This window comes from Actinacidiphila glaucinigra, from assembly GCF_035918135.1.
Lineage (GTDB): Bacteria > Actinomycetota > Actinomycetes > Streptomycetales > Streptomycetaceae > Actinacidiphila > Actinacidiphila glaucinigra.
The window spans coordinates 2337822-2393214 of the sequence record NZ_CP109144.1 but is presented as its reverse complement, the minus strand read 5'-3'; the positions used below and the strand labels follow the sequence as shown (position 1 = coordinate 2393214).

Below are 55393 nucleotides of genomic sequence, written 5' to 3'. Positions count from 1 at the left end.
CGTGACCGATGGTGACGCCGCCGTCTGGCATTTCACCCGGCGCGACGGCTTCTGGAAGCCGACGCGTACACCGCCGGCGGACGCGAACCTGCTGTGGGCGGTGGAGACACTGGCGATCTCGTTCGGCAGACGGGCCTACGGCGTCCGGGAGTTCCTCGAGGAAGTGGAGAGGGTGGTGTCCGGGGACACCCCGGGACCGTCGGTGAACACCACGACGGCGTTCGTGCGCAAACGTCCCGACGGCGCGTTCGAGCTCTGTGACAAGTACGGCCAGTTCGTGAACACCGTGCTCACCGCCCGTGAGGTGACCTCGATCCTCGCCACCCTGGCTGCGACGATCGAGGCCGGCTGACCGGCCGCGTGGTGCGGCGCCGGGGCGTCAGGTCGTGCAGCGCAGGGCGCCCGCCGCCTGCTTGGCGGTCAGTACGCGGCGCACGCTGTTCGAGACCAGCGTCCGCACCTTCGGCTCGTGGCGCATGGCGTAGCGGATGCCCTCGGCCATCGTGGGGATGCCCTTGGGGGAGACGGTGAGGGTGAGGTCGCCGCCGGCGCGCAGGAAGGAGAGGGCGCGTTGGCCCAGCGCCGTGGACTGGGCGGAGGCCGCCTTCCCGAGGTCGTCGGAGATGATGACGCCCTTGAAGCCCAGGTCGCGGCGGAGGGTCTGATCGACGATCAGCGAGGAGAACACGGCCTTGTGCTTGGGGTCGATGCGCTTGTACGTCGCCAGTGAGACCATCACCAGCCCCGCGCCCGCGGAGATGCCCGCGCGGAAGGGGGCGATGTTGCTGCCGGTGCGGGTCAGCGTCGTGTCCGTCACGGAGGCGGTCGTGTCGGTGTTGCCCTTGACGCTGCCGAGGCCCGGGAAGTGCTTGGGCGTGGTCAGCACCCCGGCCGTCTTCGAGCCCTGCACGTACGCCGTGACGTGCGGGGACACCACGCCCGACGTCGAGCCGAACTGGCGGCCGTAGCGGCCGATGGGGGCGTTCCCGGTGCCGATCGAGGTGGGGACGATGTCGGCGACGGGGGCCAGGTTGACGTTGACGCCCGCCTTCTTCAGCTCCTTCGCCCAGGTCTCCGCGCGGGAGCGCAGCGTGGCGGTGGACCAGGTGCCCTGGGTCTTGCCGCTGGGGATCGTGGAGAAGCCGGTGCCCTTGAGGACCTGCACCTGGCCGCCCTCCTGGTCCGTGGAGACCAGCAGGCCGATCCGCTGTCCCGCCACCGTCACCCCGAGCGACTTCTGCAGCCCGTCCACCAGGGACCGGGTCTTGGTCACCCCGGAGGTGCTGCGGCCCGCGAGGAAAACCGACCCGACGGCGTACGACCGCATCGCGTCCAGGTCCGCCTTCGGCGGCGTGGGCAGCTGGGCCGCGCCCATGAAGAGCTGGCCCACGCGCTGCGTGTCGTTCATCGCCGCCAGGACCCGGTCCACGCAGGACGCCTTCGGGGCGGTGGTGGCCGCAGGCCGGCCCGTGGCGACCATGGACTCCGGGGCGGACGGCGAGCCCTGACAGGCGGCGAGGGCCATCGTCGTGGCCAGCAGGGCGAGGGACACGCGGCGGGAGGTGCGGGCATACGAGGTCACCCATGCAGCGAATATCCTGATTGTCCTCTCTGTCAATCGGAGCAGGACGCCGGGGGAGGGGTCATGACGAGCCGTTATGTCGCCGTGGTGGGGCCGGCCGAGGCCACCGGGCGGGAGCGTGAGGACGCCCGCAGGGTGGGCGAACTCCTGGCCCGGCGCGGCGCCGTCGTCGTCTGCGGCGGGCTCGGCGGGGTGATGGGGGCCGCGTCCGAGGGAGCCCGCGCGCAGGGCGGGACCACCGTCGGACTCCTCCCGGGCCGGGACCGCCGGGCGGGTGACCCGTCGCTCACCGTGGCGATCGCCACCGGCCTCGGCGAACTCCGCAACGGCCTCGTCGTCGCCGCCGCCGACGCCGTGGTGGCGGTCGGCGGCAGCTGGGGCACCCTGAGCGAGGTGGCGCTCGCCCTGCGGACCGGCAAGCCGGTCGTCGTGGTCGGCGGCTGGGACGTACGGGGACCCGGACCCGGGGAGACGTTCCTGCGGGCGGCCTCCGCCGAGGAGGCCGTCGACGCCGTGGAGGCCGCGCTCGCGGAGTCCTCCCCCGGCGGCGGCTGAGCGACCGGGAAGGGAGCGCGGGTCGGAGCAGGCCCCGCCGCCGCGCCGAACTCGCGGTGGAAGCTGCCGGTGCGTACCCGCCGGGCGATCTCCAGGCGGTGCCCCCGGCCCGGCGTCCGCACCCCGCCGCCCGGGCCGTACGGGGAGTCGGCGGCGAGGACGGTGGGACACGCATGGCGCCCCGCCCTCCAGGCCCTCCGGGACCGCGTCCCATAGGGCCGAGGAAGGGGCCGGGTCCGTCGGGTCGCCCGCCACGAGGCCGTCGGCCGGCGTCCGCCAGGACGGTCGCTGCGCACCTGCCGTCCGGTTGCATCAGGGTGACGCGCTCGACGGTCCCCGCCGCGGCGCCGGCGACGGCGCGGCCCGCCGGTTGGGGGTGGTTCGTACCGGCAGCGGCGGGTTCGCCGTGCCCTGGTGGGGGTCGTCGCCGGTTGCCCGAAGCGCCGTGTCGCCGTTGGGACATGTCGCAGCTGTGACAGCCGATAACCGGTGACACCTCCCCGGCCTCGGCGGATTCTGGCGGACAGCGCGTGACCCGGAGCTGTACGAAAGGTGTTTGGGTGATGGCAAGGTTCCGCCTCACAGCGGCGATATCGACAGTGCTGGTGGTGACGCTCGGGGGCACCACGGCCGCCTCCGCGGGGACCTCACCGGACGGACCGGCGCGATCCGCCGACCGTACCGGGACGTCCTCCGCCACCGTACGGCTGGTGACCGGCGACCGGGTGACGGTGACGTCGCTGCCCGGTGGGCGGCACACCGCCTCGGTCCAGCCGGGACCCGGCCGCGAGAACATCCCCTTCCGCACGCTGGAGGCCGACGGCAAGTCCCTGACCGTCATACCGTTCGACGCCGAGGCGCTGGTGTCCGCGGGCACCCTGGACCGCCGGCTGTTCGACGTGACGACGCTGATCGCCGCCGGCTTCGACGAGGCGCACACCTCCACGCTGCCGCTGATCGTCTCCTCGCGGCCCGAGCCGGTACGGGACGGGGCACGCGTCACCGCGCAGGCGGCGAAGACCGCCGAGGCGACCGCCGACCGGCTGGTGGCGCTCCGCGCGGACAAGACGGCCTCGCGCACCCTGGAGAGCATCGACGCCCGCTCCTTCCGGGTCGACGGCGACGAACTCGGCGCCTTCTGGAAGACGCTGAACCCCGGTGGGACCTCGGACGCCGCCCGGGCCGCGGTGACCCCGCGGGTCTCGCTGGACGGCAAGGTCAAGGCGGTGCTGGACCGCAGCACCGCGCAGATCAACGCGCCCACCGCGTGGAAGGCCGGGTACGAGGGCCAGGGCGTGAAGGTCGCGGTGCTGGACACCGGTGTCGACGCGAACCACCCCGATCTCGCGGGGCGGATCGCGGAGGCCAGGAACTTCTCCGACAGCACGAACACCGACGACCACTTCGGGCACGGCACGCACGTCGCCTCGACCGTCGGCGGCACCGGCGCGGCGTCGTCGGGTACCCGGCGCGGTGTGGCGCCCAAGGCCGACCTGCTGGTCGGCAAGGTGCTCGGCGACGACGGCTCGGGCTCGGAGTCGCAGGTCATCGACGGTATGGAGTGGGCGGCGGGCGAGCACGCCAAGGTCGTCAACATGAGCCTCGGTGCGGACATCCAGACCGATGGCACCGACCCGATGAGCCAGGCCGTCAACACCCTGACCGCGTCGACGGACACGCTGTTCGTCATCGCCGCGGGCAACGCCGGCCCGGGGCCGTCCACCGTCGGATCGCCGGGCGCGGCCGACGCGGCGCTGACCGTCGGCGCCGTCGACCGGGACGACTCCCTCGCCTCCTTCTCCAGCCGCGGACCGCGCTTCGGTGACGGCGCCGTCAAGCCCGACGTGACCGCCCCGGGCGTGGGCATCGTGGCCGCCCGTGCCGCGGGCACCACCATGGGCGACCCGGTCGACGCGAACTACGTCGCCGCCTCGGGCACGTCGATGGCGACTCCGCATGTCGCGGGCGCCGCGGCGCTGCTGGCGCAGCAGCACCCGGGCTGGGGCGCACAGCAGATCAAGGACGCGCTGATCAGCACTTCTCGCACGGTGCCCGGCACCAAGGTGACGGAGCAGGGCGGCGGCCGGATCGACCTGGCCACCGCCACCGGCCCGATCACCGCGACCGGCACGGTCGCGCTGCCCCCGGTCGAGAACGGCGGAACGGCGGGACGGCAGCAGGCGGCCACCGTGCGCTACACCAACACCGGTGACAAGACGGTCGTTCTGAAGCTGGCCGTCAAGCTGTCCACCGGAACCGGGCGCGCGCTGCCCGACGGAGTCGTCACCCTCGGCTCCGGCACCGTGAGCCTCGCGCCCGGTGCCACCGCCGACGTCCCGCTGAGCACCGACGCGGCCCACGCCGCGCGCGGGAAGTACTACGGCTACGTCACCGCCGCGGCGGCCGACGGCACCGTTGTCGCCCACACCACCGTCGGCCTCAACGTGCACGCCCCCAAGCACAAGTTGACCGTGGTCGCCCGCGACCGCGACGGCAAGGTCATCGAGGGCGCGGCGCCGACGATCTGGGGCGCCGACGGGTTCGTGCAGTACAGCGGCATCGAGCCCGCCGTCGCCGAGGTCGAGGAGGGCACCTACCAGCTCAGCTTCGGGACGCTGGACAGGGCCGCCGACGGCCAGGAGCTCCGCGAGGTGGTCAACCCGGAGGTGAAGGTCACCAAGGACACCACGGTGACGCTCGACGCCTCCAAGGTCACCGAGGTGAAGATCCGCACGCCCCGGCCCGCCGAGCAGCGCGGCATCCTCAGCTACCAGACGTACCGGAAGATCGACGGCAACGGCCTGATCCAGGGCGTGATGTTCTTCGACATCGCCAAGCGGATCTACGTCAGCCCCACCGCGCGCGTCACCGACGGCGACTTCGAGTTCGCCTCGCGCTGGCAGTTGGTCGCCCCGCAACTGCGGGCGAAGGTCTCCGGCACGTCGTCGGCCTTCACCCCGTACTACGTGCCCGCGTCCCCGGCCTTCGACGACAAGGGCGCCAAGCTGACCGCCGTCGACGCGGGCACCGGCACCGCGGCCGAGCTGAAGAAGGCCGGCGTGCGCGGCAAGCTGGCCGTGGTCCGCTGGGACTTCTCCGACGACCGGGAGCTCGCCAAGGCGGCCAAGGAGGCCGGGGCCAAGGCACTGATGCTGGTCGTGGAGGAGGGCTTCTACCCCTGGACCCGGTGGAGCCCGACCGGTGACCGGATGGCCCTGCCCACCATGCGCGCCGGTACGGCGGAGGGCACCGCGCTCCTCAAGAGCATCAAGAAGCGCACCACCACGGTGGAGTTCTCCGGCACGGTGCGCAGCCCGTACCTGTACGACGTGATGCAGGTGTCCAAGGGCTTCGTTCCGAAGAACCTGGTGCACACCGTCTCCGAGCGCGAGAGCGCCGTGGTCCGCAGCACCTACACCCGTACCGGCGCCTCGGAGTGGGCGAGTGAGCAGCGCTTCGGGTGGCGTCCGTACCAGGACACCGCCTGGAACCAGTACAGCCGTGAGGTGCCGACGGGCCGGGAGCGTGTGGAGTACGTGACCGGCGGGGACACCCTGTGGCGCCACACCGTGCACCACAACGTCGTCTTCGGCATGGACACCCCGCTCGGAGCGGGCATGCAGAACGCGCCGCGCACCTACCGGCCCGGTCAGAAGGCCACGGAGCGCTGGTTCGGGGCCGTGGTCCGTCCGTCGATTCCGCGTGGTGCGGCCTGGCCGTCGGTGCGCAACGGCAACACCCTGTCCCTCTTCGTTCCGGAGTTCAACGACTCCGGCACCGGCCACTATTCGTTCTACGAGCTCAACGGCTTCGGTGGCGGCATCGGAACCGGCGCGGCCCGCGCCGGCGACGGAGCGCCGGTGGACGACACCGCCACCGCGGTGCTCTACCGCGACGGGAAGCGGATCGCCGAGTCCGACGAGGGCGCCTGGGGCAACTTCGAGGTGCCCGCGGGCGACGCCGCGTACCGGCTGGACCTGACCACCGCCCGCACCTCGGACGACTGGCGGTTCGGCACCGGCACCCGCACCTCGTGGACGTTCCGCTCGGGCACCGCGGCGCAGCCGACGGCGCTGCCCCTGCTGCAGGTCGACTACACGGTGCCGGTCGACGCCCGCAACGCGGTGGGTCCCGCCCGCCGCCACACCCTGGGCCTGAACGTGCGGATGCAGGACGGCGCGGCCGCGCCGCGCGGGGTGACCGTGCGGGTGGAGACGTCCTACGACGACGGGCGGACCTGGACCCGGGCCGCCACGGCCCGCAAGGGTGGCGGCTTCACCGCCGCCGTAGAGCGTCCGTCGCGGGTGCGCGGCGACGCCTATGTGACGCTGCGCGTGACCGCGACCGACGCGGCGGGCAACAGCGTCCGGCAGACGGTGGACCGTGCGTATCTGCACAGCGGCGCACGGAACTCCGGAGGACGGTGACGGTGGGGCGTCACCGTTGACACAGCGGCGGGTGCAGGGGAGTGTGGGCCCCGGCACCCGCCGCGCCATGGTCACGAAACATTCCCCGGGTATAGTCCGGCCCTTAACGATATGTGCGGCTTGTGCGCCTACCATGCGCACGTCGTGCGGACCCGTCCCGGACCCGGAGGAACGCGGCATGCTCGAGGTGGCTGGGCTCACCGCGGTCGAGGAGACCGTCTACCGGCTTCTGGTCGCCACCGCCACCGCCTCGGCGGACGAGGTCGCCGCCCAGACGGGCCTGCCACCCGGGCAGACGGAGGGCGTCCTCACCTCCCTCGCCACCAAGGGGCTGGCCAGCCCCACCGACAGCCTCCCCCGCCAGTACGCCGCCACCCCGCCCGACGTGGCCCTGCTGCCGCGGCTGCAACGCCAGGCCGACTCCCTCGACAAGGCCCGCACCGCGGTCACCGACCTGCTGGAGAGCTACCGCAGCACCGCGCGCCGCCAGGACGCCGGCCAGCTCATCGAGGTCATCACCGGCAGCGAGGCGCTGCGCCAGAACCTGCGGCAGATGCAGGAGAACGCACGCCACGAGATGCTCTGGTTCTGCAAGGCCCAGTACGTCGCCATGCCCTCGGGGAGCAACCGCGCCGAGTACGACGCCCTGGCCCGCGGCGTGCGCTACCGGGTCCTGTACGAGCGGGCGTTCTTCGACGACGACGGGGCCATCGACAACGTCGTCGAGGGGGTCCAGGCCGGGGAGATGGCCCGCTCCGTCCCCCATCTGCCGCTGCGGCTCGCGGTCGCCGACCGCAGCTTCGCCATCTGCCCCCTGGTCCCCGGCGGCCCGCACGGCAGCCCGAACGAACCGACCGCGGCGCTGCTGCGCGACAGCAGCCTCCTGGGGGCGCTGACCGCGCTGTTCGAACGCTACTGGGAGGACGCGGTGCCCCTGCACGTCAGCGCGTCCGGCGCGGTGAGCGGCGCCGACGGGGCCGACGGGGCCGACCCGCTGAGCGAGACCGACCGCCGGCTGCTGTCGCTGCTCGTCGCGGGCGTCGCGGACAAGGCCATCGCCAGCCAGATGGGCCTGAGCCGGCGCACCGTCCAGCGCCACATCCAGCACATGATGACGCTCGCCGGCGCCGCGACCCGCATGCAGCTCGCATGGCAGGCGGCCCGCCGCGGCTGGCTCTGAGCAGGGTGCGGGAGGGCCCGCGGGCGTAGGGTGAGAGGTGGCGCGAGTGCCCAAGGCCCCGGAGCGTTGGTGCCATGTCCCGACGTCACACCGCTCCCTCCAGCAGCGCCGAGGAGCTGTTGAACACACTCGGACAGCTCACCGGCCGCATCCTGGAGCGGATCAAGATGCAGCAGGCTCGGGTGGAGCTGGCGGCCGCCCTGCAGCGGCACACCCTCGGCGCCGCCCTCCCCGCCGTTCGGGGACTGCGCGTGGCGGGTCGGTACGCCCCCGCCCGCGACGGGCTCGACATCGGCGGCGACTGGTACGACGTGTTCCCCATGCCGGACGGCACCGTCGGCTGCGCGATCGGTGACGTGCAGGGCCACGACGTCGAGGCCGCCGCCTACATGGGCCAGGTGCGCACCTGCCTGCGCGCCGTCGCCGTCGCCACCACGGAACCGGCGGAGGTGCTCGCCCGCACCAACGACCTGCTGATCTCCATGGGATCCGGGCTCTTCGTGACCTGCACCTTCCTCCGCTTCGACCCGGAGACCCGCGAACTGGTCGACGCCCGGGCCGGGCACGTCCCGGCGGTGTGGGCCACCGACGACGGCCGCTGCGAGGTCGTGCTGGACGAGGGCGGATTGCCGCTGGGCATCCTCGACGGCGAGAAGTACCCGTCGAGCCGCCGTGTCCTGGCCGGTACCGGTGCCTTCGTGCTGGTCACCGACGGGGTGGTGGAGGGCCCCGGCCATCCGATCGACGAGGGGCTGGCCCGCGTGGCGGAACTGGCCGCCGCCGGCTGCTCCGCCGACCCCGACGAACTGGCCGCCCGGGTGATCGCCGTGGCCGACCTCACCGGTCACAGCGACGACGCCGCGGTGCTCGTCCTCGGGCACGGCGGTCCCTGCGGGACGGCTGCGCGATGACCGCCGCGGGAGACGGCGAAGGGCTCCGGCGCCACCGGGGCACGGTCCTGTGGGTGCTGGTCCTGGCGGCCGCGTACTACGGCGGGGCCCGCATCGGACTCGAGCAGCAGCTGGTGCGCGGTCAGGTCACCCCGCTGTGGCCGCCGACCGGGATCGCGCTGGTCGGGCTGCTGCTCGGCGGCATCCGGCTGTGGCCCGGGATCGCGATCGGCGCGTTCGCCGTCAACATCATGATCGGGCCCTCGCTCCTGCCCGTGCTGGGGATCGTGGTGGGCAACACCCTCGCCCCGGTGTGCGCCTGCCTGCTGCTGAGCAGGGTGGGGTTCCGCGTCGAACTCGACCGGCTGCAGGACGCGCTCGCCCTGGTCTTCCTCGGCGCGCTCGGCGGGATGCTGATCAGCGCGACGATCGGCAGCGGCCTGCTGGTGGCCTCCGGGGCCGTACCGGCCGGTGCCTTCTGGTCCACCTGGTCGGTCTGGTGGACCGGCGACGCGATGGGGGTGCTGGTGATCGCCCCGCTGCTGCTCGTCCTGCGCACCGCCCGGCTGCCGCGCGGGGTCCCGGCGTACCGCTGGGCGGAGGCGGCGGCGCTGGTGGCGGGCACCGCGCTCGTCACGGTCGTGGCCACCCGCAGCACTCCGGGGCTGCTCTTCCTCGTCTCACCGCTGCTGATCTGGGCCGCGTTCCGCTTCCAGCTGGCCGGCGCCGCGCCCTGCGCCCTGATCACCTCGCTCATCGCGATCGGCGCCGCCGCGGCCGGGTCCGGCCCGTTCGCCGGGCTCGACCTGTTCGCCAAGATGGCGACCCTCCAGGCCTTCAACGGGTCCGCCGCGCTGACCGCCCTGCTGCTGTCGGCGACCGTCAGCGAACGGGAGCACACCCGCCGCGAGATCGAGCAGGTCTGCCGCAGGCTCGGCGAGGCGCTGTCGCGGCTCGCGCCCGACGAGAAGATCGAGCACTGGGCGGCCGTGCCGCCCGGGGAGCGCGGCCACGGCTAGCGGTGCCGTTCCGCGCGTCCTCCCGGCGGGGTGGCGCTACTTTGAGAGGGGGCCCCACGAGGGCCGCCACAGCGGACGGAGGTGCCGGTGGGGACTGGCGGCGGCAAGGACGCCGAGGGCCTGCCACGGTTGCAGCTCGACGAGTTGCTGGACGAGCTGCAGTCGCGCATCGACGCGGTGCGGGGGACGCGTGACCGTGTGCACAGCCTGCTGGAGGCGGTGCTGACGGTCGGCCGGGAACTGGACCTGCCGCAGGTGCTGCGGCGGATCGTCGAGGCCGCGGTCCTGCTCGTCGACGCCGAGTACGGGGCGCTGGGCGTGATCGGCGACGACGCGCGGCTGGCCCAGTTCCTGACGGTGGGCGTCGGCGACGATCAGATCGAGGCGATCGGGCCGCTGCCCTCGGGCCACGGCATCCTGGGCGAGCTGATCCGCCACCCGGCGCCGTTGCGGCTGGAGGAGATCGGGCAGCACCCGGCCTCGTACGGCTTCCCGCCGAACCACCCGCCGATGCACTCGTTCCTGGGGGTGCCGATCCGGGTCCGCGACGAGGTGTTCGGCAACCTCTACCTGACGGAGAAGCGGGGCGGCAAGGAGTTCGACGGCGAGGACGAGACGGTGCTGTCCACCCTGGCGGTGGCGGCCGGGGTGGCGATCGACAACGCCCGGCTGTACGAGGAGGCCAGGTCGCGGCAGCGGTGGCTGGAGGCGAACGCGGAGATCACCCGCGGCCTGCTGTCGGGCGTCGAGGAGAACGCGGTGCTGGAGCTCATCGTGGAGCACGCGCGGCGGATCCTCGGCGCGGACCTGGGGGTGCTGGCCCTGCCGGCCGGGAGCGGCGACGGGATCACGATGGCGATCGCCACCGGCATCGACGCCGACGCCCACCGGGGGCTGACACTGCCGCGCGAGGGATCGTTCACCGGGGCGGCGATGGCCGCGAACGAGCCACTGACCAGCGTCGACATCCAGCGCGATCCGCGGGTGGTGGCGGGCCCGCCGCGGTTCGAAGGGCTCGGCCCCGCGGTGGCGGTGCCGATGGCGACCCCGCAGGGAGTGCGCGGGGCGCTGCTGCTGGCCCGTGCCGAGGGGGAGGTGCCGTTCACGGAGGCGGAGACGGCGCCGCTGCTGGGCTTCGCCGGCTCGGCGGCCCTGGCGATGGAACTGGCCGAGCGCCGGCGGGCGGCCGAGCAGCTCGTCCTCCTGGAGGACCACGACCGGATCGCCCGTGACCTGCACGACCTGGCGATCCAGCGGCTGTTCGCGACCGGGATGACGCTGCAGAGCGCGGTGCGGTTCGTGGACCACCCGCAGGCGAGCGAACGGCTGCTGCGGGCCGTGGACGACCTGGACGAGACGATCAAGATCATCCGTTCGACGATCTTCGGGCTGCGCAGCCACGACACCGGCCCCGCCCGCCAGGGGCTGCGGGTGCGGACGGCGAAGGCGGTGGAGGAGGCGGTGCCCGCCCTGGGCTTCACCCCCTCGCTGCGCATGGAGGGCCTGATCGACACCGACGTGCCCGCCGCGGTCGCCGAGCACGTGGTGGCGGTGCTCGGCGAGGCCCTGTCGAACGTGGCCCGCCACGCGAGCGCCCGCACCGCGGACGTCTCCCTCGTCGTCGGCTCGGGCACGCTGACCCTCACCGTCAGCGACGACGGGGTGGGCACCCCCGAGGGCGGGCACCGCAGCGGGCTGGCCAACCTCGCGCAGCGCGCGCTGAGGCTCGGCGGCACGATGACCCTCGAGACGCCCGGCCGGGGCGGCACCCGCCTGGTCTGGCGGGTGCCGTCGGACGGTGGCCGTACGCGCTGATCAGCCGCGCTCCGCGGACCAGCGGACCGGTACCCGCGGCGCGCAGTCCTCGGACGCCGCGGCGCCGAACCGGATGAGCATCTGCACCAGGCCCGGCCCGCAGTCCGTGGTGCGCATCGCCGCCCGCAGGTCCGGCCACTCCATCGCCTCGTGCAGCAGCGTCGCGTGGACGGTGTGCGCCGTCGCCAGGAGCACCACGCGCTCCATCGCCTGCCCCGCCCGCAGCCAGTCCGCGCACGAGTCGTCGGGCGTGCACAGCACGGCGACCAGCGGCCGCCGCCCGGAATCGAGCGAGGCGGCGCCGGCCCCGGAGTCCTCGTGGACCCTGCCCCCGGAAGCGACGGCGCGGCCCGTGTCCCTCTCTCCGCGCTCCTCCGCCTCCGCCGTCAGCCGCAGCAGCCTCAGCGTCTCCTCGGTGCGCGGCAGCGTCAGCGACGCGCCCTCCGCGTGCGCGGCGTCGATCAGCTCCAGCACGACGGCCCCGGTCGGGCAGTGGGCGAAGTACGGCGTACGGCAGCTGTGCCGGCGCCAGATCGCGTCGTACAGGTCCCGGTACGGGCTGTCGCCGACGTGCCGCGGACCGATCGGGCGCACCGCGGCGAGCAGATCGGGGTCGCCGGGCACGGGCAGCAGCTGCACGTCCGGCTCCCAGCCGAAGTGGGCCAGGGCGACCCGCAGGTTGAACACCGCGGCGCCGACGGACACGTGCAGGGCGCGGGCCGCCGCCTCCGGCTCCGGCACCCCCGGTGCGGGGACCGCGCGGACCTGGAAGGTGCCGGTGTCCGGATCGAGACGGTAGCGCCAGGGCCGGCTGCCGCGGAACGAGGGCGCCGCGACGGCGGCGGAGATCAGCTTCTCCAGGGTCGCCCCGTTGAGTGTGGTGGGATTCATGGCGCGCTCCCTCCGGCCGGCGCGTCTCCCACCCTGCACGCCGCGGCGCCCCGCGGGGAGGGCCGACCGGCCCCACCGCGTGGGCCGCCGGGGCACCCTCGCGGGACCGCCCGTGGGCGGCGGTGGGCGGCCGCCGTTCCTTGGGGCGCGGCACCGTGGCGGTCCCGGGGCGGGATCCCTGCGGGCGGCTGGGCGGCTGGTGGTGGACGGGGGTGCGCGGCCGTCCGGATGCGGCACTTGCCGCTGGAGCGACGGTCGTCCGCTGCCCGCGCGGGTGCGTGCCAACGTCGCGGGACGGCGGCCATCGGCGCTGCCCGGCAGCGACTGGCAGCCGTTCGCCGGTGCGCGCCAACGTCGCGGCGGTTCTGGGGCGGGATCCCTGCGTGCCGCCGGGCGGCTGTCGGCCGATGCGGCGCCTGCCGCTGGGGCGACGGTCGTCCGCTGGCCGCGCGGGTGCGCGCCAACGGCGCGGCGGCTCCGGGATCTCTGCCGGGCTGCCAGGCCGCCGGGTGGCTGGTCGGGGATGGGGTGCGCGGCCGTCTCGATGCGCCGTTTGCTGTTGCGGCGACGGGCGCTGCCCGGCCGTGCTTGCCGGACGGTGGCCGCCGTTCATCGGCACGTGGAGTCGCGGCCGATCTGGGGCGGGATCCCTGCGTGCCGCCGGGCGGCTGTCGGCGGATGCGGCGCCTGCCGCCCGGGCCGGTGCGCGCCAACGTCGCGGCCGCTCCGGGCAGATCTCGCCGCGTCGCCGGGCGGCTGGTTGAGCGCGGCCGTTCGGATGCGGCGCCTGCCGCTGCGGCGACGATCACCTGCCGCCCGCCCGCCCGCGGCGGCGCGGTCGTTCAGGGGCCGGGGCCCGGTGCGCCACCGGGCGTCCGGTGCTGCGTGGCGAGTACGGCCGCCTGGATGCGGCGCTCGACGCCGAGCTTGCCCAGCATCCGGGAGATGTGGTTCTTGACCGTCTTCTCCGACAGGAACAGCCGTTGCCCGATCTGCCGGTTCGTCAGCCCCTCGCCGATCAGCTCCAGGATCTCCCGCTCGCGCGGGGTCAGCCCGGCCAGTGCCTCGTCCTGCGGCTCCGGCGGCTGCTCCTGCTCACGCAGGCTGTTCATCAGGCGGGCGGTGGTCGCAGGGTCCAGCATCGACTGGCCGGAGGCCACCGTGCGGACCGCGGAGACCAGGTCGGAGCCCTTGATCTGCTTGAGCACGTACCCGGCGGCCCCGGCCATGATCGCGTCCAGCAGCGCGTCGTCGTCGTCGAAGGAGGTCAGCATCAGGCACGCCAGTCCCGGCATGCGCGAGCGCAGCTCCCGGCAGACGCCGATGCCGTCGCCGTCCGGGAGGCGCACGTCGAGGATCGCCACGTCAGGCCGCAGTGCCGGGGCGCGCGCCAGGGCGTGGTCGACCGTGCCTGCCTCCCCGGCGACCTCGATGTCCGGTTCGGCGTCGAGCAGATCGTGCAACCCGCGCCGCACCACCTCGTGGTCGTCGACCAGGAACACCCTGATCGGCGTCCGTTCGGTGAACTCCCGTGCCTCGCTCATCCCGGCCCCCAGGGCGTCTCTTGTGATCTCCGCGGCCTCGCGCCGCCCGGTCCGCGCCGACCCGCCGCGCCGGCGTTCCTTCGTTCACAGGGGTCCAGCAGACACGCCCTCGCGCGCCGCCGCCACCGCTGCCGCCCGGTTTTTCGGCGATCCCCCCCGGGCCGAACCGGCCGTGTGCCCCTCAGCGCGCCGTGCTGGCGCTGCCCTGAGGTCCGTACAGGTCGAGGAGCCGGGTGCGGGCCCCCTGCAGCCGGTGGGCGACGATCTGCGCGACCCGCCGGGCCACCGCGCGCCCGAACACCGCGTCGGCCTCGCACAGCGCCCGTACCACCGTGGCGTCGAACTCGTCGGCCCGCACCGGGCTCTGCGTCCGCGCGCCCAGGTGCCAGGAGTACGGCGGGAAGAGCCACGAGCAGCCGAGCAGGTCGCCCGGGCCCAGGGTCTCGACCACGGCGGGCTGCCGGCCGGGCACGTGCAGGTCGAGCGCGACCGAGCCGGTGCGGATGATCCAGAAACGGTCTGCCCGGTGCCCCTCCTCGAAGATCCGGGCCCGGGCCGGGAAGGACACGTCGCGCGCGAGTTCCAGCAACCGCCCGCGGGTCTCCGGGGGCAATGCGTCGAGCAGGCCCGTCGTGGTGGTGGTCATCGCCGTCCTCCCTCTCGTCCGGTAAGCCCTCACCTCCAGGGTCCTCCGCCACATGGGGTGCGAGGAGGGGCCGACCGGCCCCAACGCGGGGGTCGTCGGGGAGGATGGGCCCATGCCGTCCGCCGTCTCCACGCCCGCCCCGCCGCCCGGGAGGTCCGCCACCAAGCGCGGCCGGCGCGGACTGCTGCCGGGCCTGGTCACCCTTCTCGGCTACCGCAGGGCCTGGCTGCGCGGCGACCTGCTCGCCGGCGTCACGGTGGCGGCGTACCTCGTGCCGCAGGTCATGGCCTACGCCGAACTGGCCGGGCTGCCGCCGGTGGCCGGACTGTGGGCCACCCTCGCCCCGCTCGCGCTGTACGCACTGCTGGGGTCGTCCCTGCGGCTGTCGGTCGGCCCCGAGTCGACCACCGCGCTGATGACGGCGACCGCGATCGCGCCCCTGGCCGCGGGCGACCCCGGCCGCTACGCCGTGCTCGCCGCGGCGCTCGCCGTCGTGGTCGGCCTGCTGGCCGTGGTGGCGTGGGCGGTACGGGCGGGGTTCGTCGCCGACCTGCTGTCCCGGCCCGTGCTCGTCGGCTACCTCGCCGGGGTGGCCTGCATCATGATCATCGACCAGCTGCCCAAGCTGACCGGGGTGCCCGTCGAGGGCGAGGGGTTCTTCCCCCAGCTGGTCTCCTTCGTGACGCACCTGCCCCAGGCGCACGCGGGGACGGTGGCCTTCGCCGCGTCCGCCCTGCTCTTCCTCTTCCTCGTCCAGCGGTACGTCCCCCGCGCCCCCGGGCCCCTGCTCGCCGTGGTGGCCGGCACGGTCGTCGTCGGCGCCTTCGGTCTGGAGGGGCACGGCATCGCCGTCATCGGCGAGGTCCCCTCCGGGCTGCCCCGGCCGGCCCTGCCCACCCCCGGCGACCTGGCCCGGCTGCTGCTGCCCGCGGTGGGCGTGCTGCTCGTGGGCTACACCGACTTCGTACTCACCGCGCGGGCCTTCGCCGACCGGGACGCCGACCGCCTCGACAGCAACCAGGAGTTGCTCGCCCTGGGCGCCGCCAACCTCGGGTCGGGCGTCCTGCACGGCTTCCCCGTCAGCAGCAGCGCCAGCCGTACCGCGCTCGGCGCCTCCGCGGGCAGCCGCACCCAGCTGTACTCCCTGGTGACGCTGGTGGCGGTGGTCTGCGTCCTGCTGTTCCTCAACCCGCTGCTGTCCGCGATGCCCTCCACCGTCCTCGGCGCCATCGTGGTCTTCGCCGCCTGCCGGCTGGTCGACCTCTCCGGTTTCCGCCGCCTGGCGTCGTTCCGGCGCCGTGAACTGCTGCTGGCCCTCGCCTGCCTGGTGGGCGTGCTCGCGCTGGACATCCTGTACGGCGTGATGGTCGCCGTCGCCCTGTCGGTGGCCGAGATGCTGATCCGGGTGGCCCGGCCGCACGACGCCGTCGAGGGGCTGGTGCCCGGTCTCGCCGGCATGCACGACGTCGACGACTACCCCCGGGCCCGCACGATCCCCGGCCTGCTCGTCTACCGCTACGACTCGCCGCTGTTCTTCGCCAACGCCGAGGACTTCCGGCGCCGGGCCCTCGCCTCCGTCGACCGGCAGCACGACCCGGTGCGGTGGTTCGTCCTCAACACCGAGGCCAACGTCGAAGTGGACATCACCGCCCTGGACGCGCTGGACGAGCTGCGCCGCGAACTCGCCGACCGGGGCATCGTCCTGGCGCTCGCCCGCGTCAAAAAGGACCTGCTGGACGACCTGGACGCCTACGGGCTCTCCGAGTCGGTGGGCCGGGAGCGCATCTTCCCCACCCTGCCCACGGCGGTCGACGCCTACCGCGCCTGGGCGGAGGAGGGCGCCGACGGGGGCGGGAACGGGACCGCCGGGAGCGGGGACGGGGCGCACTGAGGGGAGCGGGCCCCACGGCGCCACCGTGAGGAGCACCCTGTGGGAAGGCCGCCACGGCACCGCGCCGCGGCCGCCGCCGAGGGGGACGCTCATGACCAGGCGGAAGCGGCAGGAAGCCCCGGAGAACCCGGACGTTCTCGCGCCCGAGGAAGTGTCGGATTCCGAACGACTGCTGTTCGGCGGGCCGTTGCGGTACGACATGGGCTGGAACAAGCACGACGGCTCCTTCCTGGAGCTGGGGCTGCGCGCGATGATCCGGCGGCTGCCGCAGCTCGTCGCCACCACCGTGCGCCTGGCCCATCAGGCCGATCCACGGGCCCTGCGCGTCGTGGCGCTGGCCGAGGCGGGCCGTGGCGTCGCCCAGGCGGTGGGCCTGGTCGCCGTCAACTGGGTGCTCTCCCGGCTGCTCGTGCCCGGCGGGACCACCGAGCGGCTGAGCGGCGCCGCCCCGGCACTGGCGCTCGTGGCCGCCGCCGCGCTGACCGGGGCGCTGCTGCGCTCGGCCTCCACGGCCGGCACCGGCAAACTGGAGCCGACCGTGGAACGGGCGGCCACCGAGATGTACCTGGAGCGGGTCGCCCGCGTGGAGCTCGCGGCCGTCGAGGACGACGAGTTCCACAAACTGCTGGACTCGGCGTCCTGGGGCGCCGCGTCCGCCCGACGGATGATCAACTTCTGCTCGTCGGTGGTCAACGCGCTGATCTCACTGGTCGCGGCGGCCGGCGTGCTCACCGTCCTGCATCCGGGACTGCTCCCGCTGCTGGCGCTGATGACCCTGCCCAGCGCCTGGAGCGCGCTCACCATCGCCCGCCGCCGCTACATCTCCTTCCACAACTGGGTGCAGCACGCCCGCGCCGGACAACTGCTGGGACGGCTGCTGATCGAGACGCAGGCGGCGCCCGAGGTCCGGGTCCACGACCTCGGGCCCTTCCTGCTGGGGCACTTCAGGGCGATGGCCGAGAACGGCGAGCGCGAACAGACCCGGCTGGCGCGGCTCGCGGCGCGCACCGGACTCGTCGCCTCGGCGTGGACGGGGGTGGCGACCGCGGCCACGTACGGCGCGCTCGGCGCGCTGCTGTGGAGCGGGGCGATGGCGCTGTCCGTGGCGGGCACGGCGGTCATCGCCATCCGCAGCGGGTCCTCCGCCCTCGACCGGCTCGTCGTCCAACTCGGGTACCTGCACGAGGAGGCGCTGTTCGTCGCCGACCTCGAGCGGCTGTGCGCCGAGGCGGACCGCCGGGTGATCCCGCCCGGCGGGCGCGACCTCCCGGAGCGGGTCGAGGCCATCCGCTTCGAGAAGGTCACCTTCAGCTACCCGGTCACCGCCGCCGAGCCCGGCACCCCGCTCGTGAAGCCGCCGGCCCTGTGCGAGGTCGACGTCACCATCCCCGTCGGCCGGGTCGTCGCCCTCGTCGGACGCAACGGCAGCGGCAAGACCACCCTGGCCAAGCTGCTGTGCGGGCTGTACACGCCGGACTCCGGGCGGATCCGGTGGGACGACGTCGACGCGGCCGAGGCCGACCGGCGGCAGATCACCGACCGGATCGCCCTGGTCTCGCAGGACGCCTACCGCTGGCCGTTCACCGCACGGGTCAACGTCGGGATCGGCCGCCCCGACACCTTCCTGACGGACGAACGCCTCGACGCCGCCGCCCGCTACTCCGGCGCCGACGAGGTCGTCGCGGGCCTGCCCCGCGGCTGGGACACCCTGCTGGGCCGCGGTTACAAGGGCGGCCACGAGATATCCGGCGGCCAGTGGCAGCGGCTCCAGCTCAGCCGGGCCCAGTACCGCGACGCCCGCATCCTCATCGTCGACGAGCCGACCAGCGCCCTGGACGCCCAGGCCGAGCAGCGGGTCTTCGACCTGATCCGGGAGCTCGCCGCCGACGGGCAGACCGTCGTGCTGATCACGCACCGCCTGCACAGCGTCCGCCACGCCGACGTCATCTACGTCCTGGACCGGGGGCGCGTCGTCGAGCACGGCGCCTTCGCCGACCTGATGCGGCCGGGGGCGGGCACGGGCGACTTCCGTGAGATGTACCTGCTGCAGTCCCGCCAGTACCAGCACCCCGAGCACAACTGACGTACGGGACGGCCCCGTCGCGCGCAGGGCCGGTGCGGCGCGCCGGGGCCGGCGCGGCTACCAGGTGTAGTGGGGGACCGGCGGGTCGCAGAGCTCGAAGAGGAGCCCGCCCGCCTCGTCCCCCGCCGTGTCGCCCGCCGCGCGGGCCAGCCGGACGCGGGCACCGTTGCGCACCTGCGTCGGCGAGACACCGACGATCCGGCCCCGCACCGAGAACCCGTCGGAGAGATCGACGAGGGACGTGTCCCGCATCGAGCGGACGATCACCCCGGTGCCGTCGCTGAGCACCTCGTCGAGTTCCGTGGAGGCGCAGGTGGGGCAGAGGAGGCGCTGGAAGGCGGTGTTGCCGCACCAACGGCAGCGCTGGAGCAGCAGCCCGCCGTCAACCGATTCGTCGTGCGCGTCGAGAGTCCGGTCATCCATGGCGGACACCATATGGCACTGAGTGCACTTTGGGAAGGCACTGAGTGCCTTGTGGGGGTGGCTGCGTGGGAGTGACCGCGTTCGCGTCCCCGCTCGTGAGCGCCCTACGCGGGAGACCCCTCCTCCGCGAGGCCCGCCTCGATCTCTCGGACGACCCGCCACATGGGCGTCCGCCGCTTGGTGATCACGATCACCACGTCGTCCTCCGCCTCCGGGGGGCCCTGCCGCGTGGCGCCCTCCCCGTTCCAGGCGGCGCGCACGAACTCCAGCGCGTGGTCCACGGCCGCGCCGGCGTCGCCCTCCGCGCCCGAACGCAGCCAGGTGCGCAGGCCGTTGTTGTGGGCGGCGACCACGGCGGCCGCGATCACGTCGGCCCGGAGCTTTCCGTCGGGGCGGTCCGCGTAACGCGCCCCGAGGTAGTCGGCGAGCGCGCGCTCGTAGCGCCACACGACGGAGAGTTCGTACGCCCGCAGGCCGGGCACCTGCTTGGTGAGGCGGTAGCGCTGCACGGAGAAAGTGGGGTTCTCGGCGTACATGCCGAGCACCAGGCGCGCCGCGTCGCAGACCCGCGCCACCGGGTCGTCCCCGTCGGCGCTGGCCTCCAGGAAGCGGGTCATGTCGGCGAGCGCGCGCTCGTGGTCGGGGAAGACCACGTCTTCCTTGGAGGGGAAGTAGCGGAAGAACGACCGGCGCCCGACGCCGGCGAGCGCGACGATGTCGTCGATCGTCGCCGCCTCGTAGCCGCGTTCCAGGAAGAGCTGGAAGGCCGCTGCGACGAGGGCGTCCCGCATCGGGGGCTTCGTGGTCATGGAGGCGAACCTAACACCGGGGGACCGTCGATCAATGGCACTGAGTGTGCATAATTGAGGGTACTCGATGCCATGGCAGCCTGACGCGGACTGGAGTAACGGACGTGAGTGACAATTTCGACCTCTTCCGGACGTCGGAGGAGCACGACATGCTCCGGGACGCGGTGCGCTCCCTCGCCGAGGCGAAGATCGCCCCGTTCGCGGCGGAGGTCGACGAGCAGGGCCGGTTCCCGCAGGAGGCGCGGGACGCGCTGGAGGCGAACGACCTGCACGCGGTGCACGTGCCGGAGGCCTTCGGCGGCGCCGGTGCCGACGCGCTGTCGACGGTGATCGTGATCGAGGAGGTGGCGCGGGTGTGCGCCTCGTCCTCTCTGATCCCCGCGGTCAACAAGCTGGGGTCGCTGCCGGTGCAGCTGTCGGGCTCGCAGGAGCTGAAGGCGAAGTACCTCGGGGCGCTGGCCCGTGGCGAGGGGATGTTCTCGTACTGCCTCTCCGAGCCGGAGGCCGGCTCCGACGCGGCGGGGATGAAGACGCGCGCGGTGCGTGACGGGGACTTCTGGGTGCTCGACGGCGTCAAGCGGTGGATCACCAACGCGGGCGTGAGCGAGTTCTACACCGTCATGGCCGTGACCGACCCGGACAAGCGCTCCAAGGGCATATCGGCCTTCGTGGTGGAGAAGGGCGACGAGGGCGTGTCCTTCGGCGCCCCGGAGAGGAAGCTGGGCATCAAGGGGTCGCCCACCCGCGAGGTGTACTTCGACAACGTACGCATCCCCGCCGACCGGATGATCGGCGCCGAGGGCACGGGCTTCGCCACGGCGATGCGCACCCTGGACCACACGCGCGTGACGATCGCGGCGCAGGCCATCGGCATCGCACAGGGCGCGCTGGACTACGCCAAGGGGTATGTGAAGGAACGCAAGCAGTTCGGCAAGGCGATCGCCGAGTTCCAGGGCATCCAGTTCATGCTTGCGGACATGGCGATGAAGCTGGAGGCGGCGCGGCAGCTGACCTACGCGGCGGCGGCGAAGTCGGAGCGCTCGGACGCGGACCTGACCTTCTTCGGCGCGGCCGCCAAGTGCTACGCGTCGGACGCGGCGATGGAGATCACCACGGACGCGGTGCAGCTGCTGGGCGGTTACGGGTACACGCGCGACTACCCGGTGGAGCGGATGATGCGCGACGCGAAGATCACCCAGATCTACGAGGGCACCAACCAGGTCCAGCGCATCGTCATGGCCCGCAACCTGCCGTAGTCGGCAAACCGAGAGTTTGGAGGGACATCAAGTGAGCTTGAGGATCGTTGTCGCGGTGAAGTACGTGCCGGATGCCACGGGGGATCGTCATTTCGCGGGGGATCTGACCACGGATCGGGATGCTGTGGATGGTCTGCTGTCGGAGCTGGACGAGTATGCGGTGGAGCAGGCGCTGCAGATCGCGGAGGCGTCGGGTGATGCCGAGGTGACGGTGGTGACGGTGGGTCCGGAGGACGCGAAGGACGCGTTGCGCAAGGCGTTGTCGATGGGTGCGGACAGGGCGGTGCATGTCGAGGACGACGGGTTGCACGGCAGTGATGTGATGGGGACGTCGTTGGTGCTGGCGAAGGCGGTCGAGCATGCGGGGTTCGATCTGGTGGTGACGGGGATGGCGTCCACCGATGGGACGGCGGGTGTGGTGCCGGCTCTGTTGGCGGAGCGGTTGGGTGTGCCGCAGGTGACGTTGTTGTCGCAGGTGAAGGTCGAGGGCGGTGTGGTGAGCGGCCGTCGTGATGGTGACACCGCGAGTGAGCTGTTGGAGGCGTCGTTGCCGGCGGTGGTGTCGGTGACGGATCAGTCGGGTGAGGCGCGGTATCCGTCGTTCAAGGGGATCATGGCGGCGAAGAAGAAGCCGGTGGAGTCCCTGGACCTGTCCGACCTGGGCATCGAGGAGGACCGGGTCGGTCTGGCGGGTGCGTGGACCGTGGTCGATGAGGCGGTGGCGCGTCCGGCGCGGACGGCTGGTGTGATCGTGAAGGACGAGGGCGAGGGCGGCAAGCAGCTCGCGGAGTTCCTCGTGAGCCAGAAGTTCATCTGATCCGCTTGTCCGTTCCTCGAAGTCACAGGAGTAGGTAGTCCCATGGGTGAAGTCCTGGTTTATGTCGATCATGTGGATGGTGCGGTCCGTAAGCCGACGCTGGAGTTGCTGACGATCGCGCGTCGGCTGGGTGAGCCGGTGGCGGTGGCGTTGGGTGCGGGGGCCGGTGCGGCGGCGGGTGTGCTGGCCGAGCATGGCGCGGTGCGGGTGCTGGTCAGTGAGGCGGCGGAGTTCGGGCAGTATCTGGTGGTGCCGAAGGTGGACGCGCTCCAGGCGGCTGCCGGGGTGGTGAGCCCGGTGGCGGTGCTGGTGCCGTCGTCGGGTGAGGGCAAGGAGGTCGCGGCGCGGCTGGCGTTGCGGCTGGGTTCGGGCGTCATCACCGATGCGGTGGATGTGGTGGCGGGTCCGGAGGGTCCGGTGGCGACGCAGTCGGCGTTCGCGGCGTCGTTCACGACGAGGTCGCGGGTGACGACGGGCACGCCGGTGATCACGGTGAAGCCGAATTCGGCGCCGGTGGAGGCTGTCGCGGCGGCGGGTGCGGTGGAGGCGCTGGAGGTGGCCTTCGGTGCGCTGGCCACGGGCACGAGGGTGGTGTCGCGTACGGCGCGGGAGGCGACGGGGCGTCCGGATCTGACGGAGGCGGCGATCGTGGTGTCCGGTGGTCGGGGTGTGGGTGGTGCGGAGAGTTTCGCGGTGATCGAGGCGCTGGCGGATTCGCTGGGTGCGGCGGTGGGTGCGTCGCGTGCGGCGGTGGACGCGGGGTGGTATCCGCACACCAATCAGGTGGGTCAGACGGGTAAGTCGGTGTCGCCGCAGTTGTATGTGGCGGCGGGTATCTCGGGTGCGATTCAGCACCGGGCGGGGATGCAGACGTCGAAGACGATCGTGGCGGTGAACAAGGATCCGGAGGCGCCGATCTTCGAGCTGGTCGACTACGGCGTGGTCGGTGACCTGTTCGCCGTGGTGCCGCAGTTGACCGAGGAGGTCACCGCCCGCAAGGGCTGACCCGGCACACCGTGCACCGGAGCCCCGCGACGCCCCCCACCGGCACCGCGGGGCTCCGCTGTGTCCGTCAATCGCCCAGGTAGCCGCGCAGCAGTCGCTTGCACTCGGCGATGAGCACCGGATCGCCCTCGGGGTCCCGGCGGAAGGCGAGCCGCAGGACCGCGTCGGCGGACTCGAGGGCGACGTGCAGCCGCACGCGGGTCGCCGCCTGGTCACCGTCCCCGAGCAGCCCCCCGACGAGGAACCAGAGCCGGTCGGCGACGGCCGCGTTGTTCTCCAGCGCCGCGTCGAGGAGGTGGATGCTGCGCGGGTCCTCGCGGCCGATCGCACCGAAGTCCACCACGCCGAAGCCCGGTACGGCGCGGCGCATCGCGACGTACTCCTCGATCGCCAGGTCCACCATCGCCCCGATGCACGCGGGGCGTTCGGCCTCCACCCGGCGGGTCAGCCGGTCGGCGAAGTGCCCCAGGTTCCGTTCGGCCAGGGCGCCCAGCAGCCCGTCGACGCCGGGGAAGAACTGGTACAGCGTCCCGATCGGGACCTCCGCGCGCCGGGCCACCTCCTTGGTGGTGAGCGCCGTATAGCCGACCTCGTCCAGCAGCCGTGCGCAGGCGTCCAGGATCCGGTCGAAACGCTCCTGGCTGCGCTGCTGCACGGGGCGGCGGCGGAGGGGACCGGACGGATCGGTGGGTGCCTGCATGGTCCCACTCTGCCGGATCGGGTGTAGGTTGGCGAGGCCCAACATGAGCATTCCTCATGTTTTTCGCGTACGGCAGAGGAGAGGATCCCTATGTCCCCGCTTCCCGCCTCCTTCAGCTGGGGTGCCTCCACCGCCGCGTACCAGATCGAGGGCGCCGTCGCCGAGGACGGCAAGGGGGCGTCGGTCTGGGACACCTTCAGCGCCCGGCCCGGCGCGATCCGCGACGGCCATACCGGTGAGATCGCCTGCGACCACTACCACCGCCACACCGAGGACGTGGCGCTGATGAAGGACCTCCGGCTCGACTCCTACCGCTTCTCCGTCTCCTGGCCGCGCGTCCTGCCGGAGGGCCGGGGGCGCGTCGAGCCCCGCGGACTCGGCTTCTACGACCGCCTGGTGGACGAGCTCCTCGCGGCCGGCATCACCCCCACGCCCACCCTCTTCCACTGGGACCTCCCGCAGGCACTGGAGGACGAGGGCGGCTGGCTGAACCGGGACACGGCCCGTCACTTCGCCGAGTACGCCGCCGTCGTCGCCGCACGCCTGGGCGACCGGGTCACGCGCTGGATCACCCTCAACGAGCCCTTCGTCCACATGGTCTTCGGATACGCCTTCGGCACCCACGCCCCCGGCCGCGCCCTGATGCTGGAGGCGCTGCCCGTCGCCCACCACCAGCTGCTCGGGCACGGGCTCGCCACCGCCGCGCTTCGTGCCCACGCGCCGGCCCCCGCGCAGGTGCTGATCGCCAACAACTGCACCCCGGTGCGCACCCCCGAGGGCGCCACCGACGCCGACCACGCCGCCGCCGCGGCCTACGACGCCCTGCACAACCGGCTGTTCACCGACCCGCTGCTGCTCGGCGGCTACCCCGACCTGTCCGCGTACGGGCTGACCGACCCGACGTGGGGCGGCGTCGTCCGCGAGGGCGACCTCGCCGTGGTCGCCGCACCCCTCGACGGCCTGGGCGTCAACTACTACAACCCCACGTGGATCGCCGCCCCCACGGCGGAGACGGGCCTGCCCTTCGACATCCTGGAACCGGACGTCGCCGTCCCCGGCCGTTCGTACCCGCGCACCGCCTTCGGCTGGCCGGTGGTGCCGGACGGCCTCACCGAACTGCTCACCGGCCTCGACGCACGCTACGGGGCCGCGCTCCCGCCCGTCTGGATCACGGAGAACGGCTGCTCCCAGGCCGACCGCCCGTCGGAGGGCGGGGAGATCCGCGACGAGGCCCGCATCGACTACCTGCGCACCCACATCGAGGCCGTCGAGACCGCGCACGCCCGCGGGGTCGACGTCCGCGGCTACTTCACCTGGTCGCTGCTGGACAACTTCGAATGGGCCGAGGGCTACCACCAGCGGTTCGGGCTCGTCCACGTCGACTACGCGACCCAGCGGCGGACGCCGAAGGCCTCGTACCACTGGTACCGGGAGCACATCGCGCGGGCGCGCCGCACCGCGCCCTGATCCACCCGGATCCCTTGGCGCCCGGACGGCCCGGCACTACACTCGCGCGAACATGAGATGACCTCATGTTCTTGGGTGCTGCAGGGGGAACCGCATGCGCCGCACCGGTGGGGACGCCGCCCACACCCGGCCTGCTCGGGGACCTGCTGGGGTGCGCGGGGTCCGTCAGGGCTCCGGACGTCCTCGCCCGGTCGTCCGCGGGCCGGTCCGGATCTTCGGGCCGGATCGATAGAGGCCTTCGATCAAGCGATAGGAACGCGGTCTTGGACGCGGCCCGTGCGCCGACGCGACGATCGAGGGCGTGATCCCCGTCGTCACGGAAGAGCCGCCGTGGGCCGGATACGGGGATGATCCCGAGGAGTCCCCATGCTGATTCCGCGTGCCCCGGGGGCCTGTGCCCCGTCATGTCCCGAGACCGGTCGCCCTGATGGCGACTGAGGCGTCCGGGACGACCAGGACCGTCGACGTCGCACCCCCCGAGGCGGAGCCGACGCCGAAGCGCGGAGGCAGACGCCACCTGCCGCGGCTGCCTCCGCGCACGATCGCCTCGGCTGCCGTGACGACCTCGGTCGGACTGGCCGTACTGGTGGCCCTGGGCACGCTCACCCACCAGACGGTGCTGGTGCCCCCGCTCGCGGCCACGATGGCGATCGTCACCGCGACCCCCGAATCCCCGCTCGCCCAGCCCCGCCACGTCATCGGCGGCCACATGCTCTCCTGCCTCGTCTGCTTCGGCGTGCTCGCCCTCGGCTGGCACGGCCCCTGGGCCGCCGTCGTGGGCTGCGGCATCGCCTGCGGACTCGTGCTGCTGCTCAAGACACCCCACCCGCCCGCCATGGCCACCGCGGTCATGATCATGCTCACCACCCCGTCCGCCATCCACTTCGTCCCCCTGCTGGCGGCCGGCGCGCTGCTTCTCGTCGCGGTGCAGATGGTCTCCGCCCGGCTGAGGCGCGAGGTCTACCCCACGTCGTGGTGGTGAGGGCTCAACCGGCGGCGGGGATGTTGTGGTTGAACCGGAACACGTTGTCCGGGTCGTACCGCGCCTTCACCGCCCGCAGCCGCCGGTAGGTCTCCGGGGAGTACGCGGCCGGCGTCCGCTCCTCGACCGCGTCCGCGTGGGACAGGAAGGTGGGGTGCCTGCGGTCGCCCGGCCGGGGCGCAATCCGCTCGGTGAGTTCCGTGCCCGAGGCGGCGCTCAGCGCCGCCTCGCCGGGTGCCGTGAAGGTCAGCGTCAGCACCGCGAAGCCGGCGTCCCGGTTGCCGACGGCGTTGGGGGCCAAGGGCGGCGCGGCCAGTGCGCCGCCGAGGTGGCGTATGTCGACGATGTCGATCCGTGTCGCGGCGTCAGGGCCGACGGTGTCGAGGACGGCCTCGACGGCCTGGGGGGTCAGATCGTCGAGCAGGGCGAAGTGCTCGACGGCGGCCCAGGGTTCGCCGCCCTCGGGGACGATGCCCAGGCAGTCCGCGTAGGGCATCTCCGTCACCGTGTCGGCGAGCAGCGGCGCCGCGTACCGCAGCGGCGCGACGAGCCGGGCGCCCTCGGCGGGCGGAGCGACGCAGGAGACGCGGACGTTCACCGTCAGGGTGCCGCGCATGAAGGCCGGGAGAAAGGGCGCGTCCGGCATCCGCATCAGGGCGAAGGAGGACGTGACCTCGTCGGGCGCGCTTGCGGTGAAGTCCCGGTAGGCCCGCAGGACTTGACCCGCGTGCTCCGCGGCGTAGTAGAGGTTGCCCGCGTAGAGCCGGGTCACCGGGAACAGCGTGAACGCCATGGTGGTCACGACGCCGAAGTTGCTCTTGCCGCCCAGCAGAGCCCAGTAGAGGTCCGGCTCATCGCGCGGTGCGGCGCGCCGCAACTCCCCGTCGGCGGTGACCACGTCCATGGCCTGCACGTGATCGGCGGCCCAGCCGTGCGCCCTGGCCATGCTGATGCTCAGTCCGCCGCCCAGGGTGTAGCCGACCACGCCGACCGACGGTGACGAGCCCACCAGCGGCGCGAGACCCTCCCTGGCCGCCGCGTGGACCACCGGCCCCCACAGGGCCCCCGCCCCCACGTGCGCGGCCCGGGCACCGGCGTCGACGCGCACCCTGTCCAGCCGCCGCGTGGTGATCAGCACCCCCTCGTCCACGGGCAGCGACGGACCGTGCCCGGTGGCCAGCACGCCCATCGGCAGCGCGTGTTCCCGCGCGAACCGCACGGCGGTCTGCACATCACCCTCGGTGGCCGCTCCCACGACCACCTGCGGACGGTGCGCCACCGCGAGGTTCGCCCCGGCACATTCCCCGGCGTACCCCTCGTCCCCGGGCGCGAGTGCGGGGCCTGAGACGGCGGACGCCAGCCTTCTGACGTCCCGTTCGAATGGAAGATCGGTCATCGTTGCCTCCAGCGCGACTTTTCGCCACAACTGGAACGATTGCATGCAAATGGTAAAGAGGAGTCGCGCGGACTCCCAATTACCGCTGAGTAAAGACCACGAGGTGGACTCCTCCATCTCGGATCACGAGACGTCTGGCTCTGCCGACGGGACCTGGAACCGAACGTCGCGACGCCGGCGCCCTTCGGTCACAGCAGTCCGAGCAGGCCACCGACGATAAGCGCCCAGAAGTGCTTGCAGCGGTGCGCCCACGTGCAATACAGCCGAGGCCGCCACCATGCCGGCCAGTCGATCGGCCGGTCGCACCATCGGCAGGTCCAACTCACCGAAACACCCACGTCAGCTCCCGAGATTCGTGGGCGCGTACCCAACCGACAAGGCTCGTTCCTCGCATCCGCCGACACGGACCGGGCCGGCCCCGCGCCCTCCGAAGGCCCGGCGCCACAGCCCGGGAGTAGTAGCGGCGAGGACGGACTGGCGCCCATCGAGGTAGAGCGCCACGGCAACCATCAGAGCGAGGCCGACAGCGCAGATCGGCGTGAGCTTTTTGACACGCCCTCATCATCCAACCACGACATCCAGCGCTCGAGGTCTGCCCCTCCCCGTGGAGAGGTTCGCTGACCTGGGCGGGAAGGCACGGCCCACGCCGCTGCGCCATCACCCCCGGCGCGAGCTGGGGTGCCGTGGCCGCAGTTCTACGGGCTCGCGGATCCAAGAGAGTCCCGGGGAGAATCGAAGGAGCCGTCTACGGTGATCAATCCCACCAGAGCCACCAGTCACGACGCTCCATCAGTTCTGCGGGGTACGTGTCCCAGTCCATGGTGGGATCCACGTAGAAGGCGTCGAGACACGCGAGATAGTGCTCCGCGGTGAGGATGTGAGCCTGATCAACCGATGTCGGCGGCGCGGCCACGGAGAGGTACAGCGAACCGTGCCCGAACCCGACCAAGCGGAGGCCGAAGCGGTCCTCCCACGACCGGAGCACGGCTGACAACCTCTCGGGTGTCAGGCGATTCGACATCCGGTCCCAGCCGACGGCGGCAGGCACATCGGCGCCCCTGCCGACCTGCACCAGCGCGAGACATCCGGCGCTTCCCTCACGCACGAGACGGTCAGCCAGCTCGCCGGCGGCCCGTCCGACAGCTTCGGCATCCGCCGCTGCACCGGGCTCCGCGAGACCGGGCCACTCCGTGAACCCGGGCCAAGGCTGTTCCTTCCACGTGTCACGGAAATACTCGACCACGTCGGCGCCCGCCCCGTACTGACCCGCTCGGGGCTCGAAGGAATCGTCCGGGTACTCCAGCAGAACCGGGTACAGGCCCGTGCGCCCGTGATCGGCGTAAAGACGCTTCCACCACTGGGCAGCGTCCGGGACAGCCCCGTCACTCACCCATACCAGCGGATGGTGCGCCCGGCTCGAGCGCACGACGGCACCGGGCGGCAGGTCCGCCCACACAGTGGAGAGGTCTTCGTGCAGAGGCATCGACATGACCGGACTCTACGAGGCACGTCTGACAACCCACTCGGTCCCGTCCGCAGGCACCAGTAGGAGGCGTGCGCACCGGCTCTTGGCCCAGGCGTTGTCGAGAGACCACCACCGGGCCGGGTTGACAGCCGCCGCCCCCGGATCGGCCTCCGTTACCGGCCGGCTGCCGACAGAACCCCTGAAAGGCCGATCAGGCAGCCCTCAGATCGAGGTCGCGAGAGACGATATGAGGATGGAGCTGCGGCGAGCCGACGGCGGGACGATCGCGGTCGAGGTGCTGGGGGAGCCGGACGCGCCTGCCGTGCTGCTCTGCCACGGACTGGCCGACTCGCGGCTGGCCGTGTACGGCTTCGCGGGCGCGGCCGACGCGCTCGGACTGCGCTTCATCGCGCCGGATCGCCCCGGCACCGGCGGCACCGACGCCCGTCGCCTGACGCGGGTCGTGGACTGGGCTGAGGAAGCCACCCTCGTCCTGGACACGTTGGACGTCGACTCGGTGGCGCTGCTCGGCGTCTCGGGCGGCGGAGCGTTCGCGGCCGCCTGCGCGTCCGCGCTGCCTGACCGTGTCCGCAGCCTGCTGCTCATCGCGCCCCTCGGACCGCCCGCCTGGCCCACATGCGGCATGGCGGCCGGGCAGCGCGCGTCCTTGCGGATCGCCCGGCATGCTCCGGCCCTCGGCGGCTGGCTCATGGGCCGCCTGGCCACGCTGGCGCGCCGGGCACCAGGGCAGTTCCTTCGTCTGGCGACCGGCGAGATGCCCGACAGCGACCGGCGCGCCCTCGCCCAGCCGGACGAACGCGCGGCCTTCCTGACCAACTACGTGGAGGCGTTCCACCGCGGCAGCCGGGGAGTCGCGCAGGATCTGCGCGTGCTGACCCTCCCCTGGGGTTTCGACCTCGAATCGATCAGGGTGCCCACGTCGATCCACCACGGGGACGCCGACACCACCGTCCCGCTCCAGCACGCCCGCCGCTTCGCCGCCGCGATACCCGGGGCCCGCCTTCACGTCCACCCCGGCCAGGGCCACTTCTCGATTCTGGCCTCACCCGAGCGGACGCTGGCGATGCTCGCCGCATAGCCGTCCCCCGTCACGCGCAGAACGGCCGAGCCCGCGCAGGCGTTCTCCGAACCGAGGAGGCACGTGCACGCCGGTGCGCGATTACCCCCCGCGTAATCGACCCCGCCCGGCGGCCCCGGCAGGGCGGTCGTACCGGGCGGACGGGCTGGCGCACTCCACCCCGTCCGGTCGGGCCAGACCGCCCGGACGAGGAGGACCGTGATGTCGCAGAACCGGTACGAGGCCGCCGTCGCCCGCTACTTCGAGGCGTGGAACAGCAGCGCGGACACGGAGGCGAGGGCCAAGGCGGTGGCCGCCGCGTGGGTGGAGGACGGTACGTACACCGACCCGCTGGCGCAGGTGGGCGGGCACGAGGGGATCGAGGCGCTGATCGCCGGGGTGGGGGAGCGGTTCCCCGGGTTCGTGTTCACACCGGTGGGGGAGGTGGACGGGCACCACGACGTGGCGCGCTTCGCCTGGGAGCTGGGGCCGGCCGGCGCGGAGCCCGGGGCGGCGCCGATCGCGGGCTCCGACGTGATCACGCTCGCGGAGGACGGCCGGATCCGCTCGGTCAGCGGCTTCCTGGACCGGCTGCCCGCGGCGTGAGGGACCGAAGGGCGGCGGCGGTCTCCGGGTCGGCGGGGAGGAAGGTCTCGATCGCCAGCTCGGAGACCGTCACGTCCATCGGGGTGTTGAACGTGGTGGCCGTGGAGATGAACGACAGCACCCGGCCGCCGTGCCCGATCCGCATCGGCAGAGCGAAGGGGAAGATCGCCTCGGTGTCGTCGGAGGCGGAGGGCTCCTCGGAGTGGGCGGGTGGGGCGGGGTAGGCCGTCAGCTCCTCGAACAGGGCGCGCAGCGGCCCGTGTCCGGTCATCGCGATCTGACGCTCGATGCGTTCCAGCAGGTGCCCGCGCCACTGGCGGAAGTTGCGGATCCGCGGGGCCATGCCCTCGGGGTGCAGCGTGACGCGCATGGCGTTGAGCGGCGGCCGCAGCAGGTGCGGGGCGACGCCCTCGAGCAGGGCGCCCACGCCCTGGTTGGCGGCGACGACGTCGTACATGCCGTCCAGGACCAGTGCCGGGTACGGCTCGTAGGCCGCCAGGAGCCGGTCGAGGCTCTCGCGCAGCGGGTGCATCGCGGGGTCGCCCAACGGCGTCTCCGGATACGCGGGCGCGTAACCGGCCGCGACGAGCAGGGCGTTGCGTTCCCTGACGGGTACGTCGAGGTGCTCGGCGAGCCGCAGGACCATGGCCTGGCTGGGGCGGGAGCGGCCGGTCTCGACGAAGCTGATGTGCCGGGCCGAGCTGTCGGCGCGCAGGGCGAGTTCCAGCTGGCTGATCCGGCGCCGCTCGCGCCAGCCGCGCAGCAGCGTCCCCACACCGGCCGTGGTCGTCGTCATGCCCCGACCGTAACCCAGGTGCGGCGCCCCGAACCGCAGTCGGTCGGCCGAACTGCTCAATGAGCCGCCGCTGTAGGGGAGTCCTTGACGAGCGCGAGGAGCCGGTAGACCGGGTCGGGGCGCGCCGCGTCCTGCTCGGGCAGTGCGGCCAGGCGTCCGGCGAGGGCCTCGGTGTCGCCGGCGCGCAGGGCGAGTGCGGAGGCGAACTCGCCCGCCGCGATCCGGGCGGCGAGATCGCGCGGGGTGCGGCCCTGGCCGTGGCCGGCGAAGCGGGCCCGGCCCGCCGGACGCAGGCCGTGCGCGGCGGCCTGCCGTACCACCCGTTCCTCCGCGTCCTGCGCCTCCCGGGTGCGGAACGGCGCGAGGAGCGCGTCGACGTCGCTGCCCATGTCGTGCCCGGCGTCCTTGTCGACGGTGGTGACGAGCACCCCGCCGGGCCGCAGCACCCGGGCGCACTCGGCGATCACCGCGGGCGCGTCCGGCAGCAGATGGAGCACCCACACGGCCGTCACCGCGTCGAGCGAGGCGGTCGCGAACGGCAGCCGGCGCACATCGCCCTGGACGATCCCCGGCCCCACCCGGCCGGCCGCGAGCCGGGCCATGGCCAGGGCGGCGTCGACCCCGAGCACGCGCAGCCCGGGGCGGCCGGTGTAGCGGGCCGTCACCAGGCCGGTGCCGCAGCCGATGTCGAGCACGGTCCGGGCCGGTCGCGGTATCAGCCCGAGCACTGCGGTGGCCGCGGCCGCGGCCCGGGGGACGCCGCCGCGTGTGGCGTCGTAGATCGCTGCCTGCTCCTCGTAGTCCAGCACGCCCGTAGGTTAGCCGCCTGCCATCTACCCGGCGGTAACCAACTGGCCCTAGTCTCACGCCTGTTCCGCGACCGAGCTCCACCCGACTCCAGGAGGGCCCGTGAGACACGGCAGAGCCGCCGCCTGCGCATTCGTCCTGCTCCTCGCCTCGTCCGCCGGCGCGGCCGGCACCGGAACCGCGACCGCGACGCCGGTGGCCGGCCCCGCGGCCACCGCCACGGCGCCCCAACTGCGGCTGGTCTCCAGCAACGTGATGATGCTGCCGCGCACGCTCTACCCCAACTGGGGCCAGTTGCAGCGCGCCGACCTGATAGCCGCCTCCGGCTATGTCCAGGGCGCCGACGTCCTGGTCTTCCAGGAGGCGTTCGACAACGGCGCGTCCGACCGGCTGCAGGCGAACCTCAGAGGCCGCTACCCGTACCAGACCCCGGTGCTCGGCCGGTCCAAGAGCGGATGGGACCGCACCGAGGGCGCGTACAGCTCGCTCACGCCCGAGGACGGCGGGGTCACGATCCTCAGCAAGTGGCCGATCCTGGAGAAGGTCCAGCATGTGTACGGCGACGCGTGCGGCGCGGACTGGTTCTCCAACAAGGGCTTCGTGTACGCCGTCCTCGACGTGAACGGCACCCGGGTCCACGTCGTCGGCACCCACACCCAGGCCGACGATTCCGCCTGCGGCAGCGGTGAGGCCGCGAGCGTCCGCGCTGCCCAGAACCGGGAGATCGACGCCTTCCTCGACGCCCGCGCGATTCCCGCCGCCGAGCCGGTGGTCGTCGCGGGCGACCTCAACACCGATACCGGCGGTGCCGAGTACGCCCGCATGCTCGCCGACCTGGACGTCGCCGCGCCCGACGCCGACCCCGGCCCGGTCGCCAGCTTCGATCCCGCCACCAACTCCGTGGCGTACGACCGCTACCCCGACGACCCCGCACAGCGCCTCGACCACGCGCTTCTGCGCAACAGCCACGCCCGCCCCGCCCGCTGGAACAACCGCGTGGTCGACGAGCACTCGCCGCGGTGGTCGGTCACCAGCTGGGGCACCACCTACACCTTCGACGACTACTCGGACCACTACCCGCTGGTCGCCGGCGACGTGTGAGCGCGCGTGGGACGGCGGCCCGCCCGGCCGGGCCGCCGCCCCACGGAGTGTGCGCGTCAGTTGAAGGAGGACGGGTCCGGGCCGAGGCGCCCGCCGTTGTCGAGGGCGTCGATCGCGGCCAGGTCCTCGCCGTCGAGCTCGAAGCCGAAGACGTCGATGTTCTCCCGGATCCGCGACGGGGTCACGGACTTGGGGATCACGACGTTGCCGATCTGCAGGTGCCATCGCAGGACGACCTGGGCCGGGGTCCTGCCGTGCTTGGCGGCGACCGCGGCGAGCACCGGCTCGTCGAGCAGTCCGCGGCCCTGGCCGAGCGGCGACCAGGCCTCGGTGGCGATGCCGTGGCCCGCGTGGAAGGCCCGCAGCTCGGTCTGCGGGAGGTGGGGGTGCAGTTCGACCTGGTTGAGGACGGGCGCCACGCCGCCCTCGTCGAGCAGGTGCCGCAGCTGGGCGACCGGGAAGTTCGACACACCGATGGCCCTGGCGCGGCCGTCGGCGTGGATCTTCTCCAGGGCGCGCCAGGTCTCCGGGTACAGGCCGCGGGCGGGAGCGGGCCAGTGGATCAGGTAGAGGTCCACGTACTCCAGGCCGAGCTTGCCGAGGGAGGCGTCGAAGGCGCGCAGGGCGTTGTCGTAGCCCTGGTCGGTGTTCCACAGCTTGGTGGTGACGAACAGTTCCTCGCGCGGGATGCCGGAGGCGGCGATGGCGCGGCCGGTGCCCTGTTCGTTCCGGTAGAGCGCGGCGGTGTCGATGCTGCGGTAGCCGGCCTCCAGGGCCGTGGCGACCGCGGTGGCGGCCTCGTCGTCCGGGACCTGCCAGACGCCGAAGCCGAGCTGCGGCATGGTCACGCCGTTGTTCAGGGTGATGTCGGGAACCTTGCTCACGAGCAGGTCGTCCTCACTTCGTCGGAGTCGGACTCGAGGTCTGTCCCTCGTTCAACGATCTCCGCGGCGGCGGCATTCCCCGGCGCCCACCCTGCGAGCCGCCCCACGAGCCTTCCCAAGAGCTTTCCCAAGAGCCGCTCTACGAATGGTAAAGGGCCTCGATCTCGCGGGTGTAGGCCTTCTCTATCGCCCTTCTCTTCAGCTTGAGCGACGGTGTGAGCAGCCCTCCCTCCTCCGAGAACTGCCCGGCCAGGATGCGGAAGGTGCGGATCGACTCGGCCTGGGAGACGAGCGTGTTGGCGGCGACGACCGCCCGCCGGACCTCCGTCTCCAGGTCGGGGTCGCGGATCAGCTTGGCGATCGGCAGCTGCGGCTTGGACCGCATGCTCAGCCAGTGCCCGACGCCCTCGGGGTCGAGGGTGATCAGCGCGCCGATGAAGGGCCGGTCGTTGCCGACGACGACGCACTGCGAGACCAGCGGGTGGGAGCGCACCCGGTCCTCCAGCACCACCGGCGAGACGGACTTGCCGCCGCTGGTCACCAGGATCTCCTTCTTCCGCCCGGTGATCGTGAGGTAGCCGTCCTCGTCGAGCGCGCCGAGGTCGCCGGTGGCGAGCCAGCCGTCGTGCAGGACCTCCGCGGTGGCCTTGGGGTTGTTGAGGTACTCGCCGAAGACCTGACCGCCGTACACCCAGATCTCGCCGTCGTCGGCGATGTGCACCGTGGTCCCCGGGATGGGCACGCCGACGGTGCCGAAACGTGTCTGTTCGGGCGGGTTGGCGACCGCGGCGGCCGTGCTCTCGGTGAGCCCGTACCCCTCGAAGATGCGCACGCCCGCGCCGTCGAAGAAGAGCCCCAGCTGCCGGTCCATCGCCGAGCCGCCGGAGAAGGCGTGCCGGACCTTGCCGCCGAGGGCGGCGCGCACCTTGCCGTAGACCAGCTTCTCGTAGAGCTGGTGCTGCATCCGCAGCGAGGTGCTGGGGCCGGGACCGGTGCCGAAGGCCCGGGCCTCCGTCGCCTCGGCGTGCCGCACCGCCACCTCCACGGCCTTCTCGAAGGGCCCGAGTCTGCCCCCCGCCTCGGCCTTGCGGCGGGCGCCCTGGAAGACCTTCTCGAAGACGTACGGCACGGCGAGCACGAAGGTCGGCTTGAAGGAGGCCATCGCGGGCAGCAGCTCGGCCGCGGCCAGGTTGGGCTGGTGGCCCAGCCGGACCTTGGCGCGCACGGCCGCGACCTCCACCATGCGCCCGAAGACGTGGGCGAGCGGCAGGAAGAGCAGGGTGGAGGCCTCGTCGCCGCGCTTGCTGTGGAAGACCGGCTCGTACCGGGCGACGACGTTGTCGCTCTCGGACATGAAGTTGCCGTGGGTGATCACGCAGCCCTTGGGGCGGCCGGTGGTGCCCGAGGTGTAGATGATCGTCGCGATGGCGTCGGGGGTGACCGCCTCGCGGTACCGGTGCACCAGGTCGTCGTCGACGGCGAGGCCGTGCCGGGACAGTTCGGACAGCACGTCGGAGTCCAGCTGCCACAGCCGTGTCAGATGAGGGAGCTGGTCGACGACCGCGCCGATCGTCATCGCGTGGTCCTCGTGCTCGACCACGCAGGCGACCGCCTCGGAGTCGTGCAGCATCCAGCGGACCTGGTCGGAGGACGAGGTCGGGTAGATGGGGACGGGCTGGGCGCCGATCGCCCACAGCGCGAAGTCCAGCACCGTCCACTCGTAGCGGGTCCGGGACATCAGGCCGACCCGGTCGCCGAAGCGGATCCCGTGGGCGATCAGGCCCTTGGCCACCGCGAGGACCTCGTCCCGGAACCGGGCGGCCGTGACGTGCTCCCAGTCCGTGCCGTCCGCTCCGGTGCGGCGGCTCAGCACGATCCGGTCCGGCTCTTCGTCGGCATTGGCGAACACGGCGTCCGCCAGACCACCGACCTGGGGTGCCGTCACCAGTGGGGGAATGGTGAACTCGCGCAACGTCGCTCCTCGACCGCCTCGGCGGTCACAGAACGTACCCGATACCACGTGCGGTGGGGAGGGGTGTGACATTCGGCTGTGAAGGCCCGGGTGGGCTCGCTCACACTCGAGTGACGAGCCGATTCCCGGTTACCGCAAGGAACATGGTGCGGGAGGACGGTTCCCGGGCGGACCGGGGTCCGCCCGGACTCTGCACCAAATCCCCTCGGGGGGATCACGGCCGCTCTACAGCCCCCACCGGCTCGGGTGCCGCCGCCGGCGTTCCGCCAGGCCGTTGGCGGACCAGGACGAGCACGACCGCGCCCGCCAGCAGGCCGGCGGCACCCGCCGCCAGGGCCGCCGCGTTCAGGCCCGAGGCGAAGGCGGCGTGCAGCGCCTGGTCCGCCGCCGCGCGCCGGCCGGAAGGGACCCGGGCCAGCAGTTCCCGCGCGCCGCCGCCCGCGAGTGCGCGGGCCGTCGCGTGCGGGTCGGGGGCCCCGGCGTCGCGCAGCGCGTGCTCCATCCGCGTGGAGAGCAGGGTGCCGAACACGGCGACGCCGAGCGCGTACCCCAACTGCCGGAAGGTGTTGACCGCGCCGCCCGCCATGCCCGCCCGCCGCGGCGGGACGGAGGCGAGCGCGGCACCCGCGATCGCCGGATTGACCAGCCCGACGCCGAGGCCCGCCACCACCAGGCCCGCGGTCAGCGCACCCCAGCCGGAACCGGCGTCCAGCACCGCCTGTGCCAGCGCGCCGGCCCCGATGAGCACCATCCCGCCGCCGATCACCAGGCGGTACGGCGCACCGTGCAGGAACCGGCCGCCCACCGCCGAGGCCACGAACGCCGCCAGCGCCAGGGGTATCAGCACCAGGCCGCCGCGGACCGGGCTCAGGCCGAGCAGCGTCTGCAGCCACAGCGAGGTGTACGGCAGGAAGCCGAAGGCCGTCCCGCTGAGCGCCAGCGCGCCGACCATGATCGCGGTGAAGGAGGGGTTGCGGAACAGTGCCAGGTCCAGCATCGGCTGCGCGGCGCGCCGCTCCACCGCCACGAACACCACCAGCGCCGCCACCGCGCCGCCGAACGTCCACGCCGTACGGGCCGAGGCCCAGCCGGCCTCGTCCGCGCGGATCACGGCGAAGGTGAGCAGCCCGGCGAACGCGGTGAAGGACGCCGTGCCCGGCCAGTCGATCCGGGCCCCGCCGTGGCCCCGCGACTCCTTCACCACCCGCAGCGTCAGGGCGATCGCCGCGACGCTCACCGGCAGGTTGACGTAGAAGATCCAGCGCCAGTCCAGCGCCTGGGTCAGCAGCCCGCCCAGCACCGGACCGAGCGCCGCCGCCGCGCCGCTGACCGCGCCCCACACGCCCAGCGCCACCGACCGGTCGCGGCCCTGGTAGGCCGCGCCGAGCAGCGAGAGCGTCGTGGCGAACATCGCCGTCGCGCCGACCCCTTGCACCGCGCGCATCGCCACCAGGGCCCCCGCTCCGGGCGCGAGCCCGCAGGCGAGGGAGGCCGCCGCGAACAGGGCCGTGCCCGCGACGTACATCCTGCGCCGCCCGATCACATCGGCCGCGGAGCCGGCACCCAGCAGCAGCGCGGCCAGCGCCAGCGCGTAGATGTCGATCATCCACTGGAGGTCGGACAGCGACGCGTCCAGGGCGTCCGCGATGTCGGGCAGCGCGACGACGACGATCGTCACGTCGATGAGCAGCATGAAGGTGCCCAGGCAGACCGCCACCAGCGGTCCCCACTTGCGCATGGTCCTTCTCCGTTCCGTTCTTCCGTATCGTGGTGTTCCTCCGTACCTTCGCGAGAACACCCGGGCTTCCTCCAGCCGCAGGCCATATCGCGACGGAATCCGACGTGGAGGAGGATCGGACGATGGATTCCCACACGCTCGACGAGCTGGACATGCGGCTGCTGCACGCCCTGCAGCTCGACGGGCGCGCCCCCTTCAGCCGGATCGCCGAGGTCCTCGGCGTCTCCGACCAGACCGTGGCCCGCCGCTACCGCCGGCTCCGCGGCGACCTCGGGATGCGCGTGCTCGGGCTGCCCGAGCAGGAGCTGCTCGGACGCACCCGCTGGGCGCTGCGGCTGCGCAGCACCCCCGAGGCGGCCGAGTCCCTCGCCAAGGCCCTGGCCAGGCGGGACGACACCGCCTGGATCTCGCTGATGTCGGGCGGCACGGAGGTGATGTGCGTGACGCGTCCGCGCAGCCACCACGAGCACGACGCGCTGCTGCTCGGGCGGCTGCCGCGCACCCCGAGCATCGTGGAGATCGGCGCCCACAGCATCCTGCACACCTTCTACGGCGGCGCCCTGGGCTGGTTCGCCAAGCGCGGCGCGCTCACCGACGCGGAGGTCGCCGCGCTGCGGCCGCCCCCGCCCGAGCCGCCGTCCGGCACGGTCGTCCTCGACGCCACCGACGAGGCGCTGCTGGCCGTGCTGGCCAGGGACGGCCGCGCCTCCTACCCCGAACTCCACCGCGCCACCGGGCTGTCGGAGTCGGCGGCCAAGCGGCGGCTGGAGCAGCTGCGCGGCTCGGGGGTGCTCTACACCGACGTGCAGCTCGACACGGCGTGGATCGGCCATGACACCCGCGCCATCCTCTGGATCACGGCCGCTCCCTCCGCCCTCTCCTCCGTCGGGCAGGCGCTGGCCGCACACCCCGAGACCGCCTACGTCGCGGCGACCACCGGATCGTCCAACCTCGTCGCCGTGGTCATCTGCAGCAGCACGCCGCAGCTCTACCGCTACCTCAGCGAGTGCGTCGGCGCCCTGGACGGGGTGCGGCACGTGGAGACGGTGCCGTCGCTGCGCCTGGTCAAGCAGATCACGACCGAAGGGATTCGCTGAGGATCGCCGCCGCGAGGGCGTCCGCCGCCTCCTGCGCCGCGGGACGCCGCCGCCCGTGCAGCAGCACGAAGTCGACCCCGCCGAGCTCCGGCAGTCCCGCGCGGGACGCGACCCGCACCAGACCGGGCGGGATCAGCCCCTCGGCGTGCGCCATCACCCCGAGCCCCGCACGGGCCGCGGCGATCAGCCCGCTCAGCGAGCCGCTGGTGCACGCGATGCGCCACGCACGGCCGTTGCGCTCCATGACATCGAGGGCCCGCGCCCGGGTGATCGCCGGGGCCGGGTAGAGGATCAGCGGGACGGGCCGCTCGGCCTCGGGGCGGTAGCGCTCGCCGGCGATCCACACCAGCCGGTCGCTCCACACCAGTTGGCCGTGGGTGTCCCCGGCCGCGCGCTTGCCGAGTATCACGTCCAGCCGGCCGGCGGCCAGCTGCCGGTGCAGGGTCGCCGACAGCTCCACCGTCAGCTCCAGGTCCACCTCGGGGTGGTCGCGCCGGAAGCGCTCCAGGATCTCCGGCAGCCGGGTCAGGACGAAGTCCTCCGAGGCGCCCAGGCGCAGCCGGCCGCGCAGGCGGGTGCCCGCGAACCAGCCCGCGGCACGCTCGTTCGCCTCCAGGATCGTCCGGGCGAAGCCGAGCATGGCCTCGCCGTCCTCGGTCAGCTCCACGCTGTGCGTGTCACGCGTGAAGAACCGCCGGCCGGCGGCCTCCTCCAGCTTGCGCACGTGCTGGCTCACCGTCGACTGGCGCAGGCCCAGCCGGCGGCCGGCCTGCGTGAAGCTCAGCGTCTGGGCCACGGCGACGAAGGTCCGCAGCTGCACGGGATCGAACACGCCGCCAGCCTACCGCCGCCCATCGCGATACGTGATGACAGTCAGTGCGGTCAAAGTCATTTACGATCGCCCGGTCACCGGGCACTCTGGAGAGGGCCCCGTCCAGCACCTGAGGAAGACCATGCGCCGCCTGCGTTACCCGTCCTGGATCCCTGTGGACCCGTACATCGCGGCGCTGCTCGGCACCGTGCTCCTCGCGGCCCTGCTGCCCGCCCGGGGCACCGGCGCCCACCTCGCGGGCGGGGCGTCCACCGGAGCGGTGGGGCTGCTCTTCTTCCTCTACGGCGTGCGCCTGTCCACCCGTGAGGCGATGGACGGACTGCGCCACTGGCGCCTGCACGGCACCGTCCTGGCCGCCACCTTCGTCGCCTTCCCCCTGCTCGGGCTGGCCTCGGGCGGACTCGTACCGTTCCTTCTGACGCCCGAGCTGCACACCGGACTGCTCTTCCTGTGCCTGGTGCCCTCGACGATCCAGTCCTCGATCGCCTTCACCTCCGTCGCCCGCGGCAACGTGGCCGCCGCCATCTGCGCCGGCTCCTTCTCCAGCCTCGCCGGGCTCGTGATCACCCCGCTGCTGGCCGCGCTGCTGCTCGGCGGCAGCGGTGCGGGCCTGTCGGCGCACGCGGTGCTCGGCATCGTGCTGCAGCTGCTGGTGCCCTTCATGGCCGGTCAGCTGCTGCGACGCTGGGTCGGCGGCTTCGTCACCGGCCACAAGAAGGTGCTGGGCCTGGTCGACCGGGGCTCGATCCTGCTGGTCGTCTACACCGCGTTCAGCGAGGGCGTGGTGCGCGGCATCTGGCACCAGGTCACGCCGCTGCGCCTGCTCGGACTGGTGCTGGCCGAGGCCCTGCTGCTGGCCGCGATGCTCGGCCTCACCTCGTACGGCTCGCGCAGGCTCGGCTTCCCCCGCGAGGACCGGGTGACCATCGTCTTCGCCGGGTCGAAGAAGAGCCTGGCGGCCGGACTGCCCATGGCCACCGTGCTGTTCGGGGCCCAGGCCGGGCTGATGGTGCTGCCGCTGATGCTCTTCCACCAGATGCAACTGATGGTGTGCGCGGTCCTCGCCAAGCGGTGGGCCCGCCAGGCGGAGGCGGCCGCGCCCGCCGCCCCGGCCGCCGCGCGGCCCCGGGAGGTCGTGGCCGGCCGCAGGTGAGCCCGTGGCCGGCCGTACGGCAGCGGCGGCCGGCCCGCTCAGCGCACGGCGTCGGCCACGAGGACCGCCAGCGCCATCGCCAGGAACAGCGCGTACGCGAACAGGGCACGCCCCCGGTCACCGGAACGCAGCTGCCGCACCAGCACCCAGGCGAAGATCCCCGCCTCCAGCGCCGCCCCGGCGACGCCGACGGGAGGGTGCCACACTCCGGCGAGTACGGCGGCGGCGCCGAGCGCGTGCAGCGTGCCGAGCAACGTGGGCACCCACAGGCGCCGTCCCTCGAGGACACCCAGCCGGGTCAGCTCGTCGAGCCGCTCCAGGCCGGGCCGCGCACGGGTCAGCTGGGCGACCGCGGAGGGGACGACTTCCAGCAGCAGGAGGACGGTCAGGGTGACGGCGAGTGCGAACACCCGCACAGTGTGCCGTACGTTCGAATGCGCTCAGTCTTCGCGGCAGATGACGAACCCCGGGTAGGGGTGGCGTCCCGGCCGGTCGCCGATCTCCTCGATCGCCCGCCGGATCTCGTGGAGCTGCTCCACGGTCATCTCCAGCGGCGGCTCGTCGGGCTGGTGGGTGGTGCGGACCGGGTAGTCGACGCCCGGCTCGCGGGTCATCTCGACGTGGCAGCCCAGCACATGGGTGACCGGGCGCTCCGCCGCGAAGGCGACCAGCCGGTCGAGGGTGCGCCGGAAGGCGGCCCAGTCCGCCACGTACAGCCGGCCCGGGTAGACGGTGTCGCCGGTCAGCAGGAAGCCCGTCGCCGGGTCGTAGTAGGTGACGGCCGAGGCGTGGTGGCCGGGTGTGGCCAGGCATTCCAGGACCCGCCCCCCGAGGTCCAGGCGCGCCACGCGGTCGGGGTCCTCGGCGAGGCCGAGGAAGTCCCAGGCGCTGTCGCGGTCCGCCGGCACCACGACGGTGTCCGGGCGGCCGGCGAACTGCGCGTCGCCGGCGACGTGGTCGCCGTGCGCGTGGGTGTGCAGCACCAGCAGCTCGTAGCCCGGCCGCTGCAGGGCGGGCGGCCGCAGTTCGAAGAGCTCGTCCACGACCTCCCGCAGCGGGCAGAACTCCTCCTGCGGCGTGGCCCCGGTGTCCAGGAGCACCGCGCGGTCGTCCCCGAAGAGCAGGAAGAGGAACGGCGCCTCGTAGTGGACCGCCTTGTTCTGCCGCAGGATGAAGGTGCGTTCGTCGTACTCGAACACCTGGATGTCGGGATCGGTGTTGTGCTTCGCCGACGCCGACCCGTGGATCCAGCGCACGTCGAGCGGCTCCGGCGCCGGAGGGGCGGATGCGTTCATGGCGTGTTCTCCTGCGGGCAGTCGTGGCGCCGGCCGGCCCGGCCCGGGTCCGTTCCGCCGGGGGCGCGGGCGCCGTTTTGTGCGTCCCACCGGTCGGGAGGGACACTGTCCACGTGACCTCGGAGGCAGCGGTGGCGACGTCCATCCACCATATCGGCGTCCTCCGCGCGCACCGCGCTGTGGTCAGTGATCCCGACGGCAACGACATCGCGGCCGTCCACAAGGAGGTGGCTCCCTGATGGCTCCGCGCCTCGTGCTCGTCCGGCACGGCCAGACCGAGTGGTCCAAGAGCGGCCAGCACACCGGCAGGACCGACATCCCGCTCACCGACGAGGGCCGGGAGGCCGCCCGCCTGCTGGGCAAGCGCCTCTCTCGGGCCCCCTGGCACGACTTCCCGGGCGCCCGGGTCCGCACCAGCCCCCTCGTGCGCGCCCGCGACACCTGCGAACTCGCCGGGTTCGGTGACCGGGCGCAGACCTGGGACGCGCTGCGGGAGTGGGACTACGGCGAGTACGAGGGCCGCACCTCCCCGGAGATCCGGGAGGAGCGCCCGGGCTGGGTGATCTGGCGCGACGGAGTCGTCGGAGGCGAGACCTCGTGGCAGGTCGCCAACCGCGCGGACGAGGTCGTGGCCTGGGTCAAGGAGGAGGAGAGCGACGCGGTCGTCTTCGCCCACGGCCACTTCCTGCGCACCCTGGCCGCCCGCTGGCTGCGGCTGGACCCGATGCGCGGCATGGTGCTGAGCCTGGCCCCGGCCTCGCTGTCGGTCCTCGGCTGGGAGTACGGCGACCCCGCGATCACCCTCTGGAACGACACCGCGCACCTGCAGTGACGCGGTGAGCCGCGAGGCGTCCGGCGGGATCAGCGGGCCCAGGGCGGGCTGATGCGCGACCCGTCGGCGAGCACCGCCTCCAGGCCGACGCCCGTGGTCACCCAGACGGAGGCCGGGCCGTCGCCGGGGTTCTCCAGGGCCAGATGTGAGCCGGCGGGCGCCGTGGCGACGTCGCCGGGGGACAGGTCGTACGCCTCGCCGTCGATGGTCAGGCGCGGGCCGCCGGACAGGACGAGGAAGACCTCCTCGCGGCTGATGGTGTGCGCGGGACCGGCGGTCCCGGCCGGCACCTCGCCGCGCCACGCGCACAGCTCGGTGCTGCCGGTGGCGGTGCGGGCGTACGAGACGAAGCGGACGCCGTGCAGGTCGTGGACGACGGCGTCGGAGGAACGGACGACGGGCATGCGGGCTCCTCTTCCCTGATGGGCAAGCGACTTGAGCAAGTTGCTTGCCCATATGCTCAAGCTCCTTGCGTACTGTGTCAAGGTGGCCGCATGAAGGACGAAGAAGCCCTGGCCATGGCTCTGGGCGTCAACCTGCTCGCCGCCGCCGGCGCCCTCACCGCCGCCATCCACGACGGCGTCCTCGCACGCGGCTTCGACGACCTCCGGCCCGCACACGGCTTCGCCTTCGCCCGGATGGCGGCGGGCGGCGCGACCGTCACCGAACTCGCCGCGCACCTCGGGGTGACCCGCCAGGCCGCCGGGCAGCTCGTCGACGAACTCGAGGCGAAGGGCTACGCCGAACGCCGCCCCCACCCGGACGACGCCCGGGCCCGGCTGGTCGTCCTCACCGACCGCGGCCGCGCCTGCACCCGCGCCGCCGAGCAGGCCGCGGCCGACGCCGTACGCCCCTGGGCCGGAGTGCTCGGGGAGGACCGGCTGCGCACCCTCACCGCGGACCTCGGGCGGCTCGCCCCGGGCGGCCCGGTCCGGCCGACGTGGTAGGCGGCACCCCCGCGATGGTCTTCACCGGCGACTTCGAGACCCACTTCACGCTGCACGCACCGGGGCCCGGGGACGAGGAGCGGATACGCCACTGGGCGGAGCGCAACGGCCTCAAGTACACCCGCATCGTGCTCGACCGGGGCACCACCCCCGACCAGCCCATGCTGACGCTGCGCGGCCGCGGCGCCCTCCCCGAGCAGCGCGCCGCCGCCGAGCGGTGGACCGGACGGCTGCGCGCCGAGGGGATCGGCGTCGCACGCGTGAAGATCGAGGCCGCGCCCTGGAACACCGGCGTCCCCCGCACCGGCCCGGAGGCCCGCGCCCTGCCGCCCGGCACCTACTTCGAGCACCACGTGAAGCTCGTCCTCACCGACCGGGCCCGCCTGGACGAGGTCCGGGCGATCGCCGGACGGCACGCCGCCCATGTCTCCCGCAACGCCCGCCGCGACCTCGGCGACCGCGGCCACGAACGCTTCGTCACCCAGCGCTGCCGCGACGTCGGCCGCCCCGAGGCGCGCCGGCGACTCGACGACCTGCTCACGGACCTCGCCGCGGCGGGCTTCACGGCGGTGGAGGCCGAGGAGGAGTTCGTCGTGCACGACGACGCGCCCGCCCTCGACGACGGCTGGATCGACGAGGCGCGGTGAGCGCCGCCGTGCGGCAGCGGCCGCAGGCCGCCGCCCGGCGCGCCGTCCTCGACCATCTGCTGGGCCTCGTCGCGCGGTCCCCGCTGGCCGAGTACCTCGTGCTGCGCGGGAGCATGGTGATGCCCGCCTGGGTCGGCGCCGCCGCCCGCGAACCGGGCGACCTCGACTGGATCGTCCCGCCCTCTCTCGCGGTGCCGATCGAGCCGCTCCACCCGTACCCGTACGTCGACGAGCGGGCCACCGTGCAGCAGTGGCCGGAGGCCGCCGACGGTGCCGCCCGCCCCGAGATCTGGACGGACGAGGAGTTCGGCACCGGCGGGCAGCGGGTCCACGTCCCGCCCGAAGGACTGCACTGGATCGTCGACCCGGAACCCGACGGCTCCGACGACGACTTCGACGGCCCGCCCGGCGAACTGCTCGAACTGGTCCGGGCCCACCCCGACGCGGCCCCCGGCATACGCCTCGACGCGGAGGGGGCCCGGGACGACGGCAGTTGGACCTACGCGGAGTACGACACGCCCGGCGTGCGCCTCGTCGTCCCCTGGCACGCGGACGGATTGCCCCCCGGCGAAGTGAGCCTGGACTTCGCCCGTGACGAACGGCTCCCCGAGCCGCCCGTCCTGACCGCCGTGCCGCGCGGCGACGGCGGGCCCCCGGCCGTGGTGCTCACCGCGAGCCGCGAACTCTCCCTCGCCTGGAAGCTGCTGTGGCTGCGGGCCGACGCCGCCGCCGAGGGCCGTGCCCGGGGCAAGGACCTCTACGACGCGGTCCTCCTCGCCGAGGCCCCCGGCACCGCCCTCACCCACCGCCTGCTGCGCCGGGTGATGAGCCGCGAGCCCGGCCACCCGGGATCCGCGCGCCGCCTCACCGAGGTCACCCCGCACTCCGTCGACTGGGACGCCTTCCGCGCAGCCCACCCCCACGTCACGGGCACGGCCGCGGAGTGGCTCGCCCGCCTGTCGCGTGCACTGGACGGCGTTCTGGCGGATGGTCGCTGACGTGCCGTGTGTGCCGCACGAGGGACTGCGCAGGCAGGGCCTCGTGGCCCTGGCCCACGCTGCCCGGCTGGACGGCGCCGTCGACCCCTGGAGCCCGGAACCGCTGCGCGGCTCCCCGCACCGTGCTGCACCGCCGTGCGAAACGGTAAACGCAGCGCCGATCGGGGCGCCGGAGGCCGCCGAGGGGGCCGTCCCGCTTCGCCCGGTGGCGGCACGTGAGGGCGGTTAGCATGCCAGGAGAACGTGATCGCGGTTAAGGAGGCGGGTCCACCATGGCGGACGACGTCACGATCCCCGGCATCGACCCCGCGGCCCGGCCGAGCGGCGACGGGTGCGCCGACTGCGGGGCCGGCCAGGGACCGGGCTGGTGGCTGCACCTGCGCCGCTGCGCGCAGTGCGGGCACATCGGCTGCTGCGACTCCTCGCCCTCCCAGCACGCCACGCGGCACGCGCAGGAGGAGGGCCACCCGTTCATCACCAGCTACGAGCCCGGTGAGAACTGGTACTGGAACGTCGAGACCGAGGAGTACTACGACGGCCCCGCACTGACCCCGCCGAACTCCCGCCCGGAGGGCCAGCCCTCCCCGGGCCCCGCGGGCAAGGTCCCCGAGGACTGGCAGGCACAGCTGCACTGACGACGTGGCCCGGTGGCCGCTACGCGGCGCCTTCCGGCAGCCGCACCCGGGCCAGCTGACGGGACTGCGCCACGAGACGGCCGGCCGAGTCCCAGACCTCGGCGTCCTCCTCCATGTAGCCGTCCGCGAAGTTGCGGGTGGAGTGCTTCAGCCGCAGCCACCCCGGCTCGGGCCTGGCCCGCACGTGCGTGGTCAGCTCCAGCGTCGGCGCCCAGCCCGGTATCCCCAGGTCGAAGCTGACCGGCGGCAGGCTGTCCACGGCGAGCAGCAGCATCAGCGGGTCGGGCTCACGGCCGTCGGGCATCCGCAGCCAGCCCTGCACCATGCCGCGGCCCGAGGGGGCGCCGACCGCCCAGCCGACGGTGTCCGGGTCCAGGCGCAGCTCGATGCGCTCCAGCATGGGGGAGTTCTTCAGGAACTCCGGGGGTGCCGCGTCGGTCCCGACGCACTTCTCAGGCGGCGGCATCTGCGGGGGAGTGGCGGAGGTGCGTACGTCGCCCGCGTGGTCGTGGCCGTTCAGGTCGCCGTAGGTCGCTATCGCCCGCAGCCGCTCCTCGCCGTTCTGCACGAGGGACACCATGCCGGTGGAGACGGTGCGGCCGCGGCGCAGTGTCTCGGTGCGGGCGGTCACCGGGCCCGGGAGGGACGTCGACAGGTAGTAGGCACTGATCGAGAACGGATCGCGGTGCCCCTGTCCGTCGCCGCCCAGTTCCTCGGCGAGGGCCCGGCCGGCGAGGGCGAGCAGCAGCCCGCCGTTGACGCCCATGCCGATCCGCCAGCCCTCGTGGAGCTCGGCGTCGTAGACCGAGGGCTCGCCCGGACGGGCCGTGACGGCGGTCTCGCGGTCGAATCCGTACTTCTCGTGCATCGTCAGTGTTCCTTGAGGTCGAACGAGGTGAAGAGCGCGTCGAGCGCTTCGTCGATGGACGCGGCGCCGGTGCCCAGGGCCAGCGAGCCCCACAGCCACAGCTGCGCCACACCGTGCAGCCCGGACCACACGGCGCCGGTGAGCGCCCGGGTGTCCGCCCCGGGCCGCCAGCCCTCCGCCTGCGCGGCGCGCACGAGCACGAGGAGGTGGTCGTCGAAGGCCGACATGCCGGCCCGGCCGAGTTCCCTGTCCCGGGGGTCCAGCAGGTCGTGCCGGAACATCAGGGTGAACATCGCCGGCCGTCCCAGCGCGTACGCCACGTAGCCGCGGGAGCCGGCCCGCAGCCGTGCGGCCGCCGAGGCCCCCTCGGGGCACTCCCGTACGGCCTCCCCGGCGCGGGCGTTGAGCTCCCGGAACCCCACGGTGGCCACGGCGGACAGCAGCGCCGCCCGGTGCGGGAAGTGCTTCAGCGGCGCTCCGTGCGACACGTCGGCGCGGCGTGCGATGGCCCGGAGCGTCAGCCCCTCGACGCCCTCGTCGTCCAGGACGGCGAGGGCGGCGTCGAGCAGGCGCGCGCGGGGAGCGGTGGTCATGGTGGACAGTGTCCACTTCGAGGTGGACAGTGTCTACCTCGGGTCTTCCCGTCCTCGGTTACGGCGGGACCGGCCGACGCAGGGGGCGCTACCTCGCCGGCCGGTCCTGCACGCGTGTACGCGTGCTGGGGCGGGTCAGACCCGCCCGGCCGCAGGCGCGGGCAGGGCGATCCGCTCTTCGCCCGCGTACACGTTCATGGAGGTGCCCCGCAGGAAACCGACGAGGGTGAGTCCGGACTCGTCCGCGAGGTCGACGGCGAGGGAGGACGGGGCGGATACGGCGGCGAGGACCGGGATGCCGGCCATCACGGCCTTCTGGGCGAGTTCGAAGGAGGCGCGCCCGGAGACCATCAGGATCTTCCCGGCGAGCGGCAGCAGGTCCTGCTGGAGGGCGCGGCCCACGAGCTTGTCCACGGCGTTGTGGCGGCCGACGTCCTCGCGGACGTCGAGCAGTTCGCCCTCGCCCGTGAAGAGCGCGGCCGCGTGCAGACCGCCGGTCCGGTCGAAGACCCGCTGCGCGGCGCGCAGCCGGTCGGGGAGCGCGGACAGCAGCTCGGGTTCGAGCCGCAGCGGCGAGGGGTCGGCGATGGGCCAGCGCGCCGTGGTGCGTACGGCGTCGAGGCTGGCCTTGCCGCACAGGCCGCAGGAGGACGTCGTGTAGACGTTGCGCTCCAGCGTGATGTCGGGGACGGGGACCCCGGGGGCGAGGCGCACGTCGACGACGTTGTAGGTGTTCGACCCGTCGACGGTCGCACCCGCGCAGTACACGATGTTCGCCAGCTCGTCCGCGGCGCCGAGCACGCCCTCGCTGACCAGGAAGCCCGCGGCGAGCGCGAAGTCGTCGCCGGGGGTGCGCATGGTGATCGCGAGTGGTTTCCCGTTGAGCCGGATCTCCAGCGGTTCCTCGGCGACCAGGGTGTCCGCCCGGTGGTCGACCGCTCCGTCCCTGATTCTCAGTACCCGACGCCGTTCGGTGACCCGTCCCATGTCGATCAGTCCCGGTTCTGTACGTGCTGGAAGCCGCATAGGCCCTTGATACAGAGGTTGCCACGGGTGACCGCGCCGTAGTCCGGCGAGGCCACCTCGACGAGTCCGTGGGTCCGGGCCGCCAACCCCCGGACGAATACTGTGTACAGTATTCGTCTCCATGGGGTCAAGGGGTCGTAAAAGCGGTCCCGGCCCCGGTCCGCCCACCGACCGCCCCGGCGCGTCACGGCAGGGACCGGTGGGAGCCGCGCGGAATAGCATCAGCCCACGCAAGAAGGCGAACGCCGGACGGGTGGGGAGGTGTGCGGTGGCCGGGAAACCGTTCGCGGTGGGCCGGGGGACGTGGTGGCGCATCGGACTCCCGCTCGTCGCCGCGGGCCTGCTCGTCGTCCACCTGGCCTGGGAGAACGGTCCGCGACGGGAGGCGGCGGCGGTGTCCCGCCCGGGGGAGTGCGGCAAGGGCGCGGCTCGGCAGGCCGGCGAGCCGGGCGTGTCGCGGGAGATGACCGTCGGGAGCTACGGCACGGACAACCTCCCCCGGATGCAGGGAAAGCCCACCTTCAAGGTGCGCCTCACCGTCTCCCCCGGACCGGACCGGCACGCGCTGACGCTGCGGACCCCGCTGACGGGCGCGGTCACCGTGCTGGTGCACGCCGGACGCGGCGGCGGCCTCCTCGCCGGCGCCCGCGGCCTCACCGCCCGGGTCGACGAGCCGATGTACGAAGCCGGCACGGCCCCTCCCGCGGCCGGCACCGTCCGCGTGGCGGAGGGCGACTTCCTCCACCTCGTCGTCGAACTCCCGGACGCCGCCGTCTGTCCGGGGGTGGCCATGGGCGACCTCGTCTCCCGGGACCCCGGCGGGAACGACGCCGCCGACCTGACCGTGGTCACCGTCGTCCTCGTCGACCGGGCTTCCGGTGTGCGCATGGAGGCGCAGACCGGAGTGGTTTGACGCACTGCGTCCGGGCTGGGTACAAACGTGCGACTCCACCGTCCCGTACGCCGCATGGGGGGCCTCGCGCTCGTGAGCACCACGGACACCGACCAGGGCACCGAGCCGCCGGTCACCACCTGCTACCGGCATCCCAAGCGCGAGACGTATGTGCGCTGCACCCGGTGCGACCGTTTCATATGCCCGGACTGCATGCGCGAGGCCGCGGTCGGCCACCACTGCCCGGAGTGCGTGAAGGAGGGCGGCAGGAGCGTCCGTGAGGCGCGCACCGTCTTCGGCGGCCGGGTGGCGACCTCGGGCGTGCCCGTGGTGACGCAGATCCTGATCGCCCTCAACATCGCCGCCTACCTCGGCGAACTGGTCCGCTCCGACCTCGTCGCGCGCTTCGGCGGCCTGGGGCAGGGGCTGTTGGGCCCCGACGGCGTGGCGTACGTGTACGACGGCGCGGCGTACCCGGGCTTCGAGGCCGTGGGCATCGCCCACGGCGAGTGGTACCGGCTCATCACCTCGGCCTTCCTCCACCAGCCGCCGGGCCAGGGCACCTTCGGGATCCTGCACATCCTGTTCAACATGTACTCGCTGTGGACCCTCGGCCCGGCCGTCGAGGCCCAGTTGGGGCGGATCCGCTTCGTCTCGCTGTACCTGCTGTCCGCCCTCGGCGGCTCCGTGCTGGTGTACCTGATCGCGCCGCACCAGGGCGCTGTCGGCGCCTCGGGCGCGATCTTCGGCCTGGGCGCCGCCTACTTCTTCCTCAGCAAGCGCCTGCGCAACGACCCGATCGGCGGGCGGCAGCTCATGATCGGCCTGCTGGTCTGGATGGCCGTCTCCGCCGCCGTCACCTCGTGGCAGGGCCACCTCGGCGGCCTGCTCACCGGCGGCGCGCTCGGGCTCGTCCTGGCCCACGCGCCCCGCAGGCGCCGCGGCCTGTGGCAGGCGGCCGGGATGGCCGTGACGCTGCTGGTGCTGGTGACCCTGGTCGTCCTCAAGACCTCACAGCTCACCGGTGCCGCATAGCGGGGGGCGCCCGCCGGAAGTGTGAAGCGGGTCACGATCGGGCCCGGTGTCCGCGCCGGGGCCTTGCGCGCGTAGACTGTAGACGAAAGCCAATCATCCCCGGGAAAGGTTGGGGCGTAGATGCTGTCCAGCGGGCTGTCGCAGGGATCCGTGCCCAAGCTCCAGCGTCCGGGGCCCCTGCGCGAGCAGGTGTACGAAGCGCTGCTCGAGCTCATCATCACCCGCTCGCTCACCCCCGGGCAGCACCTGGTGGAGACCGAACTCGCCGGCCACCTCGGGGTGTCCCGCCAGCCCGTGCGCGAAGCCCTGCAGCGGCTCAACACCGAGGGGTGGGTGGACCTGCGCCCCGCCCAGGGGGCCTTCGTCCACGAGCCCACCGACGAGGAGGCCGACCAACTCCTGGTCGTCCGCGCCCTGCTGGAGACGGAGGCAGCCCGCCTCGCCGCGGCCAACGCCACCTCCAAGGGCCTGGAGCGGCTCGAGGAGCTGTGCGAGGCGGGCGAGGCGGCCGTGACCGCCGACGACGTCGACGCGGTCGTCGCGGCCAACGCCGCCCTCCACGCCTGCGTCATGGAACTCGCCGGGAACGCGGTGCTCGCCGAACTCGCCCGGCAGGTCGAGCGGCGCGTGCGCTGGTACTACACCCCGGTCGCCCGGCAGCGCGGCATGCAGTCCTGGGTCGAGCACCGCGAACTGATCGCCGCCATCGCCGAACGCGACGGCGAGCGGGCCCAGCAGGTCATGCGCGTGCACACCGAGCACACCAGGACCTCGTACCACCAGCGGTCCCACGAGGACTGACCATGTCCCCGGCCCGCCCTGCCGGGCGCCCGGCGGCTCAGAACAGCGGCTTGCCGTCGAAGAGGCCGAGATCCTCCCGGTACAGCTCCACGTTGACCCCGTTGGGATCGCGGATGTAGAGGCTGTCCTCCACGCCCCGGTCGGGCCCGAGGTACTCCGTCCCGGTCTCGTCCAGCCGGCGCTTCGCCTCCGTGAACTGCTCGGCGGTCACCGACAGCGCCAGGTGCTGCAGCCCGCCGATCGTCTCGTGCTGATCGGGGTGGTCGTGGCCGGGGAAGTCGAAGAACCCCAGCAGATTGCCGTGCCCGATGTCGAAGAAGAAGTGGCTGGAGCCCGCGTAGTCCCGGTTCTCCACCAGCTCCACCAGCGGGAAGCCCAGGAACTCCTGGTAGAAGCGGATGGTCTCCTCGACGTCCCGGCAGATGAACGCGACGTGGTGCACCCCCGCCGCCCTCGTCGCCGGTCGCGCCGCGGGCTCGAGCAGGTACCTCCCCCGAAGTTCCTCCCGCCGCGCCCGTACGGCCTCCAACTGCTCGCCCTGCGGCTCACCCATGATCGATCCCGCCTCCTCGTACCCGCGCTTAATGCGGTGCGCGGGAAGTTATACCCGATTAGCCTCCGGGCATGGTGTCCTTCGACCGACTCGTGGCATTCGCCCTGGTATCGCTGGTGCTCGTGGTGATCCCCGGCCCCAGCGTCCTCTTCGTCATCGGCCGCGCGCTCGCCCACGGGCGTCGCGTCGCGCTGACCTCCGTCGCCGGCAACACGCTCGGCTCGTACGTCCTGGTGGTCGCGGTCGCCCTCGGCGTCGGCCCGGTCGTGGAGCGCTCGGCGCTGCTGTTCGCGGCCCTCAAACTGGCCGGTGCGGCCTACCTGGTGTACCTGGGCGTCAAGGCGCTGCGGCACCGCGGGAACCTCGCCATGGCGTCGGGGGACGCGGGGGCGGCGCGCGGCGCGCTGCGCACGCTCGGCGAGGGCTTCGTCGTCGGGGTCTCGAACCCCAAGACGATGGTGTTCTACGCGGCGGTGCTGCCGCAGTTCGTCGACCGCGCGGCCGGGCACGTCACCCTGCAGATGCTGCTGCTCGGCCTGGTCTTCAACGCGATCGCCCTCGTCTCGGACAGCACCATGGGCCTCGCGGCGGCCGCGGCCCGTTCGTGGTTCGCCCGTTCCCCGCGCCGCCTCTCGCTGGTCGGCGGTGCGGGCGGCCTCGCGATGATCGGCCTCGGCGTGACCGTCGCCGCGACGGGACGTACCGACTGATCGGCGTCCCGCTGGTTAGGCTGGGCGGATGGACGACGGACACGCGGACGACACGGCCGCCCTGAAGCGGCTGCGCCACCTGCGCGGCAGCATCGACAACCTGGACGCGGCCCTGGTGCACCTCCTCGCGGAACGCTTCAAGGCCACACAGCAGGTGGGCGAGCTGAAGGCGGCGCACAACATGCCGCCCGCCGATCCGGGGCGCGAGGCGGAGCAGATCGAGCGGCTGCGGCGGATGGCCGAGGAGGCGCACCTCGACCCGGCCTTCGCGGAGAAGTTCCTGAAGTTCATTGTCGAAGAGGTCATCCGGCACCACAAGGCGATCGCCGCCGACCGCTCGGGCTGACAGCCGCGTGGGCCCCGGTCGTGGAGTTCCACGACCGGGGCCCACGTCACACCGGCACGCTCTCAGGCCCCGTCGTCAAAGTCCCGGCTGCCCCGCGGTGCCTGGCACGGCGCTCCCCCAGCTCCGCTGGGAGGTGCCCCCACGCTGCGTTGTCGAATCGTCCGAGTAGCCCACTACGAGGACGACTCTCCGCCTTGCGATGCACCGCACCAGACACCGCGGGCCCCGCCCTCCGGGCGGCCGACGCTACTTTGACGACGGGGCCTGGGACACGGGGGTGGTCCGGGGACGCCGCGCGGACGGGAGGAACACCCGGTCGTCGGGCACGAGGTGCCGTGCCGGAGCCCCGGGTGCTCTCCGGCGGTCACGTCAGATCGCCTCCCTGCTGGTGGGCTGGGGGTTGGGCGTGATGTCCTTCTTGTTCGGCCGTCCCGGCGGGGTGAGGAAGAGCGCGACGAAGCCGGCGAACAGCGAGATCGAACCCGCGAGGGTGAACGCCCCGCTGTGGCCCCAGTGCGTGACCACGTAGGCGCCCATGCCGGAGCCGAGCAGACCCGAGACCAGCTTGGAGCTGTAGACCAGGCCGTAGTTGGACGCGTTGTTGTTCTCACCGAAGTAGTCCGCCGTCATCGCCGCGAACATCGGGAAGATCGCGCCGCCGCCGAAGCCGGAGATGGACGAGAAGATCAGGAACAGCGGCAGGTTCTGGATGTCCGCCGACCACAGGATGCCGTACTGCGACAGGCCGAGGACGAGGCAGACGAAGATCAGGCACTGCTTGCGCCCGTACCGGTCGGACAGCCAGCCGATGACTCCGCGGCCCGTGCCGTTGACGATCGCCTTCAGGGACATGGCCGTGGCCACGATCCCGCCGGCGAATCCGGCCTCCTTGCCGATGTCGACCTGGAAGGCGATGCCGAAGATGTTCACGCCCGAGGTGCACAGCAGGCAGAACCACATCAGCGCGACCCGGCCCGTACGCCACGCCTCGGCGGGGGTGTACTGGCGGACGGCGGGCGGGTTCTTCTCCAGGGCACGCCGGGTGCGCGGGTCGTCCGGCACCTTCAGCGGGTCGATCTCCGCGGGCCACCAGTTCTTCGGCGGGTCCTTGAAGAAGTGACCGGCCACCGCGACGGTCAGCGCGAGGAAGACACCGACCGAGACCAGCACCCAGCGGAAGTTGGTCAGGTCCATGTAGCCGGTGAAGAGGAAGACGAACGGCACCGAGCCGTAGGCGAAACCGCCGTTGACGAAGCCGGTCTTGCCTCCCTTCCGCTCCGGGTACCACTTGCCGACCATGTTCACGCAGGTCGCGTACACCATGCCGGCGCCCATGCCGCTGAACATGCCGAAGCCGATGTACGCGACGACGACGTGCGGTGCGTACGCCAGCGACAGATAGCCCAGGAAGGTGCCCAGGGCGCCGCACATCATCGCGTAGCGCGCCGGCAGCTTCCCGGACTCACGCAGCTTGCCCGCCGGGAAGGCCACCGCGGCCTGGAAGAACACCCAGACCCCGAGCATCCAGAAGATGTGCAGGCTGCTCCACGCATGTGCGGTGTGGAGCGTCTCCTCGGCGGACGCGAACGCGTACTCCGCCGAGCTGATGCCCATCATGCCTACCCACGGCAGGATGACCATCCACTTGCGCTTCCGGCCCATGATGTCCACGTCGGTCTCGCCGACGCGGTACATCCGGCCGTTGTGGTCGGTCACCTCTCGATAGGTGACGGGTCGTTGGGACGTCGATGTCGTTGACGCCATTGTCATGATTCCCCTGCCTCGAAAGAGTCTGGCCAGCGCCCCCTGGCTGGGGCCGGCACGGGTCGGTCTCCGTGGAGACCGACCCGTGCCGGCCCCCGTGCTCTTTTCGTGCTCCGCGGCGGGTCCGGTCCGCGTGGTTCACGCGGCCCGGTCCCGTCACGGGTGGTGCCTCGGTCAGGGCAGCCCCGCTGCCCCGGCCCACCGGTGGACGGTGCCAGGCACCGCCACCGGTCGCTCTGTGGTGTGCGACCGCACGTTCTCGCGCCGCATGGTGTCCGCCATCGCTCAGATCACCCCGTCGGTCCGCAACCCGGTCAGCTCCTCGGCGGAGAGACCCAGTTCGGTGGTGTAGATGTCGTGGTTGTGTTCGCCGAGGAGGGGTGAGCGGTGGATGGTGGTGGGTGAGTCGGAGAGTTTGAGGGGGTTTCCGACGGTGGTGTAGGTGCCGCGTTCGGGGTGGTCGACGTCGACGACGATCTCGTTGGCCTTGAGGCTTTCGTCGTCGATGATTTCCTTGGTGGACAGGATCGGCCCGCATGGGATG

At 72.9% G+C, this 55393-nt stretch carries 54 protein-coding genes (1 of these 54 running past the window's edge); 30 read left to right on the top strand and 24 right to left on the bottom strand.

All coding sequences use genetic code 11. The annotated features are described in order from the left end of the window. Window position 1: 1 nt before the first annotated feature. Window positions 2-352, top strand: a complete 351-nt coding sequence (locus OIE69_RS10460) for a hypothetical protein (RefSeq protein WP_326571687.1) — start codon at window positions 2-4, stop codon at window positions 350-352. A 27-nt stretch (window positions 353-379) separates the two neighbouring features. Here OIE69_RS10460 and OIE69_RS10455 read toward each other — a convergent pair whose 3' ends face one another. Continuing rightward, window positions 380-1582: a glycoside hydrolase family 3 N-terminal domain-containing protein gene (locus tag OIE69_RS10455; protein ID WP_326571686.1), complete on the bottom strand. Its 1203-nt coding sequence runs from the start codon at window positions 1580-1582 to the stop codon at window positions 380-382. A gap of 63 nt (window positions 1583-1645) precedes the next feature. Between OIE69_RS10455 and OIE69_RS10450 the strand changes: the two genes are divergently transcribed. The 6 genes from OIE69_RS10450 (at window position 1646) to OIE69_RS10425 (ending at window position 11468) form a co-directional block, all read left to right on the top strand. After that, a complete protein-coding gene (locus tag OIE69_RS10450; protein WP_326571685.1) occupies window positions 1646-2137 on the top strand; it encodes a TIGR00725 family protein in 492 nt (163 codons plus the stop codon). A 563-nt stretch (window positions 2138-2700) separates the two neighbouring features. After that, a complete protein-coding gene (locus OIE69_RS10445; RefSeq protein ID WP_326571684.1) occupies window positions 2701-6564 on the top strand; it encodes a S8 family peptidase in 3864 nt (1287 codons plus the stop codon). Window positions 6565-6742: 178 nt separating this feature from the next. Then, window positions 6743-7744 carry a helix-turn-helix domain-containing protein gene (locus tag OIE69_RS10440; protein ID WP_326571683.1) on the top strand — a complete coding sequence of 334 codons (1002 nt, stop codon included), beginning with the start codon at window positions 6743-6745 and terminating at the stop codon, window positions 7742-7744. Window positions 7745-7818: 74 nt separating this feature from the next. Next, complete coding sequence (locus OIE69_RS10435; protein ID WP_326571682.1) at window positions 7819-8655, top strand: PP2C family protein-serine/threonine phosphatase; 837 nt, start codon at window positions 7819-7821, stop codon at window positions 8653-8655. Then, window positions 8652-9653 (top strand): MASE1 domain-containing protein, encoded by a 1002-nt coding sequence (locus tag OIE69_RS10430; protein ID WP_326571681.1) that lies wholly within the window; start codon window positions 8652-8654, stop codon window positions 9651-9653. Before OIE69_RS10435 ends, OIE69_RS10430 begins: the two co-directional genes overlap by 4 nt. Before the next feature lie 87 nt (window positions 9654-9740). Next, window positions 9741-11468 (top strand): GAF domain-containing sensor histidine kinase, encoded by a 1728-nt coding sequence (locus OIE69_RS10425; protein ID WP_326571680.1) that lies wholly within the window; start codon window positions 9741-9743, stop codon window positions 11466-11468. Here OIE69_RS10425 and OIE69_RS10420 read toward each other — a convergent pair whose 3' ends face one another. The 3 genes from OIE69_RS10420 to OIE69_RS10410 form a co-directional block, all read right to left on the bottom strand. Continuing rightward, window positions 11469-12359, bottom strand: a complete 891-nt coding sequence (locus tag OIE69_RS10420) for a nitroreductase family protein (RefSeq protein ID WP_326571679.1) — start codon at window positions 12357-12359, stop codon at window positions 11469-11471. Between the two features lie 842 nt (window positions 12360-13201). Then, a complete protein-coding gene (locus OIE69_RS10415; RefSeq protein ID WP_326571678.1) occupies window positions 13202-13903 on the bottom strand; it encodes a response regulator transcription factor in 702 nt (233 codons plus the stop codon). A gap of 181 nt (window positions 13904-14084) precedes the next feature. Further along, window positions 14085-14549 (bottom strand): Crp/Fnr family transcriptional regulator, encoded by a 465-nt coding sequence (locus tag OIE69_RS10410; RefSeq protein ID WP_326571677.1) that lies wholly within the window; start codon window positions 14547-14549, stop codon window positions 14085-14087. A gap of 112 nt (window positions 14550-14661) precedes the next feature. Here OIE69_RS10410 and OIE69_RS10405 point away from each other — a divergent pair, with 112 nt between their 5' ends. After that, on the top strand, window positions 14662-16440 hold the full coding sequence (locus tag OIE69_RS10405) for a SulP family inorganic anion transporter (RefSeq protein ID WP_326571676.1): 1779 nt from the start codon (window positions 14662-14664) through the stop codon (window positions 16438-16440). A gap of 91 nt (window positions 16441-16531) precedes the next feature. After that, entirely contained in the window at window positions 16532-18523 is a 1992-nt protein-coding gene (locus tag OIE69_RS10400; RefSeq protein WP_326571675.1) for an ABC transporter ATP-binding protein, read from the top strand. Between the two features lie 57 nt (window positions 18524-18580). Here OIE69_RS10400 and OIE69_RS10395 read toward each other — a convergent pair whose 3' ends face one another. Both OIE69_RS10395 and OIE69_RS10390 read right to left on the bottom strand, forming a co-directional pair. Continuing rightward, complete coding sequence (locus tag OIE69_RS10395) at window positions 18581-18946, bottom strand: Zn-ribbon domain-containing OB-fold protein (RefSeq protein WP_326571674.1); 366 nt, start codon at window positions 18944-18946, stop codon at window positions 18581-18583. Between the two features lie 104 nt (window positions 18947-19050). Further along, window positions 19051-19755 carry a TetR family transcriptional regulator gene (locus tag OIE69_RS10390; RefSeq protein ID WP_326571673.1) on the bottom strand — a complete coding sequence of 235 codons (705 nt, stop codon included), beginning with the start codon at window positions 19753-19755 and terminating at the stop codon, window positions 19051-19053. 104 nt (window positions 19756-19859) lie between these two features. On the opposite strand from OIE69_RS10390, the gene OIE69_RS10385 reads away from it, so the two are divergent. From OIE69_RS10385 to OIE69_RS10375, 3 genes are read left to right on the top strand one after another with little or no spacing between them, the layout of a single operon-like run. Continuing rightward, window positions 19860-21011, top strand: a complete 1152-nt coding sequence (locus tag OIE69_RS10385; protein WP_326571672.1) for an acyl-CoA dehydrogenase family protein — start codon at window positions 19860-19862, stop codon at window positions 21009-21011. 31 nt (window positions 21012-21042) lie between these two features. Next, on the top strand, window positions 21043-21828 hold the full coding sequence (locus OIE69_RS10380) for an electron transfer flavoprotein subunit beta/FixA family protein (protein ID WP_326571671.1): 786 nt from the start codon (window positions 21043-21045) through the stop codon (window positions 21826-21828). Window positions 21829-21870: 42 nt separating this feature from the next. Further along, on the top strand, window positions 21871-22833 hold the full coding sequence (locus tag OIE69_RS10375; RefSeq protein ID WP_326571670.1) for an electron transfer flavoprotein subunit alpha/FixB family protein: 963 nt from the start codon (window positions 21871-21873) through the stop codon (window positions 22831-22833). Window positions 22834-22900: 67 nt separating this feature from the next. Here the strand turns inward: OIE69_RS10375 and OIE69_RS10370 are convergent, their stop codons facing one another. Beyond that, entirely contained in the window at window positions 22901-23533 is a 633-nt protein-coding gene (locus tag OIE69_RS10370) for a TetR/AcrR family transcriptional regulator (RefSeq protein WP_326571669.1), read from the bottom strand. A 90-nt stretch (window positions 23534-23623) separates the two neighbouring features. On the opposite strand from OIE69_RS10370, the gene OIE69_RS10365 reads away from it, so the two are divergent. Together OIE69_RS10365 and OIE69_RS10360 are read left to right on the top strand one after the other, a co-directional pair. Next, window positions 23624-25000 (top strand): GH1 family beta-glucosidase, encoded by a 1377-nt coding sequence (locus tag OIE69_RS10365; RefSeq protein ID WP_326571668.1) that lies wholly within the window; start codon window positions 23624-23626, stop codon window positions 24998-25000. Between the two features lie 427 nt (window positions 25001-25427). Next, a complete protein-coding gene (locus tag OIE69_RS10360) occupies window positions 25428-25982 on the top strand; it encodes an HPP family protein (protein ID WP_326571667.1) in 555 nt (184 codons plus the stop codon). 4 nt (window positions 25983-25986) lie between these two features. Here the strand turns inward: OIE69_RS10360 and OIE69_RS10355 are convergent, their stop codons facing one another. Next, on the bottom strand, window positions 25987-27378 hold the full coding sequence (locus OIE69_RS10355) for an FAD-binding oxidoreductase (RefSeq protein WP_326571666.1): 1392 nt from the start codon (window positions 27376-27378) through the stop codon (window positions 25987-25989). A 754-nt stretch (window positions 27379-28132) separates the two neighbouring features. Next, window positions 28133-28867 carry a DUF4253 domain-containing protein gene (locus OIE69_RS10350; protein ID WP_326571665.1) on the bottom strand — a complete coding sequence of 245 codons (735 nt, stop codon included), beginning with the start codon at window positions 28865-28867 and terminating at the stop codon, window positions 28133-28135. 229 nt (window positions 28868-29096) lie between these two features. Between OIE69_RS10350 and OIE69_RS10345 the strand changes: the two genes are divergently transcribed. Continuing rightward, window positions 29097-29942, top strand: coding sequence for an alpha/beta fold hydrolase (locus OIE69_RS10345; RefSeq protein WP_326571664.1), 846 nt, complete (start codon window positions 29097-29099; stop codon window positions 29940-29942). Between the two features lie 201 nt (window positions 29943-30143). Next, window positions 30144-30527, top strand: coding sequence for a nuclear transport factor 2 family protein (locus tag OIE69_RS10340; RefSeq protein ID WP_326571663.1), 384 nt, complete (start codon window positions 30144-30146; stop codon window positions 30525-30527). Here OIE69_RS10340 and OIE69_RS10335 read toward each other — a convergent pair. Continuing rightward, window positions 30493-31323, bottom strand: coding sequence for a helix-turn-helix domain-containing protein (locus OIE69_RS10335; protein WP_326571662.1), 831 nt, complete (start codon window positions 31321-31323; stop codon window positions 30493-30495). The genes OIE69_RS10340 and OIE69_RS10335 overlap by 35 nt on opposite strands. 56 nt (window positions 31324-31379) lie before the next feature. Further along, window positions 31380-32132 carry a class I SAM-dependent methyltransferase gene (locus OIE69_RS10330; RefSeq protein ID WP_326571661.1) on the bottom strand — a complete coding sequence of 251 codons (753 nt, stop codon included), beginning with the start codon at window positions 32130-32132 and terminating at the stop codon, window positions 31380-31382. A 100-nt stretch (window positions 32133-32232) separates the two neighbouring features. Here OIE69_RS10330 and sph point away from each other — a divergent pair, with 100 nt between their 5' ends. Further along, on the top strand, window positions 32233-33231 hold the full coding sequence (gene sph, locus OIE69_RS10325) for a sphingomyelin phosphodiesterase (protein ID WP_326571660.1): 999 nt from the start codon (window positions 32233-32235) through the stop codon (window positions 33229-33231). A 56-nt stretch (window positions 33232-33287) separates the two neighbouring features. Here the strand turns inward: sph and OIE69_RS10320 are convergent, their stop codons facing one another. From OIE69_RS10320 to OIE69_RS10310, 3 genes are all read right to left on the bottom strand, one after another. Next, entirely contained in the window at window positions 33288-34115 is an 828-nt protein-coding gene (locus tag OIE69_RS10320; protein ID WP_326571659.1) for an aldo/keto reductase, read from the bottom strand. Window positions 34116-34254: 139 nt separating this feature from the next. Continuing rightward, window positions 34255-36087: an AMP-dependent synthetase/ligase gene (locus tag OIE69_RS10315; protein ID WP_326571658.1), complete on the bottom strand. Its 1833-nt coding sequence runs from the start codon at window positions 36085-36087 to the stop codon at window positions 34255-34257. Window positions 36088-36301: 214 nt separating this feature from the next. Next, entirely contained in the window at window positions 36302-37825 is a 1524-nt protein-coding gene (locus OIE69_RS10310; RefSeq protein ID WP_326571657.1) for an MFS transporter, read from the bottom strand. A 122-nt stretch (window positions 37826-37947) separates the two neighbouring features. Here OIE69_RS10310 and OIE69_RS10305 point away from each other — a divergent pair, with 122 nt between their 5' ends. Beyond that, window positions 37948-38922, top strand: a complete 975-nt coding sequence (locus tag OIE69_RS10305; protein WP_326571656.1) for an Lrp/AsnC family transcriptional regulator — start codon at window positions 37948-37950, stop codon at window positions 38920-38922. Here the strand turns inward: OIE69_RS10305 and OIE69_RS10300 are convergent. Next, window positions 38900-39754 (bottom strand): LysR substrate-binding domain-containing protein, encoded by an 855-nt coding sequence (locus OIE69_RS10300; protein ID WP_326571655.1) that lies wholly within the window; start codon window positions 39752-39754, stop codon window positions 38900-38902. The genes OIE69_RS10305 and OIE69_RS10300 overlap by 23 nt on opposite strands. A gap of 121 nt (window positions 39755-39875) precedes the next feature. Between OIE69_RS10300 and OIE69_RS10295 the strand changes: the two genes are divergently transcribed. Further along, window positions 39876-40907, top strand: coding sequence for a bile acid:sodium symporter family protein (locus tag OIE69_RS10295; protein ID WP_326571654.1), 1032 nt, complete (start codon window positions 39876-39878; stop codon window positions 40905-40907). Between the two features lie 38 nt (window positions 40908-40945). Here the strand turns inward: OIE69_RS10295 and OIE69_RS10290 are convergent, their stop codons facing one another. Further along, a complete protein-coding gene (locus OIE69_RS10290; RefSeq protein WP_326571653.1) occupies window positions 40946-41317 on the bottom strand; it encodes a DoxX family protein in 372 nt (123 codons plus the stop codon). A 30-nt stretch (window positions 41318-41347) separates the two neighbouring features. Then, entirely contained in the window at window positions 41348-42202 is an 855-nt protein-coding gene (locus tag OIE69_RS10285; protein ID WP_326571652.1) for an MBL fold metallo-hydrolase, read from the bottom strand. Between the two features lie 113 nt (window positions 42203-42315). Here OIE69_RS10285 and OIE69_RS10280 point away from each other — a divergent pair, with 113 nt between their 5' ends. Together OIE69_RS10280 and OIE69_RS10275 are read left to right on the top strand one after the other, a co-directional pair. Beyond that, on the top strand, window positions 42316-42441 hold the full coding sequence (locus tag OIE69_RS10280; RefSeq protein WP_326571651.1) for a hypothetical protein: 126 nt from the start codon (window positions 42316-42318) through the stop codon (window positions 42439-42441). Further along, window positions 42441-43034 (top strand): histidine phosphatase family protein, encoded by a 594-nt coding sequence (locus tag OIE69_RS10275; protein WP_326571650.1) that lies wholly within the window; start codon window positions 42441-42443, stop codon window positions 43032-43034. Before OIE69_RS10280 ends, OIE69_RS10275 begins: the two co-directional genes overlap by 1 nt. A gap of 29 nt (window positions 43035-43063) precedes the next feature. Here the strand turns inward: OIE69_RS10275 and OIE69_RS10270 are convergent, their stop codons facing one another. Next, on the bottom strand, window positions 43064-43438 hold the full coding sequence (locus OIE69_RS10270) for a cupin domain-containing protein (protein WP_326571649.1): 375 nt from the start codon (window positions 43436-43438) through the stop codon (window positions 43064-43066). A gap of 90 nt (window positions 43439-43528) precedes the next feature. Here OIE69_RS10270 and OIE69_RS10265 point away from each other — a divergent pair, with 90 nt between their 5' ends. The 4 genes from OIE69_RS10265 (at window position 43529) to OIE69_RS10250 (ending at window position 46261) form a co-directional block, all read left to right on the top strand. After that, a complete protein-coding gene (locus tag OIE69_RS10265; RefSeq protein WP_326571648.1) occupies window positions 43529-43981 on the top strand; it encodes a MarR family winged helix-turn-helix transcriptional regulator in 453 nt (150 codons plus the stop codon). Then, the gene (locus OIE69_RS10260) at window positions 43975-44628 is read left to right on the top strand and encodes a hypothetical protein (protein WP_326571647.1); all 654 of its coding nucleotides are present in this window, start codon (window positions 43975-43977) and stop codon (window positions 44626-44628) included. The genes OIE69_RS10265 and OIE69_RS10260 overlap by 7 nt, the downstream gene beginning before the upstream one ends. Continuing rightward, window positions 44625-45626: a nucleotidyl transferase AbiEii/AbiGii toxin family protein gene (locus OIE69_RS10255; protein WP_326571646.1), complete on the top strand. Its 1002-nt coding sequence runs from the start codon at window positions 44625-44627 to the stop codon at window positions 45624-45626. Before OIE69_RS10260 ends, OIE69_RS10255 begins: the two co-directional genes overlap by 4 nt. Window positions 45627-45898: 272 nt before the next feature. Continuing rightward, window positions 45899-46261: a UBP-type zinc finger domain-containing protein gene (locus tag OIE69_RS10250; RefSeq protein WP_326571645.1), complete on the top strand. Its 363-nt coding sequence runs from the start codon at window positions 45899-45901 to the stop codon at window positions 46259-46261. A gap of 19 nt (window positions 46262-46280) precedes the next feature. Here OIE69_RS10250 and OIE69_RS10245 read toward each other — a convergent pair whose 3' ends face one another. From OIE69_RS10245 to fdhD, 3 genes are all read right to left on the bottom strand, one after another. After that, on the bottom strand, window positions 46281-47129 hold the full coding sequence (locus tag OIE69_RS10245) for a thioesterase family protein (protein ID WP_326571644.1): 849 nt from the start codon (window positions 47127-47129) through the stop codon (window positions 46281-46283). A 2-nt stretch (window positions 47130-47131) separates the two neighbouring features. Then, entirely contained in the window at window positions 47132-47722 is a 591-nt protein-coding gene (locus OIE69_RS10240; RefSeq protein WP_326571643.1) for a TetR/AcrR family transcriptional regulator, read from the bottom strand. Window positions 47723-47857: 135 nt separating this feature from the next. After that, window positions 47858-48709, bottom strand: a complete 852-nt coding sequence (fdhD, locus tag OIE69_RS10235; RefSeq protein ID WP_326581076.1) for a formate dehydrogenase accessory sulfurtransferase FdhD — start codon at window positions 48707-48709, stop codon at window positions 47858-47860. Window positions 48710-49016: 307 nt separating this feature from the next. On the opposite strand from fdhD, the gene OIE69_RS10230 reads away from it, so the two are divergent. From OIE69_RS10230 to OIE69_RS10220, 3 genes are all read left to right on the top strand, one after another. Then, window positions 49017-49661, top strand: coding sequence for a hypothetical protein (locus OIE69_RS10230; protein WP_326571642.1), 645 nt, complete (start codon window positions 49017-49019; stop codon window positions 49659-49661). Window positions 49662-49715: 54 nt separating this feature from the next. Beyond that, window positions 49716-50675 carry a rhomboid family intramembrane serine protease gene (locus OIE69_RS10225; RefSeq protein ID WP_326571641.1) on the top strand — a complete coding sequence of 320 codons (960 nt, stop codon included), beginning with the start codon at window positions 49716-49718 and terminating at the stop codon, window positions 50673-50675. 120 nt (window positions 50676-50795) lie between these two features. Beyond that, window positions 50796-51476 carry a GntR family transcriptional regulator gene (locus OIE69_RS10220; RefSeq protein WP_326571640.1) on the top strand — a complete coding sequence of 227 codons (681 nt, stop codon included), beginning with the start codon at window positions 50796-50798 and terminating at the stop codon, window positions 51474-51476. 37 nt (window positions 51477-51513) lie between these two features. On the opposite strand, the gene OIE69_RS10215 is transcribed toward OIE69_RS10220, so the two are convergent. Next, the gene (locus tag OIE69_RS10215) at window positions 51514-52029 is read right to left on the bottom strand and encodes a VOC family protein (RefSeq protein WP_326571639.1); all 516 of its coding nucleotides are present in this window, start codon (window positions 52027-52029) and stop codon (window positions 51514-51516) included. Between the two features lie 71 nt (window positions 52030-52100). On the opposite strand from OIE69_RS10215, the gene OIE69_RS10210 reads away from it, so the two are divergent. Next, window positions 52101-52739 (top strand): LysE family translocator, encoded by a 639-nt coding sequence (locus OIE69_RS10210; RefSeq protein WP_326571638.1) that lies wholly within the window; start codon window positions 52101-52103, stop codon window positions 52737-52739. Between the two features lie 28 nt (window positions 52740-52767). Further along, the gene (locus tag OIE69_RS10205) at window positions 52768-53085 is read left to right on the top strand and encodes a chorismate mutase (RefSeq protein ID WP_018562943.1); all 318 of its coding nucleotides are present in this window, start codon (window positions 52768-52770) and stop codon (window positions 53083-53085) included. Window positions 53086-53454: 369 nt separating this feature from the next. On the opposite strand, the gene OIE69_RS10200 is transcribed toward OIE69_RS10205, so the two are convergent. Both OIE69_RS10200 and frc read right to left on the bottom strand, forming a co-directional pair. After that, entirely contained in the window at window positions 53455-54849 is a 1395-nt protein-coding gene (locus OIE69_RS10200) for an OFA family MFS transporter (RefSeq protein WP_326571637.1), read from the bottom strand. Between the two features lie 285 nt (window positions 54850-55134). Further along, a protein-coding gene (gene frc / locus OIE69_RS10195) for a formyl-CoA transferase (RefSeq protein ID WP_326571636.1) crosses the window boundary here: on the bottom strand, window positions 55135-55393 show its 3' portion. The gene runs 971 nt beyond the window's last position; the window shows 259 of its 1230 coding nt (coding positions 972-1230); its start codon lies beyond the right edge, outside the window; it ends in the stop codon at window positions 55135-55137.

Bases quoted from the DNA above. Each gene is read 5' to 3' on its own strand.
- OIE69_RS10450 (WP_326571685.1), top strand. From the start codon at position 1,646: ATGACGAGCCGTTATGTCGCCGTGGTGGGGCCGGCCGAGGCCACCGGG.
- OIE69_RS10445 (WP_326571684.1), top strand. From the start codon at position 2,701: ATGGCAAGGTTCCGCCTCACAGCGGCGATATCGACAGTGCTGGTGGTG.
- OIE69_RS10440 (WP_326571683.1), top strand. From the start codon at position 6,743: ATGCTCGAGGTGGCTGGGCTCACCGCGGTCGAGGAGACCGTCTACCGG.
- OIE69_RS10435 (WP_326571682.1), top strand. From the start codon at position 7,819: ATGTCCCGACGTCACACCGCTCCCTCCAGCAGCGCCGAGGAGCTGTTG.
- OIE69_RS10430 (WP_326571681.1), top strand. From the start codon at position 8,652: ATGACCGCCGCGGGAGACGGCGAAGGGCTCCGGCGCCACCGGGGCACG.
- OIE69_RS10420 (WP_326571679.1), bottom strand. From the start codon at position 12,359: ATGAATCCCACCACACTCAACGGGGCGACCCTGGAGAAGCTGATCTCC.
- OIE69_RS10415 (WP_326571678.1), bottom strand. From the start codon at position 13,903: ATGAGCGAGGCACGGGAGTTCACCGAACGGACGCCGATCAGGGTGTTC.
- OIE69_RS10410 (WP_326571677.1), bottom strand. From the start codon at position 14,549: ATGACCACCACCACGACGGGCCTGCTCGACGCATTGCCCCCGGAGACC.
- OIE69_RS10405 (WP_326571676.1), top strand. From the start codon at position 14,662: ATGCCGTCCGCCGTCTCCACGCCCGCCCCGCCGCCCGGGAGGTCCGCC.
- OIE69_RS10400 (WP_326571675.1), top strand. From the start codon at position 16,532: ATGACCAGGCGGAAGCGGCAGGAAGCCCCGGAGAACCCGGACGTTCTC.
- OIE69_RS10395 (WP_326571674.1), bottom strand. From the start codon at position 18,946: ATGGATGACCGGACTCTCGACGCGCACGACGAATCGGTTGACGGCGGG.
- OIE69_RS10390 (WP_326571673.1), bottom strand. From the start codon at position 19,755: ATGACCACGAAGCCCCCGATGCGGGACGCCCTCGTCGCAGCGGCCTTC.
- OIE69_RS10375 (WP_326571670.1), top strand. From the start codon at position 21,871: ATGGGTGAAGTCCTGGTTTATGTCGATCATGTGGATGGTGCGGTCCGT.
- OIE69_RS10370 (WP_326571669.1), bottom strand. From the start codon at position 23,533: ATGCAGGCACCCACCGATCCGTCCGGTCCCCTCCGCCGCCGCCCCGTG.
- OIE69_RS10365 (WP_326571668.1), top strand. From the start codon at position 23,624: ATGTCCCCGCTTCCCGCCTCCTTCAGCTGGGGTGCCTCCACCGCCGCG.
- OIE69_RS10360 (WP_326571667.1), top strand. From the start codon at position 25,428: ATGGCGACTGAGGCGTCCGGGACGACCAGGACCGTCGACGTCGCACCC.
- OIE69_RS10355 (WP_326571666.1), bottom strand. From the start codon at position 27,378: ATGACCGATCTTCCATTCGAACGGGACGTCAGAAGGCTGGCGTCCGCC.
- OIE69_RS10350 (WP_326571665.1), bottom strand. From the start codon at position 28,867: ATGTCGATGCCTCTGCACGAAGACCTCTCCACTGTGTGGGCGGACCTG.
- OIE69_RS10345 (WP_326571664.1), top strand. From the start codon at position 29,097: ATGGAGCTGCGGCGAGCCGACGGCGGGACGATCGCGGTCGAGGTGCTG.
- OIE69_RS10340 (WP_326571663.1), top strand. From the start codon at position 30,144: ATGTCGCAGAACCGGTACGAGGCCGCCGTCGCCCGCTACTTCGAGGCG.
- OIE69_RS10335 (WP_326571662.1), bottom strand. From the start codon at position 31,323: ATGACGACGACCACGGCCGGTGTGGGGACGCTGCTGCGCGGCTGGCGC.
- OIE69_RS10310 (WP_326571657.1), bottom strand. From the start codon at position 37,825: ATGCGCAAGTGGGGACCGCTGGTGGCGGTCTGCCTGGGCACCTTCATG.
- OIE69_RS10305 (WP_326571656.1), top strand. From the start codon at position 37,948: ATGGATTCCCACACGCTCGACGAGCTGGACATGCGGCTGCTGCACGCC.
- OIE69_RS10295 (WP_326571654.1), top strand. From the start codon at position 39,876: ATGCGCCGCCTGCGTTACCCGTCCTGGATCCCTGTGGACCCGTACATC.
- OIE69_RS10285 (WP_326571652.1), bottom strand. From the start codon at position 42,202: ATGAACGCATCCGCCCCTCCGGCGCCGGAGCCGCTCGACGTGCGCTGG.
- OIE69_RS10275 (WP_326571650.1), top strand. From the start codon at position 42,441: ATGGCTCCGCGCCTCGTGCTCGTCCGGCACGGCCAGACCGAGTGGTCC.
- OIE69_RS10270 (WP_326571649.1), bottom strand. From the start codon at position 43,438: ATGCCCGTCGTCCGTTCCTCCGACGCCGTCGTCCACGACCTGCACGGC.
- OIE69_RS10265 (WP_326571648.1), top strand. From the start codon at position 43,529: ATGAAGGACGAAGAAGCCCTGGCCATGGCTCTGGGCGTCAACCTGCTC.
- OIE69_RS10250 (WP_326571645.1), top strand. From the start codon at position 45,899: ATGGCGGACGACGTCACGATCCCCGGCATCGACCCCGCGGCCCGGCCG.
- OIE69_RS10245 (WP_326571644.1), bottom strand. From the start codon at position 47,129: ATGCACGAGAAGTACGGATTCGACCGCGAGACCGCCGTCACGGCCCGT.
- OIE69_RS10240 (WP_326571643.1), bottom strand. From the start codon at position 47,722: ATGACCACCGCTCCCCGCGCGCGCCTGCTCGACGCCGCCCTCGCCGTC.
- fdhD (WP_326581076.1), bottom strand. From the start codon at position 48,709: ATGGGACGGGTCACCGAACGGCGTCGGGTACTGAGAATCAGGGACGGA.
- OIE69_RS10225 (WP_326571641.1), top strand. From the start codon at position 49,716: ATGGGGGGCCTCGCGCTCGTGAGCACCACGGACACCGACCAGGGCACC.
- OIE69_RS10220 (WP_326571640.1), top strand. From the start codon at position 50,796: ATGCTGTCCAGCGGGCTGTCGCAGGGATCCGTGCCCAAGCTCCAGCGT.
- OIE69_RS10215 (WP_326571639.1), bottom strand. From the start codon at position 52,029: ATGGGTGAGCCGCAGGGCGAGCAGTTGGAGGCCGTACGGGCGCGGCGG.
- OIE69_RS10210 (WP_326571638.1), top strand. From the start codon at position 52,101: ATGGTGTCCTTCGACCGACTCGTGGCATTCGCCCTGGTATCGCTGGTG.
- OIE69_RS10205 (WP_018562943.1), top strand. From the start codon at position 52,768: ATGGACGACGGACACGCGGACGACACGGCCGCCCTGAAGCGGCTGCGC.
- OIE69_RS10200 (WP_326571637.1), bottom strand. From the start codon at position 54,849: ATGGCGTCAACGACATCGACGTCCCAACGACCCGTCACCTATCGAGAG.